The organism is Gelidibacter salicanalis, assembly GCF_007997285.1.
Taxonomy (GTDB): domain Bacteria; phylum Bacteroidota; class Bacteroidia; order Flavobacteriales; family Flavobacteriaceae; genus Gelidibacter; species Gelidibacter salicanalis.
Map to the genome: position 1 here is coordinate 346028 of NZ_VORX01000004.1, position 57671 is coordinate 403698.

At 35.1% G+C, this 57671-nt stretch carries 39 protein-coding genes and 1 riboswitch (1 of these 40 cut by a window edge); of the genes, 25 read left to right on the forward strand and 14 right to left on the reverse strand.

Annotated elements, in window-relative coordinates:
* The 13 genes from ES711_RS10770 to ES711_RS10830 all read left to right on the forward strand — a co-directional run.
* On the forward strand, positions 1–985 hold the 3' portion of the coding sequence (locus tag ES711_RS10770; RefSeq protein ID WP_146893300.1) for a restriction endonuclease subunit S. Its footprint begins 197 nt before the window's first position; only the last 985 of its 1182 coding nucleotides appear in the window; its start codon lies off the left edge, out of view; the stop codon is at positions 983–985.
* Positions 986–1062: 77 nt separating this feature from the next.
* A complete protein-coding gene (locus ES711_RS10775; protein WP_146893301.1) occupies positions 1063–2091 on the forward strand; it encodes a CBASS cGAMP-activated phospholipase in 1029 nt (342 codons plus the stop codon).
* Positions 2084–3094, forward strand: coding sequence for a CBASS cGAMP synthase (locus tag ES711_RS10780; protein ID WP_146893302.1), 1011 nt, complete (start codon positions 2084–2086; stop codon positions 3092–3094). The genes ES711_RS10775 and ES711_RS10780 overlap by 8 nt, the downstream gene beginning before the upstream one ends.
* Positions 3094–4788, forward strand: coding sequence for an E2/UBC family protein (locus ES711_RS10785; RefSeq protein WP_146893303.1), 1695 nt, complete (start codon positions 3094–3096; stop codon positions 4786–4788). The genes ES711_RS10780 and ES711_RS10785 overlap by 1 nt, the downstream gene beginning before the upstream one ends.
* Positions 4789–4793: 5 nt before the next feature.
* Positions 4794–5264: a Mov34/MPN/PAD-1 family protein gene (locus ES711_RS10790; protein ID WP_146893304.1), complete on the forward strand. Its 471-nt coding sequence runs from the start codon at positions 4794–4796 to the stop codon at positions 5262–5264.
* A gap of 509 nt (positions 5265–5773) precedes the next feature.
* Positions 5774–5947 (forward strand): HTH domain-containing protein, encoded by a 174-nt coding sequence (locus tag ES711_RS16615; protein WP_170245264.1) that lies wholly within the window; start codon positions 5774–5776, stop codon positions 5945–5947.
* Positions 5944–9087, forward strand: a complete 3144-nt coding sequence (locus ES711_RS10800; RefSeq protein ID WP_146893306.1) for a type I restriction endonuclease subunit R — start codon at positions 5944–5946, stop codon at positions 9085–9087. The genes ES711_RS16615 and ES711_RS10800 overlap by 4 nt, the downstream gene beginning before the upstream one ends.
* 641 nt (positions 9088–9728) lie before the next feature.
* The gene (locus ES711_RS10805; protein ID WP_146893307.1) at positions 9729–10187 is read left to right on the forward strand and encodes a mobile mystery protein A; all 459 of its coding nucleotides are present in this window, start codon (positions 9729–9731) and stop codon (positions 10185–10187) included.
* Positions 10178–10774, forward strand: coding sequence for a mobile mystery protein B (locus ES711_RS10810; RefSeq protein WP_146893308.1), 597 nt, complete (start codon positions 10178–10180; stop codon positions 10772–10774). The genes ES711_RS10805 and ES711_RS10810 overlap by 10 nt, the downstream gene beginning before the upstream one ends.
* Before the next feature lie 314 nt (positions 10775–11088).
* Positions 11089–12291 (forward strand): hypothetical protein, encoded by a 1203-nt coding sequence (locus ES711_RS10815; protein ID WP_246139178.1) that lies wholly within the window; start codon positions 11089–11091, stop codon positions 12289–12291.
* 6 nt (positions 12292–12297) lie between these two features.
* Entirely contained in the window at positions 12298–12867 is a 570-nt protein-coding gene (locus ES711_RS10820; RefSeq protein ID WP_146893309.1) for a condensin complex protein MksE, read from the forward strand.
* The gene (locus ES711_RS10825; RefSeq protein ID WP_146893310.1) at positions 12854–16555 is read left to right on the forward strand and encodes an ATP-binding protein; all 3702 of its coding nucleotides are present in this window, start codon (positions 12854–12856) and stop codon (positions 16553–16555) included. Before ES711_RS10820 ends, ES711_RS10825 begins: the two co-directional genes overlap by 14 nt.
* On the forward strand, positions 16555–17418 hold the full coding sequence (locus tag ES711_RS10830) for a DUF7281 domain-containing protein (protein WP_146893311.1): 864 nt from the start codon (positions 16555–16557) through the stop codon (positions 17416–17418). The genes ES711_RS10825 and ES711_RS10830 overlap by 1 nt, the downstream gene beginning before the upstream one ends.
* A 332-nt stretch (positions 17419–17750) precedes the next feature.
* On the opposite strand, the gene ES711_RS10835 is transcribed toward ES711_RS10830, so the two are convergent.
* The 4 genes from ES711_RS10835 to ES711_RS16270 form a co-directional block, all read right to left on the reverse strand.
* Positions 17751–18677 carry a HipA domain-containing protein gene (locus ES711_RS10835; protein ID WP_146893364.1) on the reverse strand — a complete coding sequence of 309 codons (927 nt, stop codon included), beginning with the start codon at positions 18675–18677 and terminating at the stop codon, positions 17751–17753.
* The gene (locus ES711_RS10840) at positions 18670–18984 is read right to left on the reverse strand and encodes a HipA N-terminal domain-containing protein (protein ID WP_146893312.1); all 315 of its coding nucleotides are present in this window, start codon (positions 18982–18984) and stop codon (positions 18670–18672) included. The genes ES711_RS10835 and ES711_RS10840 overlap by 8 nt, the downstream gene beginning before the upstream one ends.
* 2 nt (positions 18985–18986) lie before the next feature.
* Entirely contained in the window at positions 18987–19196 is a 210-nt protein-coding gene (locus ES711_RS10845) for a helix-turn-helix transcriptional regulator (protein ID WP_146893313.1), read from the reverse strand.
* A gap of 271 nt (positions 19197–19467) precedes the next feature.
* Entirely contained in the window at positions 19468–19620 is a 153-nt protein-coding gene (locus ES711_RS16270) for a hypothetical protein (protein ID WP_170245265.1), read from the reverse strand.
* A gap of 706 nt (positions 19621–20326) precedes the next feature.
* Between ES711_RS16270 and ES711_RS10850 the strand changes: the two genes are divergently transcribed.
* Positions 20327–21016, forward strand: a complete 690-nt coding sequence (locus tag ES711_RS10850) for an acetyltransferase (protein WP_146893314.1) — start codon at positions 20327–20329, stop codon at positions 21014–21016.
* 659 nt (positions 21017–21675) lie between these two features.
* Here ES711_RS10850 and ES711_RS10855 read toward each other — a convergent pair.
* Entirely contained in the window at positions 21676–24249 is a 2574-nt protein-coding gene (locus tag ES711_RS10855; protein WP_146893315.1) for a carboxylesterase family protein, read from the reverse strand.
* 633 nt (positions 24250–24882) lie between these two features.
* On the opposite strand from ES711_RS10855, the gene ES711_RS10860 reads away from it, so the two are divergent.
* A complete protein-coding gene (locus ES711_RS10860) occupies positions 24883–25122 on the forward strand; it encodes a helix-turn-helix domain-containing protein (RefSeq protein WP_146893316.1) in 240 nt (79 codons plus the stop codon).
* Between the two features lie 61 nt (positions 25123–25183).
* On the opposite strand, the gene ES711_RS10865 is transcribed toward ES711_RS10860, so the two are convergent.
* Both ES711_RS10865 and ES711_RS10870 read right to left on the reverse strand, forming a co-directional pair.
* A complete protein-coding gene (locus tag ES711_RS10865; protein ID WP_146893317.1) occupies positions 25184–29002 on the reverse strand; it encodes a phosphodiester glycosidase family protein in 3819 nt (1272 codons plus the stop codon).
* Between the two features lie 132 nt (positions 29003–29134).
* Positions 29135–29845, reverse strand: a complete 711-nt coding sequence (locus ES711_RS10870; protein ID WP_246139179.1) for an endonuclease/exonuclease/phosphatase family protein — start codon at positions 29843–29845, stop codon at positions 29135–29137.
* A 1262-nt stretch (positions 29846–31107) separates the two neighbouring features.
* On the opposite strand from ES711_RS10870, the gene ES711_RS10875 reads away from it, so the two are divergent.
* Together ES711_RS10875 and ES711_RS10880 are read left to right on the forward strand one after the other, a co-directional pair.
* Positions 31108–33492: a TonB-dependent receptor gene (locus ES711_RS10875; RefSeq protein ID WP_146893319.1), complete on the forward strand. Its 2385-nt coding sequence runs from the start codon at positions 31108–31110 to the stop codon at positions 33490–33492.
* Positions 33493–33560: 68 nt separating this feature from the next.
* Positions 33561–34643, forward strand: a complete 1083-nt coding sequence (locus ES711_RS10880; RefSeq protein ID WP_146893320.1) for a PepSY-associated TM helix domain-containing protein — start codon at positions 33561–33563, stop codon at positions 34641–34643.
* Positions 34644–35118: 475 nt separating this feature from the next.
* Here the strand turns inward: ES711_RS10880 and ES711_RS10885 are convergent, their stop codons facing one another.
* From ES711_RS10885 to ES711_RS10905, 5 genes are all read right to left on the reverse strand, one after another.
* Positions 35119–36030 (reverse strand): glycerophosphodiester phosphodiesterase family protein, encoded by a 912-nt coding sequence (locus ES711_RS10885; RefSeq protein WP_146893321.1) that lies wholly within the window; start codon positions 36028–36030, stop codon positions 35119–35121.
* A 67-nt stretch (positions 36031–36097) separates the two neighbouring features.
* Complete coding sequence (locus ES711_RS10890; protein WP_211363070.1) at positions 36098–37672, reverse strand: calcineurin-like phosphoesterase C-terminal domain-containing protein; 1575 nt, start codon at positions 37670–37672, stop codon at positions 36098–36100.
* A 15-nt stretch (positions 37673–37687) separates the two neighbouring features.
* Complete coding sequence (locus tag ES711_RS10895; RefSeq protein ID WP_246139180.1) at positions 37688–39076, reverse strand: SusD/RagB family nutrient-binding outer membrane lipoprotein; 1389 nt, start codon at positions 39074–39076, stop codon at positions 37688–37690.
* A 56-nt stretch (positions 39077–39132) separates the two neighbouring features.
* On the reverse strand, positions 39133–42405 hold the full coding sequence (locus ES711_RS10900) for a SusC/RagA family TonB-linked outer membrane protein (RefSeq protein WP_146893324.1): 3273 nt from the start codon (positions 42403–42405) through the stop codon (positions 39133–39135).
* 447 nt (positions 42406–42852) lie between these two features.
* Positions 42853–43398: an RNA polymerase sigma factor gene (locus ES711_RS10905; RefSeq protein WP_146893325.1), complete on the reverse strand. Its 546-nt coding sequence runs from the start codon at positions 43396–43398 to the stop codon at positions 42853–42855.
* A 226-nt stretch (positions 43399–43624) separates the two neighbouring features.
* Positions 43625–43721, forward strand: a riboswitch (TPP riboswitch).
* 119 nt (positions 43722–43840) lie between these two features.
* Between ES711_RS10905 and thiS the strand changes: the two genes are divergently transcribed.
* The 8 genes from thiS to ES711_RS10945 all read left to right on the forward strand — a co-directional run bounded on the left by thiS (position 43841) and on the right by ES711_RS10945 (position 51057).
* Positions 43841–44044 (forward strand): sulfur carrier protein ThiS, encoded by a 204-nt coding sequence (gene thiS, locus ES711_RS10910; RefSeq protein WP_246139182.1) that lies wholly within the window; start codon positions 43841–43843, stop codon positions 44042–44044.
* Positions 44045–44088: 44 nt separating this feature from the next.
* Positions 44089–45948, forward strand: a complete 1860-nt coding sequence (thiC, locus tag ES711_RS10915; protein WP_146893326.1) for a phosphomethylpyrimidine synthase ThiC — start codon at positions 44089–44091, stop codon at positions 45946–45948.
* Between the two features lie 154 nt (positions 45949–46102).
* Complete coding sequence (locus ES711_RS10920; protein WP_146893327.1) at positions 46103–46687, forward strand: thiamine phosphate synthase; 585 nt, start codon at positions 46103–46105, stop codon at positions 46685–46687.
* The gene (locus ES711_RS10925) at positions 46684–47448 is read left to right on the forward strand and encodes a hydroxymethylpyrimidine/phosphomethylpyrimidine kinase (protein WP_146893328.1); all 765 of its coding nucleotides are present in this window, start codon (positions 46684–46686) and stop codon (positions 47446–47448) included. Before ES711_RS10920 ends, ES711_RS10925 begins: the two co-directional genes overlap by 4 nt.
* A complete protein-coding gene (gene thiE, locus ES711_RS10930; RefSeq protein ID WP_146893329.1) occupies positions 47445–48098 on the forward strand; it encodes a thiamine phosphate synthase in 654 nt (217 codons plus the stop codon). The genes ES711_RS10925 and thiE overlap by 4 nt, the downstream gene beginning before the upstream one ends.
* The gene (locus tag ES711_RS10935) at positions 48095–48868 is read left to right on the forward strand and encodes a thiazole synthase (RefSeq protein ID WP_146893366.1); all 774 of its coding nucleotides are present in this window, start codon (positions 48095–48097) and stop codon (positions 48866–48868) included. The genes thiE and ES711_RS10935 overlap by 4 nt, the downstream gene beginning before the upstream one ends.
* Complete coding sequence (thiH, locus tag ES711_RS10940) at positions 48861–49982, forward strand: 2-iminoacetate synthase ThiH (RefSeq protein ID WP_146893330.1); 1122 nt, start codon at positions 48861–48863, stop codon at positions 49980–49982. The genes ES711_RS10935 and thiH overlap by 8 nt, the downstream gene beginning before the upstream one ends.
* A 1-nt stretch (position 49983) precedes the next feature.
* A complete protein-coding gene (locus ES711_RS10945; RefSeq protein ID WP_146893331.1) occupies positions 49984–51057 on the forward strand; it encodes a ThiF family adenylyltransferase in 1074 nt (357 codons plus the stop codon).
* A gap of 383 nt (positions 51058–51440) precedes the next feature.
* Here ES711_RS10945 and ES711_RS10950 read toward each other — a convergent pair whose 3' ends face one another.
* Both ES711_RS10950 and ES711_RS10955 read right to left on the reverse strand, forming a co-directional pair.
* Positions 51441–51839 carry a response regulator gene (locus tag ES711_RS10950; RefSeq protein WP_246139183.1) on the reverse strand — a complete coding sequence of 133 codons (399 nt, stop codon included), beginning with the start codon at positions 51837–51839 and terminating at the stop codon, positions 51441–51443.
* A 12-nt stretch (positions 51840–51851) separates the two neighbouring features.
* The gene (locus ES711_RS10955) at positions 51852–56792 is read right to left on the reverse strand and encodes a PAS domain S-box protein (RefSeq protein WP_146893332.1); all 4941 of its coding nucleotides are present in this window, start codon (positions 56790–56792) and stop codon (positions 51852–51854) included.
* Positions 56793–57671 lie beyond the last annotated feature (879 nt).

Below are 57671 nucleotides of genomic sequence, written 5' to 3' on the forward strand. Positions count from 1 at the left end.
AAGAAGGGATAAGAAAATGCCAGTTGCATTATTAAAGGAATTTGATGAGGCAATAATCTCTCAAGCATATCCAGTATTTGAAGTTAAAAATGAAAACGAAGTACTACCAGATTATTTAATGCTTTGGTTTACACGTTCAGAATTTGATCGTGAAGCTTGTTTTAATGCTGTTGGTGGCGTAAGAGGAAGTTTGGAATGGGAAGATTTTTGTAATATGGAACTTCCAATTCCTTCCATAGAAAAGCAACAAGAACTTGTTGTGCAATACCAATCCATTAGCAATAAAATAAAAGTCAATGAGCTAATTTGTGAAAAGCTAGAAGCTACGGCGCAAACTTTGTATAGACAGTGGTTTGTAGATTTTGAGTTTCCTAATGCAGATGGGGAACCGTATAGCTCCTCGGGTGGTGCGATGGTGTTTGATGAGGATTTGGATAAGGAGATTCCTCAAGCATGGGGAATGAAGAGTTTAGGATCGATAACATCGTTAATCACAGATGGGAAGCATGGGAATTCAAAAGATGAATGGAGGTCGGGTTATTATTTTATCAGTGCTAAAGATATTAATAATGAAGTAATAAACTATTCTAATGCAAGAGAAATATCGAGAACTGACTTTACAGAAACCCACAATAGAACTAATTTAAAAGATGGCGATACATTAATAACAAATAGTGGTACAATTGGTAAGCTCGCGTATATATATCCTAATGATATTAATTCTAGAACAACTTTTCAAAAAAGTGTTGCTATTTTAAAACCTATATCAGAGATTAATTCACTTTTCTTTTTTCAGAGCATTAAATTTTCCGTTAAAGATTTAATTAATTTGGCAGGAGGTTCTACTCAATCAAATTTATTATTAGGGGATATCAAAAATTTCAAAATTCTTAAACCAACTCGAGAAATAGAGAACCTCTATATAGAAAAAACCTCTGGTGCTTGTAAATTGTCTTTTAGTTTAAAAACCCAAAATGTTAACTAGGTCAACTTCAATCCTTGCTATTGTCGCGTTTGGCGACTTTAGGGGGTTAACTAGCCTACTAATTAGAAACTTGAAATATGGAAGAAAAGAAAATTTTCAAAATACTTTCGATAGATGGAGGAGGAATTAAAGGGCTTTATTCAGCCAGAATTCTTGATAAATTTGAAAAAAAATTCAATTGTAAAGTTTCGGATCATTTTGATATGATTTGTGGAACTTCGACTGGTGGTTTAATAGCTTTAGCTCTGTCGAGTAAAATTTCAGCCAAAGATATTTGTCAGTTTTATGAAGCGAAGGGGGAGATTATATTTCCGAAACATAAAGAAATTAAAATACCCTTTATCGGAAAAATAAATAAAGGCTTTTGGAAGCAAATCGCATTTGGGGGTAAATATTCTAATGAAGGTTTAAAAAAATCTTTAGAAGAAATTTTTGGAGAAAGAGAAATCGGGGATTCTAATAACTTACTTTGTATACCAAGCTATTCGATTACAGAAGCTAAACCAAAAGTTTTTAAATATGATCATAAGCAAGGAGATTTGTCAAGAGATAATAAAGCCAAAATGTTAGATATAGCATTGGCGACTTCTGCAGCACCAACTTACTTTCCTATGGCAGAAATACCTTTATACAATAATGAGCAATTTGTAGATGGAGGGGTTTGGGCAAATAATCCAACGTTAGTAGGACTATTAGAGGCTCTAAATTGTTTTGTTGGCAAAGGAAAAGCATATGATAAAATAAGTATTCTGTCACTAAGTAGCCTGAGTATTACCGGTGGAAAACCTACTGGTTTAAAAAATGAAAGATCATTTAAGGATTGGGGCGCTGATTTATTTGAAACATCTATGAATGGGCAAGCGTTTTTTTCTGATTTCTTTATGACTAAAGTAAAAGAGATTGCTGATGTTGAAATTGATTATCTGCGAATTCCCTCTGCTAGTGTTTCCAAAGAACAAGAAAGTTTGATACAACTTGATATTGCAAACGAGAAAGCTTTTCAATTAATGAAAATTAAAGCTGATGACCAAGCATTAATATTTGAAAAAACTAAAGAGATAGAATATTATTTTACAACTCCTAAAACTTATATAATAAATGGCTGATTTACATTCAACTTTTACTGAATTTGATGGAACAATTAGATTACCCTCACAGAAAAAGGATACTTTGAGAGGTTCTAGAAATTCAATTAGAAAAGATATCAAAAAATATTTTGACGAAAAAAGAGATAAACACACTGTTAGTTTTAAAGGACAAGGTTCTTATATGATGAACACGACTATAAAACCTATTTCAAGTGAGTACGATCTTGATGATGGTGTATATATTTTTGGTAAAGAAGAAGACAGGCCGAACGTTCAAACTGCTCATAATTGGATATTTAATGCTGTTAAAAACAGAACAAGTTCAGAATCTTTAGATAAAAACACTTGTGTACGCGTAATTTACAAAAGTGATTACCATGTTGACTTGCCTATTTATTATAAGACGGATAATTCCAATGATGAATATGCATTAGATGATGAAATTCCTGAATTAGCTCATTTATCTAAAGGCTGGATACAAAGTGATCCTTACGCATTTAAAAAGTGGTTTGATGAGCAAGCTAAAAGTAGGTCACAATTAAAAAGAATTGTTAGGTATTTAAAGGCTTGGTCAGATAAAAAACAAAATGATAATTTTAGTTTGCGATTTCCTAGTGGAATGGTATTTACTATTCTAGCTTCTAATTATTTAGTTGAAAATGAAAGAGATGATATTTCTTTATTAGAAACCTTAAAAAGTATACAATCAAATATTGATAACACAAGATTTAACTTTGCGTCTTACGAGTGTTTTAGACCGACTGTCGATAAAAATGAAAATCTTTTAGATAGATATTCTGCCGACACCACAAAATCCAACTTTCTAAATGCTTTAGATTCGTTTATAAAATCTGGAGAACAAGCGATAGAGTTACAATCTAAAAAGGATGCATGTGCTAAATGGCAAAAACATTTAGGAAATCGTTTTCCATGTTTGTCAATAAATGAAGATAAATCGAATTCTTCAGCTAGAGTTTTCTCTAGTCCCGACCAACTAAGTTTTGATAATAAATCAGCATAATGTCAGTCGACGAAGTATATAAAATAGTTTCAAAAACCGAAGATGCTAGAATTGTATCGTTTAAAGATATTGAAGCTAATATATCTTTAAAAAAATACGATCAAGTTATTTCAATAGACACTGAATTATCTTTAAAGGAAGGTTTAACAATGATTCAATTATATATTGCTTTTAAGGAACCACTCTCGGTTAATCTTCCAAAGGTGTATATAGATGAAAAATGTTATGATAAACTTAAATATATACCCCATGTAAATCAAGACTTAAGCATTTGTATTATTGATGAAAGTGAAAATTATTCTTTTAAAATAGATGATTTACCTAGAATTACTCTTGATTTAATTATTAGAGCAAAAGCGATACTCAGAGATAAAGATGATGGAGGTTATTGTGTAGATGAATTTGGAAGAGAGTTTTCTGCTTATTGGGATATTAGTTATAATGAAAAAACAGAGGTACAGGAAATTGGGCTTAGCCTTATAGATTTTGATAATTTTAAGAACATAAAAGCTGTAAAGCTCTTAAATAAGTTCGGGCGTTATCAATATGTAGTTTACAATTTAGACAATGAGTTTAGGCTATTTGAAAACTACTTAAAATTAAAAGGTGTGAATTTTGAAGAAATATCGGTTTTCATTTCAGAATACAGTAATGTTATTCCTCCATTTAGAATAAATTACAAAGAATCATTGTCATATTTAAAAGATATAAATGATTTTAAACTCAAAGTAAACAAATTTTCAAGTAAAGAATTTCTAGTTGTTTTTAAAGGAATTTATAAAGAATTATTTGGATGGACTTATTTAAGTATAGGTCAGAAGATCAAAGGATTTAGACAGATGTCTAATTGGCAATATTTGAATTCCAATATTTCTAGTGTAAAAACGGTAAGTAGAATAAGTTTCTCTAATATATCTCCCAATAGATTAGATGAAAGAACGTCAGGAGAAGTGATAAAGCGAGAACTTTCAGTTGCAATTATAGGACTCGGAAGTGTAGGATCAAATCTATTACATTTTTTAATGAGATATCCTTTTTCTAAATATTTTCTAATTGATCCAGATATATTGAAAGTTGAAAATGTCTTTAGGAACAATTTTGGATTTAATTTTATAGCAGGTTTTAAAACTAAAATTTCTGAATATAACATTTTATCAAAAAATCCATTTACCGAAGTGCAAACTAAAGAAAAGGATATTTGTAATATTTTAAAAATAGACCCTGTAATTCTGGAAAATTATGATTTAAGGTTTATTGTATTGGGAATTGCTAGGATAGAGAAGTATATTCTTCAACATCTAATTTCTATAGGATCAACAAAGCCAATAATATTATTATGGGTGGAACCATATTTAGCAAGCGGTCAATTGGTTTATGTAAAACCTGAAGATTTTCAAAAAGGAATTGAATTGGTAGAGGACTACGCTTATCATGTAATAGAAAGAGGACAAAATCTTTTAAAAAAAGAGGGATCTTGCCAGACAGGCTACATGCCATATTCAGATATGAATTTAACTTTGTTTTTAAGTAGTGTAAATCCTTTTTTGCATGAACTATTAGTGCAAAATATAACAATGAGTTCTAAGGTTTTTTCTTGGATTGGAGATATTAATTATATTGATAGTTTGCAAATACAAGTATCAGATAGCTATTCTAAAAGCGATAGTTTTAAATTGATTGAACATGAAATATAATCACGATGGAATTTATTTTACCCAAATATAACTTGCATTTAAATGAGAATGTGTTACAAATATTCTATAATTATATACAGAAAAAACATGATGCTAAAGAGGCTGGAGGAGTTTTGACAGGTAAAATTTATCATGAATTAATTAAAATTCTGAATTGCTCTGAGCCAACTTGTTTGGATTATCGATCAAAATACAATTTTAACAGGTCACATAATTCTGCACAGATTTTTATTAATAAAATGTTTCATGAATCAAATGGAGAAGAAATTTATCTTGGAGAATGGCATACACATCCCGAAGATATTCCAACACCATCACAGCTTGACATTACGAGTTTTATAAAGACAGTTTCTAAGAATAAATTGAATTCTAATGTACATTATATGATTATAATAGGAAGGACTAAAAGCTATTTGGGAGTTTATACTAATGGAGTTAAAACGCATGAAATTAACTTTGATAATATTAAACTATAAATAAAGCCTCAAATAATATTGATTAATTGAATCGTAAGAGACCACAAAATTAATTTCAAAAACGTTTCTAAAAAACATGAAACCATTGAATTAAATATAACATTGATAGTTTACAAGAGTAATTAAATAATCAGTATAGATTCAGAAAGAAATAATATTAATTTATCATGCCTGAAAACAAATATAGAATACAAACAACAAATGACGCCAGAGTTAGAAAAGGAAGTGGTCTTCTTTCTAAACTATAATGAAGGTGGTGTTGTCTATATGCCGAACAAGACATCGAACATGACACCGAACAAGTTATCAAACAAGGTGAGATAAATAACAATATTCAGCAAATTCATAAAAAATTTGGCTCAATAGCTAACCGACTTTATATTTCTTCAATTGAAAATAAAGAATTTATAGAAAGCAACTATCCTTTGTTCACTCGATTTAGAAGCTATGTTCGGAAAAGCTTCGGGAAAGCTTCGGATAGCAAAATTATTAATCAGGAAATGACTTTAATGCTTATCATTTTAGAATCGAAAATAACAGCAAATGAAATTGCACAAATCTTGGACGTATCTTCTCGGACATCTGAAAAACATATTCAAAAATTAAGGGAAGCTCATTTAATTAAAAGAATAGGTTGTAAAGAAGATGTTTGGCAGATTGTAAAACAGCAAAAAACAACATGAAATACACCGAATCTAAACTAGAACAATCGTTCATAGAGCTACTTCAAGCGGAAGGATATACTTATGTTTCTGGACAAGATATAGCCCGTAAAAACAATCAAGAGGTACTAATTAGTGACGACTTGTCTCGTTTCTTATTACAACAACACCCTGATTTAGAACCCATAGAAATTGAAGCCTTGATCAATGAATTGGCATTTCAGTCGCATTCCAACTTATATGACAGCAACAAATACATTTGTAAGTTGGTGGCTGATGGATTGATCTTCAAACGTCATAATCCTTTAAAGAAAGACATTCACGTACGTTATGTTGATGTGAATCCAGAAACTTGTCAGGATAATAATGTGTATAAGGTTGTCAGCCAGTTTGAAATTTATGGCAATCATTTACGCATTCCTGATTTGATTTTATACATCAATGGTATTCCCTTGGTGGTATTTGAGTTAAAGACCGTTATCGAGGAAGAGATTAAAATCAAAGACGCTTATGACCAATTGACCATTCGTTACCGTAGAGATATTCCAGAGTTATTAAAATACAATGCTTTTTTAGTGATCAGTGATGGCGTAAATACAAAGTCCGGAACTTTATTTTCGCCTTATGAATTCTTTTATGCTTGGAATAAAATTACAGGCTATGAAAAAAAAGCCTTGGATGGTATTCCTTCCATGTTTGCATTGATTCAAGGGATGCTCAATCGTAAGCGCTTGGTAAATATCCTACATCATTTTATTTTATTTCCAGACAACAGTAAACGTGAAACTAAAATATTGGCACGCTATCCACAATATTATGCAGGCCTTAAATTGTATGATAATATTGTATTGCATCAAAAGCCAAAAGGCGATGGAAAAGGAGGAACCTACTTTGGTGCCACAGGTTGTGGAAAGAGTTTTACCATGTTGTTTTTGTCGCGCCTTTTAATGCGTTCTACTAAAATGGCGAGTCCAACAATTATCATTATTTCCGACCGAACCGACCTGGACGATCAGTTGTCGAAGGATTTTACGAATGCCAAATCTTTTATTGGCGATGATCAAATTGTCAATATTGAATCGCGCGTGCATCTTCGAAGGTTATTAAAAGATAGAGAAAGTGGTGGTGTGTTTTTAACTACGGTGCAAAAGTTTTCCGAGGATACTGAAGTATTGACCGCGCGAAATAATGTGATTTGTATTTCTGATGAAGCCCACCGTTCGCAAGTTAATTTAGACTTGAATGTCAAAATTGATGAAAGAGGCGTTCGTAAATCTTACGGTTTTGCCAAGTATTTACACGATTCCTTGCCTAATGCCACCTATGTTGGTTTTACAGGAACACCAATCGATAAAACCTTGGATGTGTTTGGAGATATTGTGGATGCCTATACCATGTTAGAGTCGGTCATTGATGAGATTACAGTACGATTGGTTTATGAAGGACGTGCAGCACGTATCAATTTAGATAGCAATAAAGTTCAAGAAATAGAAGATTATTACGAACAATGTGTGGCAGAAGGCGCTTCAGAATATCACATTGAAGCCAGTCAAAAAGCCATTGCTAAAATGGAAGTAGTTTTGGGCGATTCCGACCGTATTAAAGCCATTGCAAAAGATTTTGTGACCCATTATGAAGGACGAATTGACGAAAAAGCGAGTGTAGCCGGTAAAGCCATGTTTGTTTGTGCTTCTAGAGAAATTGCCTATAAGTTATTTCAGGAAGTGGTTTTCCTCAGACCAGAATGGAACACCCCACAGATGGACGAGAGTTTGTCGGACGAAGAAAAGAAAAAGATCAAACCGATTGAGCGGATCAAAATGGTGATGACGCGCAATCAAGATGATGAACTTGAACAATACAATTTATTAGGTACAAAGGAAGATCGTAAGGAGTTAGACCGTCAGTTTAAGGAACGACATTCTAATTTTAAGATTGCCATCGTTGTAGATATGTGGCTCACAGGATTTGATGTGCCATTTTTGGATACGATTTATATTGATAAGCCTTTACAGACACATAATTTAATTCAAACCATATCACGTGTGAACCGTAAGTATGAAGGAAAGAACAAAGGTTTGGTGGTCGATTATATCGGCATTAAAAAGAATATGAAGCAAGCCTTGGGAATGTATAACCAGTATGCAGAGGATGACTTTGAAGATGTTGACAAAGCCATTATTTTGGTAAAAGATCAAGTGGATTTATTAAGTCGTTTCTTTCATAAATTTGATTCTACAGATTATTTTAATGGCTCAGCTTTAGAACAGCTCCATTGCTTAAACCGAGCCGCCGAGTTGGTGCTGATGAATGAAAAGTCAGAACAATTTTTTGTTGAAGTCACTAAGAAACTAAAATCGGCTTATAATTTATGTTGTAGTGCCAACGCATTCACAACCGATGAAGTTGATGAGATTCACTTCTATTTTGCCATTAAGTCTATAGTTATAAAGTTGACCAAAGGCGAAGCTCCCGATACCGAACAAATGAATTTGAAAGTGGCTAAAATGGTAGAAGAAGCGATTCTGTCGGAAGGCGTGGAGGAAATCTTTAAGTTGGATGATGAAAAGGCAAATGCCATTGATTTGTTTAGTGATCAATTTATTAATCGAATCAATGCATTGGAATTCCCGAATACGAAGATTAAAATTTTGGAACGCTTATTAAAACAAACCATTGAAGATTTCAAGAAAGTCAATAAAATCAAAGCGATAGCGTTTGGTGAACGCTTACAAAGCATCGTTCAACAATACAACGAACGGAGCGAAGTGGACTTATTAGACTATCAGAAAATCACAGAGCAGACTTCGGAGCAAATGTTAGATTTAATTTTTGCTCTGCGTCAAGAAATGGAATCTTTTGAAGGTTTGGGAATCGATTATGAAGAAAAGGCTTTTTATGATATTTTAATTGCGGTAAGAGAGCAATTTCAATTTGAATATACTGATGATAAAACATTAGAATTGGCAAAAGAAATTAAGGCCATTGTAGACGATAAGACGAAGTACACGGATTGGAGTGAACGTGAAGATATCAAAGCTGAATTAAAGATGGATATCATCGTTAAATTGGCTGAGTGTGGATATCCGCCAGTAACTATGGAAGCTGTTTATAAAAATGTGTTGGAACAGGCTGAGAATTTTAAGAGGAATAGGAGGTAGGGAGTAATTAAAACTAAGGTGAAATTCCATTTATCTAGATCTCTTAAAATCAGTTTTTGATTGACCAATTCGTCAAATAATTCACGACTTGAAATATTTAAAATTTTTCAAAGTTTTGTTGTGCTTATTTTATTCATTTTTATTAAATTTTGTAAAAATACATTGTGGAAATAACTCTATTTTACTACAAATCTAATAGTGTTTTAACAAAAGTCAAATTATTTTAGCATTTGATATCTGATAAAACGCATTACATCGATTATTTGATTTGTAATTCTCATATTATGAGCTAACGATGAGTACTAATATTTATTTTTTTTACGGAAAAATTTGATATAAAATCTCTGAAATAATATAATATTAGGATTACATTAAGGTATTAAAAGAGGTCGAAGATCATACCATAGCAATGGCTGAAATGGTACAGGATTTTAAGTTAAATACTTCTAAGAATCTAAAGGTTTAAATATTACTTCTATACAAAACATTTCTCGTCAAATCGTATGATATCATAATTCATTATCAGGGTATAACCTGACGATTTATTCAGATTAGTCAGCCTATAACCTGACAAAACACTTGGCTATGTCAGGTAATAACCTTACTTTTGATGTACGCCTGTCAGGTTAAAACTTTATGTTATGAACAAGAAAAGATTGCAAATAGAACAATTAGACCGAAAACTAAAAGGATTTAGAGAAGCAGTTCAAGTCACACAACCGACTATTGGCTGGCTCAAAACGGTAAGGGTCTCCATAGGAATGTCGCTGCAGCAAGTCGCAGATAAATTAGCAATTACCAAACAAAGTGTTCAGGAAATCGAAATAAGGGAAAAGGAAGGTAGTATTACACTAAACAGTCTAAAAGAAACAGCAAATGCACTGGATATGCAACTCGTATATGGATTGGTGCCCAAGGATGGTACTGTAGACGATTTAATAGAACGAAAAGCGAAAGAACTGGCACTGCGTATTGTTTCTCGAACCTCCAACACCATGAAGTTGGAAGATCAAGAAAACTCTAAAGAACGTATTCAAAAAGCCATCGAAGAACGCAAGGCCATCATTAAAAACGAAATGCCTAAATCTTTATGGGATTAGACTTAGAATATATCGATGGGCAAACCCCAATTGATGAAGAGGAAAAAGAGGGCTTATTAATCGAGACCATTGGTACAAAGGCTGAACTGGATGAATTTGAGCAACTCAACATAGAAGAGGCTTTACAATGGGTGTTCGGAAAAAAATTTAAACCCGAACAAGTGTTTACTGAGAAGTTTATTCGTAACCTACATAAACGTATGTATGGCAATATATGGGCTTGGGCAGGAACTTTTAGAAAATCTGATAAAAATATTGGCGTAGATAAACACCAAATTCCTATGCAACTTAAAGTGCTTTGCGATGATGCTTTGTATTGGATAGAAAACCACACATTTTCTCCTGAAGAAATAGCTATTCGTTTCAAACACCGTTTAGTAAGCATCCATTGTTTTCCTAATGGAAATGGTCGGCATAGCAGGCTAATGGCCGACATAATTATTGAAAAACTGTTTAATAAAGAACTCTTCTCTTGGGGCGCAAGCAATTTTTCTAAAGCTACCGAAACTAGAACAGCATATCTGCAAGCGGTTAAACAGGCCGACCAGAATAAGTATCAACCCCTGCTGGATTTTGCATCTTCCTAATTGTTCGTTTCAGCTATTTAAGTTATTGACAAGATGAGAGTTATAGGTGACATAGGAGAGGAGGAAAGTTAGGTTTTATTTTTTATCGAACGACTAAGACTCCAATCGTCTAAATTCATAAAGGCATATATGGACAAACTTGGCTGACATTAAAGGTAAGGATGGTTTAAGTTGCAGTAAGTCTTCCAATTTTTTAAAGCGTTTTAAGGAGAATTGTCCTTTCCTTCAGAGATTAATTTTTGTTCTGAAAAGAGCTAGTAAATCTGCTCAAATTCATAATTTGATTCTTCCTAAATATTCTTAAATTTAGCGCCATGGACATTCAATCTTTCAATGATATCAAGGAATTGCTCACTGCTCTAAAAAGGGAAGACAGACTTTTTTATGAAATGTTTGGAAAGCGAAAGTCGTTGGAGTTTAAACTTTCTTATGCTCTGGAACTGGTAGATTATGATGAAGCGCGCATAGATTATCTAGTCAAAAAGTCGGTGTTGCGGGAAAACGGAGGGCTGTTGGAGATCGATGGTCTATTTTTGGAGTTTTTTGAGCAAGTCCTTGAAGTGAATGAGGAAATTAATTTGGCCTCCATTGATGAAAATATCAAATCCATTCAGGAAAATATTGTTTACTTTTTAAATGAAAATAGCGAGCATAGAAGGCATGCCTATCTACGAGAGATAAAAAGAACTTTTCGTAAAATAGGCGTTGTAACCATCCGTAGCGTTATTGACCTGAGACGTAAAGTTGACAATACCTTTAAAAATGAGCCGAATTTTAAAAACAAGCAACTCAAATTAAAACATCTTGATGAGAAAAGAGTGATGGTAAAAAAGCTGAGTGGCCAAGCTCTTGATCTTATCAATGAAAACCAGCCCGTCTTTTTTAAAACCTCCCAAGATGAGGAATTGAAACGGATCATTACAGAGTTGAAGCTTCAGCTGAATGAATGTTCCCATAACTTGATCGAAATTGAAAAACAGATTATTGATTATCTGAATCAGATTAAGCACCAAGGCTTGTTTTTGGAGAAGCTTCGTAAATTAAAATATCTAAAGGATCATTTTACCATTGAAGCAGAAACGGATATCAAACAGCACTTAGCAAAAAGCAATTCCTTAATTTTTGAACGAAGATTGGGCGAACCTCTTAATCTTTCATTGGATTTTATTCTCAATGAAGAAAGGGCTTTTGCATCCATTAAGAAAGTTGCTAAAAATTATAAATCCAGAACACACATCGTTCCCGAGCTTGCAGAAACTATTGCAACCGATTTTCTTGAAAATAATGTGGAGCAAGAAATCATGATCAATCTGGAGGAGGTACGAAATCATTTTTTGGCCACAGGCGATAATCTGTTCAACTTTATCGTAAACTACAACTTTAACAAGGAGGTCGGTTTTGAGGAACGGGTTACAGTATATTGTCAACTTGTGTCCATTTATGATCAGGAATTCATGATTACCAATGAATTTGAAAATTTTAATGGTGTGGAATACGCTATGGTTTATCCTAAATAAATAAAGATGAAAACAAAATACACCTCCGAAATTTTTGAAGTGCTTCGCCGTGGTCGGTTTATATGCTCCAATAGTCCCGACGATCGTATAAAAATGCTCTACAACATTCTTGAGGAGGAGGAGACATTTTACGAGTTGCAAAATTATTTCGCCCACATCAATTACAATTTAGAACACGGAAACGAATATTTCTATTTTAGTCGCTTGGAAAGCAATACGGATCTGGATAGGAAACTTAATAAGGCCTTTGGCTGGATTGATTTGCTGGACTTTTTAAAAACATTTGACACTTCTTTTGACGTGGGTTTTAGGTTTTCGCCGGCAGAAATTGTCAATCAACTAAAGAACAATGCCGATTTAAAAAATAAATTGGACAATCTAAAAAGGCTAGGCGCCGATAAAAAGAATTATTCCGAAAGAGTTAAAAAAATAATCGAGCAATTGGTTAAGGACGATTTTGTGGCCTTAGAAAATGAAATGTCCGAAACCTATAAAGTGCTTACCTCATTCAATTATTTAAAAGACTTGGTTACCGCTATTAATATTCCTGAAGAAATAGAGCATGAGATACCTTAATAAAATTATTTTTATAAACAGCGCATCGGTGGCCTATGCTGAGATTGAGCTTGACGGTAACGTGCATTTGATTGGCACCCAGGGTGTCGGAAAAAGCACACTTTTACGTGCCATTTTGTTTTTTTACAATGCCAACAAGGTCAAACTTGGAATTCCACGTGAGAAAAAAAACTACGACGATTATTATTTTCCTTATCAAAACTCCTATGTCATTTATGAAGTGATGAAAGATGGCGTTCCATTTTGTGTGCTTAGTTACAAAGTGAACGGCAAAGTAGCGTTTCGGTTTTTTGACTCTGGGTATGAGCAACAGCTTTTTATTGACCATCAGAATCGGGCATTTGAGAACTGGGAGCAGATTCGTCAGGCTTTTGGCAAATCAATTTATTATACGTCTATCATTTCAAGTTATGATGAATTCCGAAGGATTATTTATGGCGATAATAAATCCCTGAAACCTGAATACAGAAAATATGCGATTATAGAAAGTAGGCAGTATGAAAATATTCCACGTACTATTCAAAATGTGTTTTTAAACTCCAATCTGGAAGCTAAATTCATCAAGGACACCATCATTAATTCCCTTAATGAGGAAGAGTTTACCATCGATCTGGAGAATTATTCCAAAAACCATCTCCGTGAATTTGAGAGTCAAATTAATGATATCACTATTTGGTCCAAAGCAAATAGGAAAGGAGAAGTGCCTATCAGAAAACAGGCGGATAGCATCATTGACCATTACCGTATTCATAATTATTTGAATCGGGAGAAATTGGAATTATTTCGGAATTTGTTGTCGCGAATGGATTATGTAGAAAAACAAAAGCCACTACTTCAGGTCGAGATTTCGGAAGAAAGACAAACAAAGGATCGGTTTTATAAAGAATTTGAAAATCTAATAGATTTACATCAAAAACGGGAACAAAAAATAATTTCTGAAATAGATTATTTCAAGAAACAGATTGCGGAAGCACAGAGGAAACAACAGGAATATCAAAGAATCGAAATTGATATATTAATTTCCAAGGTCGAGGAGAAAGAATCCTTGCAACAGGAAAGTGGCGCATTGGCTGAAGAAAAAAACCTGCTCACTTCAAGATTTGCAGATATCAGGACGAAATATGAAAACTTGATCCGGCAAATCGAAAATGAAAAGCAAGCTTACTTAAACACCAAAACTTCAGAAATCAATCAACTGGAGCAGCAGTTTGGAAATACCAAAATGGAACTTTTTACCAGCTATCAAAAAATAGTTAATGACATTAAAATCAATTCCGAAGTAGAAAAAACAAATGCGGTAGATGAGATCGAAAGACTTAAGAATGAGAAACACAGTCTCGATAATCAAAAATCAGAATTAAAATATCAAATCTTTTTTGAAAGTGAAATAGGAGCGGGCAAACAAAATCAGGAGCAGTTGATTGCCAAGATTTCTGCTGGTAACTCCACGATTACGGATTCAAAGCACCAAATCAAAAATGCTAGAAAAGAATGGGAACTTGAAACTGAAAAAATAGACGCTCGATTTGAAGTTGAAACGGCAAAGGCGAAAGATCAAAGCGCTGAAGCTGAAAACGTGATAAAGGAAATTGAGTCTAAACTATTCCAGAGTGAAGATTCCTTTTATAGCTGGTTAAATAGAAATGTTTCGAACTGGGAAAATACTATTGGGAAAGTCATTGATGAAAATGTTCTTTTTTACTCGGATCTTGAACCAGAACAGTTTGAAAAGGAAACGGAATCCTTATTCGGTGTCCGCGTTAATTTGGAAGTTCTCGAGAATAAAATCAAAAGTGTTCAAGAATATCGGAAGGACATAGAAAGATTGAAAAAACAGCTGGAGCAAATCCAAAAAAATAGTCTTCTGATAGAGGCTGAAAAAGAAACGGAACAAATTAAATTGAAGAGCGGTTTCACCAAAAAAATCAAAAGTTTAAATGATTTAATTGCAAAAGAAGACTATCAGTTAAATCAGAATGAGGAAAAACAGAAGATCAATAGTGTCCAATTGAAAGAATGGGTTGAAAAATCAGAAACTGAAAAGAAAATCAGAGCCACCGAAATTGAAAAGAAGTTAGAAAATAGTTCTTATGAACTTTCAAAAGCAACAAATCAGTTAGTGGCGGTTAAGAAAAATATTTCTAGAAGGATTTCATTAAAGGAAACGGAACGGGATAAAAAGACTGCTGATTTAGAAGCAAGTAAAAACGAAAAAGTGTCAACCTTCCAGTCTTATATTAACAATCACAAGGAGCAATCCGACCTTCGCATTGAAGTACTCCGCAAAAATCAGATGGATGAATTGGAGGATAAAGGTGCAGACAGAAAACGATTGGAAGAAATAGATGGGAAATTGTCTACTATAATAAGTTCCTTGGGATTTATAGCGCAAAATGAAAAAACTGTCATCGAATACCAAAAAGATAAACGAGAGTTATTTGACCTTCTTCCGCAATGGAAAACAGATAAAATTACGCTAGAAAAACAACAACTTCATAGTGCTGACACCCACAAGATTGAACTTTCAAAGTCCCATCAAAAGCTAAGCCATCAAACAGAAAAGATGAAATCGCTTGAGCATAAGTTTTCTATTTTCGAAATTGATATTTCAGAATTTGAAAAATTTAAAAAATCCGTAGCTTTTGCTGGTATGGAAGCCGTTTTGGAGGATTCTTCTGATAAAGAAGAACAGGATAGTTCAAAAAAGGCGTCGCTTCTTATTTCTGAAATCAATGACAAATACTATAAAGGAATTGGTAAGTTTCAAGAACTTCAGCGTTCCATTAATGGCTTTGTTAGCAACTTTAATGAAGCGAATGTGTTTCAATTTAAATTACAATTTGGTACTGATGAAGATCATCTCAATTTCGCCCTAAATCTCAAAGAATTTATCGAGGAAGATAAAATCCAAGAGTATCAGAAACGCGTTAACGAACGCTTTGGAACTATTATTAATCAAATAGGACGGGAGACCACGGAACTGACGTCTAAGGAAGCTGAAATTGAGAAAACAATCAAAAAAATCAATGATGATTTTCTACATAAAAACTTTGTGGAAGCCATAAAGGAAATGGAAATGCGTACGCAGAAAAGTTCCAATCCTATTGTATCCCTTCTTTTGGACATAAAGGATTTTAATGAGGAGCACAGTCTACAATTGGGACAGATAAACCTTTTCAGCACTTCAGAATCGTCCTCAAAAAACCACCGTGCCGTGGAATTGGTCAAACAGTTAATAAAAGAACTGGAACGGGCCAAGACATCCACTTTAACCTTATCTGAATCCTTTGATCTGCAATTCCGTATCGTTGAAAATGACAACGATTCCGGCTGGGTGGAGAAGCTTTCAAACGTGGGTAGTGAAGGAACGGACGTTTTGGTAAAAGCGATGATAAATATTCTACTTCTTAACGTATTTAAGGATAGTGCCTCAAGAAAAATAAAAGACTTTAAATTGCATTGTATGATGGATGAGATCGGGAGATTGCACCCCAATAATGTGAGGGGAATTTTAAAATTCGCCAACGAGCGAAATATCCTGCTCATCAATGGTTCTCCAACAAGTCAAAACGCGACGGATTATAAATACACCTATAAATTGGCTAAGGAACAATCGAAAAGCAATCCAAAAAGATATTTGACCAAGATAAATCGATTGATAAAAGTGACTACAAAAATTTCGAATTAATGAAGTTGACTCCCAAAATAGCACGGATCCTTTTAAGGCTTACTAAAGGTGAAACGATACCTGCCAGTGCTGCCAAAAGCCCGGTGGTTAGCGAATTGATTGCTGAAAACATTCTCCTTCAAAAAGGGAAACACCGAAAAACCCTAACGCTCAGCAATCAAAAAGCGCTTTTCGTATTTCTTTCTAACCAATTGCAAATCCATAATTTGGAGGATTATATTACTGCACTTGACAATGAGGAGTCCAGCCGTGCTGACTTTGTTAAGGTGGCAACCGACTCAAAAACGTCGAAGGAAAGAGCCTTTAAGGGTTTTTTGATCAATGCCTACGACCACATTAATGCCACTTTAAACGCCAAGGAATATCCTATTTCTCCCCATAATGGCAGTTTTGCATTTATCTATGATTATGAAAACTTCCGCATTCCGGAGGATATCACGATTGTAGGTGTGGAAAATGCGCGAAATTTTCGTCACATTCAAGAACAGCGTTATCTCTTTAAAGATATCAACCCGTTATTTATTTCGCGCTATCCACAAAGCCAACACAAGGATGTGATTTCCTGGTTAAAAATAATTCCCAATCGGTATCTGCATTTTGGAGATTTTGATCTGGCGGGAATTGGAATTTATCTCAATGAATATAAGGTTCATCTTCAGGACCGATCCCAGTTTTTTATACCTTCCAATATTCAGGAATTGATACACCAATTCGGCAATCGTCAACGGTATAACAACCAAATCCGAAATTTTGATGTTGAAATTGCAACTGAACCGCTTCTTGACCATTTGCTAAAGATCATTGAAACGGAAAAGAAGGGTTTGGATCAGGAATATTTCATTCAAACATTGAAGAAGTTATGATTTAAAAATATTTGCTCTCTAAGATATCATTGCAAGGGACCCAAAAGACCGTGATTGCGCTGAGCGAAGCCAAAGTGCGAATATTTTAACGACATTACAGTGCGACGAAGTAAACACGGAGTATTCACGATTATAAAAATCGAAATAATAAGGAATGAGGAATCCCATAATCTTTAGAACAAATACTTATAAAAACTTTTAGATAACAAATTGACGGCTCTAGAGGGTGGTTTATGGGCTATATAAACACTTGTTTCAACCGGACTCGTCAATGATGTACAAAACTCTGGAATATTCTGATGGGGAGGGAAAACTGCAGCGAGTAGAATAACTTATTCGAACATCTCTATTCTAGTTCTCAATAGGTTCAAATACTTTTCTTTCATCTCATCTGAAAGGAAAGAAATTTCAAGCAGTTCTTTCCATTTTGGGGTTGCCTTTTTTAGTTGTTGCAGTGTAGTAGCTATCGTTTTTTCGTTGAGCAGGAGTCTTTCTTTGGCATAATAGTCTATAAAGTCAGATGCTTTTAAATTACTTTTTTTCCCTTTCAATGTCAGTGCAATTTCTTCTTCTGGATTTTTAATTGCTATCGTGGTATTTAAGTAATCATATATAGGAGTAAGCGTTACTTTATCATTTTTGGTAATTAGGGAAAAGTTTTTCAAATGCATATCTTCATTTCCAGTAATATAACAAAAAAGAACTCTTTTGAAAAAATCGGCTTTTTCAATAGCGGGAAATGAACAGTATTCGTCAAGTACGGGAATGAGTTTCTCCATTGTAAAACGGTATTTTGTGTCTCTTGAATTTCCTGTTAATTGAGCAAAATCTTCGGTTGCCAATTTCTTTCCTTTTCCGTAGCGATCAAAACGCTTAATGAAATAGGATAAACTTCCGTCTTTCCCATAAAGCATCCCGTGAAATGGCACGTTTAAACCAAATACTTTAGCCATTCGCATCGTGACATCTTCATTTTCTGGTAATTCTGGAAACAAATCATTTTGTGGCTTTATAATGTAGGTGCCAAATTGATCCACAATTTTAAATTCTTGATCAACTATTGAAATAGCCGCGCTAAGCTTTGGTTGTACTCCTTGAATGGAAAGCTTTTTAGCTCTGTTGGCGGCTTCCTGTCGAAGTTCGGCAGCCGTGTATGGTAAATCATTTAAATGAGTAAGCTTAGGAGCTATCACTCGGAGTCCTTTTGCACTATATCTATCGGTACCACATAATTCATAAGTAATAGGACATCTATTCATAGTCAACCAATTTAACCGTTACTGAGCCTACTAAATCATTTCCAGTAGCAATCAGTTGAGAGAAATAATCTTTTTTATCAATTTTCCCTATACGTAATAACCCTTCTAACATTACACCTTCAGGTAATAGACCTTCAAAAAATGGAGGAAAGGATGTATAACTATATTTTTTGTGATTTGTTGGCATGGTCAATGAAACCGCAGCATCTTGATAATTTTCATCATAATCAAAATTATAGTTATTAGCAGATACTTCTGTTAAAATTCCAGCTCTTTTCCCGTGGACATATACGATTGCTTTTCTCATAATTATTTAGTTAAAGGGCTTTTGAATTCTATCTTGATATTTAAAACTTGAAGTACTGCCAATAGATTATTGAAACGAACTGTTTCTTTGTTTTTTTCAATATCAAAAACAGTTGTCTTTCCTATACCCGCTAAGTCGGCTAACTGAAGCTGTGTGAGTCCTGCTTTTTTTCGGTGGTCTTTAATAAAGACGCCTAAATCAAGATCATTCATTATATACTGTTTTAACGGTAAAAATACACAATTTAGTTGTATATGTATGTTGAAATAGTGAAAACATTTAAATGTTACTGTTAAGGCAGTAATTCGATGGGTTTAGTCATCAAAAGTTTACTGTTTTGAGAGTTAAACGCGTAATTACTGTGATGACGGTAAATGTTATACATGTATAAAAGATTTATACTAGTTTTGGATTTGGCATTTAAGAAGGCCATTTCAAAACATACAATAAATATCTAAGTCCAGCTTATAGTTCGCTATCAAATCAATTTACAAAAATCAATTTATAATTTTCTTCTATATCAGCTATTTCAGGAGGTGATAGTTGTTTGAATTCTTTTTCTTTGGCTGGATTTGAGAATACGCCATTATTTTTTTCCAAGAATCTAACCAATAAAGCAACCATATCATCTGGCATTTCGAATACATTATCCAAATACGACTTAAATTCTTCATGTTGAGTTTAATAAAAACAAATTGTACGTGGTTTTCATAATTGCTAATTAGAACGTTGTTGTGGAGTAACAGGTGTTTTTTAGTAAAAACAGGTAAAAAGATGGCATATTCTGTGAAAATAGGTATGAGGTTGGAATAATAGGTATAAAATCATGAAATATCGGAATAATAGGTAGAAATGAATATTGACAATATAAACCACTTGGGAAAAAGTTGACATTTGAAATTTATCATCTTCACAATAAATTCCATATCATGTTATTTTATTATGAATTTATTTTTTTTTATTACCCCTTAGTTTCTCTTTAAAATCCTGTTTTGTGCTACATATGTACTACATAACCTCTGTAAACCCCTATAAACGCTAGGTTCTAAAATACTGCATCGGCAAATAGAATGTGTTTCCCTTAGCAGTATATGTTGTCTTTTTTCTACTTGAATCTCAGTTTATTAGATTTATTTTTTGTTTTTCACTATTGCCTTTTTTGTATATTTGTTTGGAAGAGGATATCAATAAACACTTCAAAATTAAGGAAAATTCAATATAAAGAACATCTTAGAGATCTATTATCTTTGCAATAATACCTCCATATACTCTGAACTAGGGTGATTTATTATCATTTTGTTTAAAAATTTTATTTTATATACTAGAATTTTTCCTTCATATTATGAGAAAACAAGAAATTATTATGAAAAAGGAGGAAATTGTTATTTTCGGTGCTTCCGAACATGCTAAATATACCATTGATATCCTAGAGAAGCAGAACCTTTATAAAATCCTTGGTATCATTGATATTAAACTTCAAAAAGGCACAACATATGCTGGTTATAAAGTTTTATGTAATTTTGACGATTTCCCTCAATTTGTTGAGGAATTCAACGTTAAAAAGGGTATTATTGCTATAGGGGACAATTTTACACGATATAAAAAAGCTGAAAGTATTAAAACGTTAGTTCCAGATTTTTCCTTTGCTACAGCAATTCATCCAAATGCTGTTATCGGCAAAAATGTAGTAATTGGTCAAGGAGTGCTCATAATGGCCGGTGTTATTATTTCTAATGATAGTACCGTAGGAGACCATTGCTTTATAGCATCTAGATCGCTTTTGTCACACGACTCCATAATGAGTGATTGTTCTAGTCTTAGTCCGGGAGTTACAATGGGCGGAAATAATAGTTTAGGCACATGCTCTATAATTGGTATGGGTGCTATCATATTACAAAGAATTCGCATCGGTAATCATTCTGTAATTGGTTCAGGAGCCTTAGTTTTAAAAGATATTCCAGATAATACTGTGGCCTATGGAGCACCTGCTAAAGTGATTAAGACTCGAGAAAACACTGACAAATATTTATAGGTATTACGCTTTACACTACTTTTTATTGACTTATTAAAATAGATTCTGGTTACTCCATAATGTGTTTTTATGAGAATATATAAACTATTTTTAGCACACCGGGTTACAATTTTCTATTACACAACAAAAGAGATCTCCACTCTTTTATTTCTATATCAAAATTCAAGATGACTTCATTTTTATCATCATGAATGCAGTTAAAAATCATAAGTAAAATTACTTAGTTTTGAAACGTACTTAAATGTGTGGCTGTAATTTGAATAAAGTGATATCGAAGCGATGGAACTATTAATTTGGTCGCCGTGCAGTGATTTTTTTCGTTATATTTTTCTGCTATTGGATAACGAAGGGATGCAACCTAGTATAAAAATCATTGTTGTCCGATAAAGAATCAAGACCGCTGCGCTGTTAGAATAAAGAATAAAGACTTGTTTGCAACTAGCTGACAAACAACGATCATTTAAATTAAAATCGCACATTCCCTCTCGGTAGAAACAGTTTCTAAAATGCAAGGTCTCATTTCGGAAATATTCTAATGTCCCTTGCTTTAAATGAGTTTGTTAATTTATTATTTATTTTTATCGGACATTAATGTATAAAAATATATGCTAGGGTTGGACTCCTTAACTGATTATCTAAAACTTATCTGTAACTCTTTTTTATTTCCATTCAAAATCTCCATTTTCTATCGTCCAATCATTCCCAAAAAAGCCCGCATATTTCACTGCATTTGTACCTTGATTTAACAAATTGTTGTCAAACATAATCACATCGGGAAAAGTCGTGCCATTTACCAGATAATGATTGGCATAGGCTGCTTTCATGCCCAGTTCTCCTGTTGCGGTAATGACGCCTATGGTCGCCACATCACTATCGGTTCTAGGTATGGTGTAATATAGTCCCCATTGATTTCCTGATAGTGTTTTATCGCCAATACGCACTTCATTGTTAGTAACCTGAATTGGACTGTCTTTCAACAGAACCTTCCAGGCAGTATTATTGTCTTTATTCCCATAAACGATAACATTTCTATCAGCGTATTTTTCCAGTGAAAAGTCTGTGTCTTTAATCATATCAACATTGCCATTGGCACGATAATAAAAGGTTTCAGCATCAAAAAGTGCTTTATGATAATACCAATCGTTCTCTATGGTAGAACCATTAGTGGCATAAACGAAAACTACATTATTTCTAAAGGCATCTTTGAACCCACCATTTCTATGGGGCCCTTTTTCCTTTAAGGACGGTTTAGAGGTCTTGGCCCAGTTATTTTTATCCTTTTTAAAGAAATTTTTAAGGTTTGAAGACACTTTTAACGTATCGCCGTCAATAGTAATCTCATTTATACTTTCATTTAATTTCGATAAATCAACTTCCAATAAAACCACGTTATTTGTGTTGATATCGAAACCTTTCTCTTTAGAGAAATCAAAAGAACTGACCTCGAAAGGCTTTTCTTGTTGATATATGGTCATAAAATGAGATGTTGCAGAAACTCCTGGTGATCCCGTAAAAAACTCTAATTTTTTGACTGTTGAATCCTTAGGAATAGTTCGCTGTTTAAAAAAGTCGAAAATTGGTTGCCAATCTACACTGTGGTTGCCGTACCAATGTGTACCATCAGGATACTCGTAATACGTGAAGTCATTGTGGAATTTACCAAGACGTTCTCTCATTTCCCTTGCAATAGCAGTCGGAACCACATTATCTTTTTCACCATGCAAAACATAAACTCCACTTTGTAAATAATTGCGTTCCAGTTTTAAGGTTCTACTTGGTGTACCTGCTCGTTCAATAATGTTATGTAGAGGCGTATTAACGGGTTCCCACTTCATACGTTCCACAGTTTTTATTGAAATGCCTCTTTCTTCTAATTGTTCTGATGTCATTTCTAACACTGTTCTAGAAAATCCATCGCGATACGCCAATAAATCAGGGTAACCTGCACAAGGCGCTATTGCAGCAAATCGGTCAGGATACGTGGCTCCCAAGTACCAAGTACCGTGACCTCCCATGGAGTGTCCAGTAAGGTAAATTTTGCTTTCATCAGGTTGATAAATAGTTTTTGCATCTGCCAAAACTTCCAAAGCATCCAATCTACCCCAATCTTCCCAAGCAAATCCGAACGGACGGCGATTGGTGGGTGCAACCAAAGTGCCCCAATCTTTTTGAGCATATGCATTGGCTTGGTTTACCGCCTCAACTGAAGCTCCGTGAACAGATAAAAATAAAGCTTGAGACGCTTCTTTTGTTGTTGACGGCGCCACACTATAATATTGTACACTTCCATCTATAGCACTGACAAACGTCTTTTTATGATGCTTGTATTTTGATTTTACCTCTAAGGGTACTGTTTGATTGTTTATATGCGTTCCTTTGTTGTCTTTTAAGTTTAATTGTAAGTCAACACCTTCTTTTGAGGTATCCACAGCGTTTATATTAAAGGAAAATGGAACTTTTTGGACGGATAACGGTGGAATATTGGCAATTACCGTAGTTGTAATATTATCAGCTATTTTGGCTTCAATTATAGCATCCTTAATCCAATACTCCGTTGCATTTACCACTCTAATTGCACCTTGGTATGGTTTGCTTTCTTCCTGCAGAATATTGGGCATGGTCATATCTCTTGTTGTAAATTGGACACCAGTAGAGGGCGTAATCAATCTTGCTCTAATTCGGGGGAAACGCCCCACTTTTAGTACAAAAATATTCTCTCCCTTTTTTAGTTTTATAGGAATAAGACTGTAACCAAAATCGTAGTGGTCGCCTTCGTGAGGGAATCCATTGACTAAAGCAACAGAATGCCCGGACGCTTCAAAAAGCACAGTCTGCTCTGAATTGGAGGTATAGGTTAGCTGAACATAAGCCGATCTTAAGTAGCGGCCAGAAAAACTGCTCGTACTATCAATTTTTATGGATTGCCACTGTGATGAATTTCCTAAAAAATCAATATCAAAAGTTGATTCTTTGGTGGCTCTGTATTTAGTGTCGTTTAAAAACCGATTAAAAACGGGGTCGTTAGGAAAGGAGGAGGATTCGAAGCTAAGATTCTGCATTTGTAATGCCAAACCAGTTTTAAAAACATGTAACACATTACCTTCACTTACCTCGTTGATTTTTTCCTTACCGAAGTATTCAACGATATTACCAGTTTTCTGAGCATTAATAGTATGCGTAGAAACACCTACGAGGAATAGAATTACACAGAATAATTTTAAATTGTTACACATCGTATCTGAATTTTGAAAGTCATTTATCTCCAATAATAAGCATTACAGTCTGATTTTATTATATTATTAGACCAAGGACAATTCTACGTCGGCTAAGGAAGGAAATTCATTCATACTTGTTAGGTTTAACTGTAAGCATAAAAAAGCTACATTAAACAATGCCCAGATTTCATGAAATCACTTTTTGTTATACTACATTTTCTATCTGTAAGGATTTTGAGTTTCAATTATATTTTCAATGTTTTAAAATTACTAATAATCAGAATATCTGCTTTTGAAACCTCAATAAAGCTAAGTGCAATTAAATTTCATTGTTGATAACCCAAAATAACATCCCAACAGGCTGTTTTCCCATTGTTTTAAAATGTATGATTTAGTGCCATATGATGGCATTGGGAATTAAATAAAATCCCCGTCAAATTATTTATCTTCATTTAGTTTAAATTGTTGGTTAATAGGTTGTTGTGTATAAATTTGATCGATTATTTTTCCTATCAACAGCTTCTTTTTATATTTTTATTTCCATCATTCCATAAGGGAAAACAAAAGCGCTTTTGTTCACATTAATCATTAAAAATTTTAAAGAAGAACACTGTATTATTAATTGAACGATTGGATGGTTTAGAAAAATTGATGGTCGGACAAAAAGAAGTTTTGACCTTTAACGAAGCCTGTGATTATACAGGTATATCCCGAAGCTATCTCTACAAACTGACCTCTTCAGGGAAAATATCACACTCCAAACCCAACTGCAAAATGCTCTTCTTTGAGAGGCGCAAGCTTGTAGAATGGTTACTTCAAAACAAGCGACAATCGCAACACGACATAGAGAGTGAGGCATTAGCCTATTCTTTGAGGAATAAGCGAATATGATCAGAAACTAGTGCTGATTCGCAAGAGTCAACTTATTTTGAATCAAATAAATAGCTAGTTTTTATTCTTGCAACTGAAATAAATAATAACCACCTCCTTTATCATAACTACAGAAAATCAGAAACTTTTCATCTGGAGAAACACCTATTCCTCGTGGTTCAGCTCCTTGGACTTCTGGTAAGTCCAAGGTCCACATTTCCTTATTTTTTTGGTTACGGTAATGAAAGGACGAAGGTGTAATCCCGCTCGATCGCACTGCAGCATAAACGGCTTTATCTAGAACTTGTATCGCACTGGAGCCTCCGTTTAAACTTTTTATATCAACTCCTTTTTTATAAGTTTTGCCATCTTTGCTGTGATACATTTGGATTATCCCACTACCGGGATCTGGAAAGTAGAACGTCCGTCCGTCACCACTCATATCAAAGGTTCGAGATAGGATGCGACCTTCCAATGCTACCGTATTAATAAGGTCAAAACTAGAGCCATTTTGTCTTAATATATAATTAGGATCATCTCCAAATAATGACATTGCAAAAACAGACCCATCGTCAGCGGCTCTTGGGCTTGTAATGGCTCTTTTTCCTTTGGGTACTTCCCATACCGCAATGCCCTGACCAGTATCTGCGTCAATTTTAATGAGGTGCCTGTTGATGCTTACCAATATATTGCCGTCCAGATCCTTTCCAATACCATTTACAGGGTGCAGTGCATAATGCCTTCCTTCAATATCCACAGTGGTAAGCGGTGAGAACTGTGCCGAATCTCCATTGGAATTTTTAATGTGCAACCCAGTAGTATAGTCCGCCAGCCAAATTTTGTGATCATTATCCCATAGCGCGCCATAACCGGCACCGGTGCTGAGTATTTTTTCCTTGAATTTATAATTTGGAGGTGCCACTTCTGCGAAGTCAGTTAATTTTTCGTCAGACTTGAGTAATGTTAATTGTAAACTATCTGAACTTATAATATGACTGCCATCAGTGGCCAACACCCGATGATAAAATGTTTTTGTTTGGCCGATTTTCAAATCTTGAAGCAACTGAAACCATTTCTTTTCTTCAATTTTTAATTTTGAATTACGACCTGTTTTTTCTTGATATACCACTTTTGAAAATGCGTTATCTAGCGCTATTTGATATATGAAGGTTACAAAATCACCGTCTGGATCTGTGGCATTACTCCATTTTACGGAACTTAGTACATTTATGTCCCGGACCCCATAAGTATTCTGCGGTAGGTGAGAGGTAATGAAAGGCTTTTCAGGAGGTTTATTATGTGACGGATAAAGTTGTCCGCGCAAACTATCAATCGTCGTCGTAATGTTAATATGGACAGCTCCAACCGCAAGTAAATCTTCCAGTGTTTCGGTAAGTGGTGTTGTTCCCGAGAAATATGTTTTTCCTTTTTTCATCTTCCCTTTTTTCAACTTTTGTATCAGGGTTCCAGATTCGTGATGTCTTCCTGAAAAAATTCCAATCTCTATAGTTTGATATTTCCGGGATTTCGGAAGCTTAAAATTTCCAGATATTTGTAATTCTTTCTTTTCAATTGTTGCCGTAAATTCGCCGTAATTTGCAAGGTTATCCTCTTCATTGATCGAATGTAGCTTACCTTTTCCTTCTTTAAATTTTTTAAGATCACTACGCAAAATATATCCATTCACTCCAAAAATAATTGAGGGTAATTTTCGAATATCAAGAACCTCCATGTCAGAAGCTTTTTCTTTTTTGATATCATAGGTGGTATAGATGATTTCATTGTTTTCATAAAAAACATCCATGATCGTAATTGTGTTGATGGGTGGCATCTCCTGTGTAAGCCATGAACGTGCCCCAGACCCTGCAGCTCCCGAGTTAAGCAGTTGAAGTTTTCCGCGTTTTCCCGGGTAAAAAGCATGCTGATGCCCACTTAGGTAAGTGTGCACTTTATAGCGTTCCAGAAGTGCTCGTAATTTTTCAGGATGTTCTAGTACATCACCTTTTGAGTCCCGTTCTTGTGCAATGCTATACAAAGGCATATGTCCCACTACAAAACGAAATTTAGCATTCTTTGCTTCAGGATTTTGGAATTGTTGTTCCATCCACTCCAAATTTTCCTCAGTTATAATAGAAGAGGAGGCTTCCCACGAAACAAAAAACAAACCGTCTTTTTTGAACGAATAATAATTAGGAAAATGACTGTCATCTACAAAATCTAGTTTGGGTTTATTGGAATTTTCTTTCCAATAAGCCTTCGTAAAATCATGTTCTACTTTATAATTACGTGGTCCATCATGGTTGCCTAATGTGAAAGCGAATGGAATGCCTAATTTGTGTAGTGGTGTTACAATATGCTTTGAAAATCCATCCCACATCTTTTGCAAATGATCAGTTTCTGAAATTCCCATGCCTGCGACCAAATCACCACCAGATATTACTAAATCTGGATCCCAAATATTAGGAATCCTCTGAATTATACTATCAACCTGCCATTCGTAATTAATAGCACCAAGTCCGGAGTTAAGATCAGAAATCACGGCAATTCGGAAATCTCCTCGTTTAGGAACTTCTGGAATATCCTTGATGGGAACCAATCGAATGGCATCGCTAATAAACTGCTGGCTATTAGTGCTGCGAATCTCTAACGAATCTCCTGATTTCAATTGAAAGTGGCCTAAAACAGTCCATTTACCTAAATTATCGAGACTTGACTGATCAACTCTTATGGTATCAATTATTGCTGAACGGTGCAGAATGTACTTCGTTTCATCGGAATTGTCTGAAGTATTTATACTAAACCAAGCGCCTAATTGATATTCTTGAGGACTAATGTTGTTGAATTTGTGAACGGCACTGTTCATTGAGTTCGATACGGCAACTCGCGAAACCGAATTTCCATAATAATTTGATAACTTGCTGTCTTTCCAAATACCAATTTCATAATACGTTGCCGCTTCCGTATCAAAATGAATCGGTTTTTCTAATCTTGATGGAACATTTTCTGAAATAATGAGAGCCCCGGCATTTCTGCGTAGATTATTGCGATCACCACCCGAAATGTTTACAGGCACATTGACGACTTCATTGGAAGCTATGAGGGTCGATGAACCGCCTCCATCTAAGTTAACCGCTGATGTCGTTCCTAAGTTTTTCATTATTCTGGCTAGTTCTTGAATGGTTACTCCAGAACTAGCTTCCTGTCTGCCATCAACCACCAAAATTATGATTGTATATTCGTTTTTATATCCAATGGCCGACCGTGGGTGACGAATGGTATGGCTATTTGCAAAACCTTCTTCACTGGCGGTCATTTGTAATTGACCATTTAGGAGCAATACAGGACCACCGCCGACGGCTTGCGTAGCTGACCATTTTTCACTAGGATTTTCTTCATCGATAGTATTTAATTTGTATACGAAATTTCCATTTGATGCTGGTTTAGTCCAAGTCACTTCTGGCTTGCCGTTTCTGATTCCAAATGCACCTCGAGGTTTGGTGTGCAAACCTTTTGAAATTACCTCTCCATCTTCAATAATGAGACTTACCGAAGAATTACTGGTAAAATAGCCTCCGTTTATCGCTAAAATTGCGTTGCCTTTTTGATAGGTTTCTGCAGTGTTTTCTCTATAGCTATTACTCCCTATAGATCTGAACTTTAAATTGTTGTCATTGAGATCTATTTCTGCATACATTGCTCTAAGGGGTTCACCATCGGGTAATCTACCATAAGTTTCATAAACTTTGATGGAAGAGGGTAAACCGGAATTGATATCTTTTCGAGGTTTCCATTGAAGATCGATTTCTTGACTTTGCGCTAAACCACCCCAGCAAATAAAAAGTATAAAGACCAAAGGTTTGGAATAATATGAGAAATGTAGAGATGGTTTTATAATACGCATTTTAGAGATTATGTATAATATATTAATAACCAGAACAGTTTAAGGATTTTCAATTATAATTTTCTATAATAAAAAGGACATACTGAACAAACAAAATTGTTCCATTCGACTTATTGCTCAACTGGCTAAATGCTAATCCTGTCCTATCATTTTATTATTAGAAATTTCTTGTGCTCCTCCCGTGGCCTCTGGTAGATTGGATATGATTACCAATTCCACATAAATTGGAAAATGGTCTGATCCAATTTTTGGTAGGCGTTCCAATTTCTTCAAACGAAATTCTTCAGTTACTAAAATGTGATCTAATGGCCATCTCATAAGAAAATTCTCTGCGTTAAAACTGTTGAAGAAGCCTCTACCAACTCTAACATCATAAAGGACGTTTTTTGTTCCAGTTAATTCATCTATATATGACCATACTGCGTCATTTAAATCTCCAGCCACAATGGTCGGGAATTTTCTTCCTTCAATTACCTTTCCTAATTTTTTTAGCGCATTTTCTTGTTGACCTGCATTGTCAGGTAAATTCTTAAAGTGTGTTGGTGGAACTGGATGGACAGTATGGAAACCTATAGTCTTACCTTCGCCAAGGTTAATAGTACTTTCAAAAGAGGGCACGTTCTGATTCGTTAAATAATTGACTTCTACCTTTTCTAAGGGGAACTTACTGTATAAAACCATGCCGTACGTAACGTCATTGATGGTATGTTGAGAATATGGATAGTCATTTTCCAAGACTTTTAGTTCTGTGTCCCACCATGTATCTACTTCCATAGCCAAAATAAAATCTGGGTTTTTAAGTTCTATTAATTTAATTAATGGCGTTACTTTTCTATTTGTCATTTTAACATTTGACAATAATATACTGAATGCTTGGTCAGAAGTTTTCACATCTTTTGCCGTTGATACTTCTACAGCAACAAGACTTGTGTAATTAATTAGAAATGTGCTGTTTATAAATAACCCACTTAAAAGACCTATAATGAGTATATAATTATATAATTTCCATTTCTTTATAAATATAAAAAGACCTATGATGCAGATAATTGATATGATAAAAAATTGGATGCGTGGGAAATCAAGCATTTTCATATATCGAATTTCCGAATTTCTGAATATGGAAAGTATAGAAAAAAGTGCCACACATACTGAAATCACGTAAAAAACGATAGTTAGAACCTTTTTCAAATATTCTTAAATTTTTAAGTGTTTATATTTTATATCATTAGTGTCCGATAAAAATAAATAATAAATTAACAAACTCATTTAAAGCAAGGGACATTATAAGATTTCCGAAATGAGACCTTGCATTTTAGAAACTGTTTCTACCCAGAGGGAATGTGCGATTTTAATTTAAATAATCGTTGTTTGTCAGTTAGTTGCAAACAATTCTTTATTCTAACAGCGCAGCGGTCTTGATTCTTTATCGGACAACAATGATTTTATATAATAAGAACTATCAATTATTTTATGGTGTTCTTCTTGCTTCTGAAAGCCATTTGTCATCAAATCTTTCAATCAGATCGAATTTGCTATACATCCAGGGCATATTCCTTATTAAACATTGTTTTTTTTAACTGCATCAATATTGTGCATAAAGGGAGGGGGAATCACTTGTTTGAGCAGCACTAATAGATGTATAAATGTTTTATTAAATGTACTGAAAATTAAAGGGTGGTCAAAATTCGTAATATATTTTGTTATCATCGGGCAAATCTGATTATTACTATAAGAATGATATAGTCAAAAATTAGTGGGTTCTTACTTCGTTCATATCTTAGTCCTACTTATGTTTATAATACAGTAATATTCTCTTAGAATTTTGCATTAGTAAACTTCTTTCATTACGGAGATTCAATCTTCTTATTTCAATATTATTCTATTAACCCCTTTTCCAATTAAAAAAACACCGCTTATTTACTTAAAAAAGATAGTATTATTGTCGCTCGTTTAAAATAGAAGAGTTGTATTTTTTTTCTTTTCTATACATATAGAGATTTCCATTAGCTGAAACTTGAGTAATTAAAAAAGTTAATTTTTTCTTGTCGTGGTAATTTGCAGTATTTATATTTGCTCACTATTTTTAACTAATCTAAATAAGAATAATGAAATACTGTTTATTGACTGCACTTCTATTAATGTCTTTAAAAACATTTTGCCAGTCTACCCTTAATGGACAAATTACAAGTGAAGCAATGGAACCAATCCCTGGTGCAACTATATATGTCGAAGAATTAAAAAAATGGACTACATCCGATCTTGATGGATTCTACACCTTATCAGACATTCCAGAAGGAACCTGGACAGTAACAATAAGGATGATGGGATACAATACGAAAAAGGAAAAACTAAATTTCTCTGCCGATGGGTTGATAACCTTCAATTCTATTTTAAAGGAGAATTTCGGTAGTTTGGACGAAGTAATCATTTCTGCCAGTAGGCAAACAGAATATCTGTCCGAAATTCCAGCATCTGTAACCGTCGTAAATTCGGTAAAACTTGAAGAATTTGCACAGCTTACATCCAATATTAATGATATCCTCGCATTTACCGTTCCTGGATTGGGCGTGAGCACAGGGACTTTTTCCAATTGGGGACAAACCTTAAGAGGTCGATCTTTATTGGTAATGGTAGACGGAATTCCTCAATCAACTCCCCTGCGAAATGGACAATTGGGAATTAAGAGTATTAACCCGAATGATATAAGTCGGGTTGAAGTAATAAAAGGAGCAACTTCAATATTTGGTAACGGAGGAAATGGTGGCTTTATCAACTATATTACTAAAAACCCGAATACTGCTGAAAAAATAAGCGGAACTACCAATATTTGGGGCACCTCTCAACTCTCTAAAACAGATGAAGCACTGGGTTATGGAGTATATCAATCCCTTACGGGTCAAATAGATAAATTTAATTACTACGTTAGTGGAAGTGTAGAACAAACCGGAAACAAATATGATGCAAAAGGGGTTCCACTTCTTCCAACTTACGGTTTTGATAATACAGATATTTATAGTACTTATGGTAAACTAGAATATGCACTTGCTGAAAATCAAAAATTAACCCTCAATGGCAATTTTTACAAATCACTTCAAGATTCTCCTTTTATCCCTGTATTTGCAGAAGTTTCGGTATTAAATAAAGAAGGAGACTTCCAATTAACTCCCGGATATGGTGTGGCAGGATCCATTCCTGGAGAAGAACCTACAGGTTCCCAATTGATAAACGGAAGGTTAAAATATAATTTAAATTCAATATTTTCTGGAACTACAGATTTTGAGACCGATCTCTATTATTCAAAAGCCAAAAGTATTTTCTTTTATTCTGATAAATTTGAAAATGGAGGTCAATCTGTAATCAATTCAGAAAAATATGGCCTGAGACCAAATTTTAATACCAGATTCAATTTTAACAATGTTATGAATCTTTCATTTATCTACGGTCTTGATTTATTAAAGGACAAAACTAATCAAGGATTATTAGATGGCAGGCTGTGGGTGCCAAACATAGAACTTATGGGCGTGGCTCCTTATTTACAGACGACCTTGAAGGTGCATCAAAAATGGGTTTTTAAAGTAGGAGTACGGTATGACGATTTAAAAATGGATATTGTAGATTACAGCACGTTACCATATTCTCCTAAAGGCGACGGTAAATTTAATCCTTCCATAGCCGTTCAAGGTGGGGCGCTGGCGTTTAATAATATAGCTTTTAATTTAGGGGTCAGGTATATAGAACACCAGGGGTTTATTCCGTACATCAGTTATTCCCAAGGCTTCTCCATTGCCGATTTGGGTTCTATCCTAAGATCTGCGGTAGCTGAAAACATTAACAATATTCAATTGGAACCGGCTGTTACCAATAATTATGAATTTGGGTTTATTTCTAAATTCAATAATCTCCGCCTAGAAGCGGTGGGGTACTATAGCACTTCAAATCTAGGTACCGGTGTTTCATTTAGTGATGAGTTAAATTCCTTTGTACCGTCTGAGCAGCCTCAAAAAATATTTGGTGGGGAATTGTCAATAGAATATAAGTTTCTAAATAATAAATTGATAATAGGGACATCATATTCCTATGTAGAAGGACTAAAGAATTCTAAAGGAGATGAAAATAACTTGAGCTATGTTGGTGGAGATGTTATTTCTGCTCCTAAGTTAACCGCCTATGTTACATGGAAGCCAGCCAGCAAGTTAAGTGCTACTTTGAATGTGATCAACTTAAGTGATCGAAAAAGATTTGATCCATTTCAGGATGCAGCTGGGAATTATGCTTTTAGACATACTGAATTTCCTGTAAATGGCTACACCTTGGTCAATCTCTCGGCGCGCTATGAAATAATGGATAATTTAGATATTTCTTTAGGTGTAAACAATCTGTTTAATGAGTATTATTTGCCAGCGAGATCGCAGTGGGCTGCACCATTAAGATCTTTTACCGCAGTAGGGGAAGGCGCGAATGCCAGAATTGGGATCACATATAATTTTTAAAAAAGATAGGCAGTTTCCTATACCTCATTGTATAAGCAACAACTCCCTAATACAACTAAACTTAACACGTGAAGCTTTTCTCAAAAATAGCCAAGAAAATACATCTTTATTTAGGGTTGTCATGTGGTCTTATAGCATCTATATCAGGACTCACCGGTGCTTTGTACGTATGGCAGCCTGAGATAACGGCCACTTTAAATCCAAAATTACTCCAGGTAGATGCTATCAATACTATTTCGGAAGCATCAATTATAAAAACTTCACTGACACTTTATGAAAACCAAAAGGATTCCGTAGCTAAAATTTTTCTCCCTTATCGGGAACAGCAAACAATTTCCATTGTCTATAATGATGGTAAAACCTTTTATTATCATCCAGAAAATGGAACAGTTTTAGGTCAAAAGTCTGTTTCAATATCCTTTTTCGAAGATTTGTTAAATATCCATCGAACACTAGGCATTCCTGAAGTAGGTAAATATATTGTGGGTGGAAGTGCTCTTTTATTTTTCATTTTCCTTCTCACGTCTGGAATGTTTATGTGGTGGAAAAAATATAAAAAAAATATAAAAAAAGGGATAAAAATTAAATGGAAACGAAATAAGAAACGGTTTAACTATGATCTACATAAGACCTTCGGATTTTTCTTTTTTATGCCTTTGCTCCTCATGGCTTTTTCTGGTGGGTATTTTACTTATAACACTTATTATAAAGAGGGTTTCAAGTTGATGGATGGCTTAGCGGAAAACACTAAATCTGAAAAAAAAATGAAGACTGGCAATATTTTGGATCTGCAATACTTATTGGAGAATCCGGACAAAAACTATGCACTCCGTGCCATCTACGTTCCACAAGATGCAAATGGAACATATCAATTTAGGTATATCAAGGATCGGTTTATTGTTCCCGGATTTAGAAGAACTAAGGAATTAAAAGTAGATCATAATGGTAAAGTCATTAACGCTACCTCTTTTGACAGCGACCCACATAGCGAACAAATTGCAGCACAAATGTATCCTGTCCATACTGGAGAAGTGGCCGGATTGCTGGGGAGAATATTGGTTTTTATTTCAGGATTTGTTCCAGTAATTTTATTTGTAACGGGTTTAAGATTTTACTACTTCAGAACGTGTAAAAAAAATAAAGACCATTGATCATAGTACAATGGTTATAATTATTCATGCTTAGCATTACTTTGACATCTTAATCTAGATGATTTTTTTAATCTGTGAATAGTTCAATTTTCTTAAATCACTCAGCCAATTCCTTCTGAATTCTTAATCTCTAATTATAAAGGAAGTCCGTATGTTTTCCTCCTTCGAGATAATAATCCATTTTCATATTACATGCAGCACATTGCCTCTTCATTTCCCAAAAGCTCCATTTCGGGCATGGCGCTTCCTGAAGGTCTTGGACACATTCCCCAATTTTGGCTGTCCATTTCGTTAACCCTTCTCGCTACTCTGGGTCCGCGCACTTCATTACCGAGCCAAAATCGTGAATAGCGTCCGCTTGATAAGAATTCCATTTTATCATTTGGTACCGCTTCCAATGTTTTTATACTTCAGAAAACCCCTTATTATCAGGCCTGATGATAACGGTGTGACTTTGGAAGCAATTATTATATAATTATTGTAATGCTTTCAAAACGCGTTCCGGATAATCAGTTATAATTCCATCGACATTTAAGAGGATCATCTGGTCTATATCTTTTTCGTTATTGACTGTCCACGGGATAACTTTCATTTGTAGAGATTTAATGGAGTCTATTATTTTTTGAGTTTTGAGCAGTTTGAAGTTTGGACTGTAAATTTGAGGTTTAAAATTTAATAGACCCATATTTTTCTGAATTCCTGCATTTGAAACGAGATATGCAATTTCAATTCGAGGATGCTTTTGATGAACTATATTCAGTAGGAAAGGATCAAACGACTGAATGGTTATCTGATCTTCCAAATGGTGGTCATAGACAATCTGCATAACTAGTGAAACAAAATCTTCAGGTAAGGGTTGATATATGCCATAAACTTTTTTATTTGATTTAAGCTCAATGTTATATTTTACTAGCGGTAACCTCTTTTCCTTAATTTCATTTTCTATGGTATTTAAGACATCACTTAATAACGGCTTAAAGGTTTTTAGATTTTTTTGGTCTGGAAAGTTAATATTTCCTCTACTGCCACTATCAAAAGATTTGATGCTGTCATAGGTCATCTGAAAAAGGTTATAGCTGAGCTCTTCAGTCTTTAAAACAGGATCGCCAGATGGTTTGGACATGTATAAAGAAGACATGTAGGGCTCATGGGATACAACTACTTTGCCATCTTTACTGATAACTACATCAAGTTCGATGACATCTACCCCTTTATGAAGTGCGCTTAAAAATCCTTCGAGAGTATTTTCAGGCACATTTCCGCGATCTCCACGATGGCCTTGGACTTCCGTTTTCTGTGTTTCTAATGGTAATTCTTTATCACTATTTGATTTACAGCCTATGGTGAATATTATGAGTAAGACAATTAGTTTATGAAGTGTTTGCATCTGATAAAATTATTAAGGTGTACTCAACCCGGTTAGAATGAGCACCCCTTGGTTTTTTAATTATGTATTATTGTTTAGGATTTTCCAATCTATAAGAACTGCTGGCTCTATGTTCTTTGCCAAACATGTCCGTGGCTTTAATGTCAATACGGTGTACGCCTACTTCAAGTTTTGTAGGTATAGAACCTCGCCATAAATGCGTGCTGATAATGGGGTTTGAGGAGCGTCTACCAGCCATTAGATTAGGATTGGTATCCCATTCCTTAACTAATGCTGCGTATGAAGGATCATAGTCAAGAACGTAGGTCATAGGTTTCCATTCGCCATTATCAATTCTATACTCTACAACATCTCCTTCTTTACCCATAAAAAAATTGGCATATATGCCTGCTTTTGTGTTTCTGCCTTTAGCTACGACTTGGGGAGCAAAAACCTCTATTTGATATGCTTTAGGTTTTCCAGCAACTTTATATTCAACAGTGTAATTGCTATTCTCAAAATGGATAAATGCATATCCCTTTGGCGTACCATCTCTCATCGTTGAAATAGGAACTCCAAATTCATCTAGTTTTCCAGAATACCAATCACCAGACGTAGTACCTACATTGTATTCATGATGTGGTTTTTCTCTTAACCAACCATCCGATTTGGTAAAAAAGTTCTGCTTTTGAATGTGTGTGTGTGCAGAAAGTGACAAGGTGTTAGGATAGTCTTTTAATAAACGAAAAAGTTGGGCTCTATCTTCATCCCTAAAGGAATCGCCATCTGGTTCACTTAGTGGGATATGAAAGGCCAAAACAATTAAATGATCTTTAGGGACATATTTTAAATCGTTAGCTATAAAATTTAATTGATCTGCGCGAAATCCTCCCCAATAGCCTTTAGAATCTCTAGGGTCAGGGTACAAAACATTGTCGAGAACAATAAAGTGCACCTTACCATAATTGAAAGCATAGTTGGCAGGTCCAAAATGGGCTTCATAGGTTTCATCACTCATTTTGTCTGTTGTAGCATCAAAGTTAAGATCATGGTTTCCTAACACGTTGTACCACGGTATACCAATTCTTTTTACGGCGGTGAGATAGGGCTCAAACAGACTCAGATCATCACCAACCAAATCACCTAAACTAATGCCGAAACGAATATCTTTGATCCCTTCAAGCCCTGAAATAATGCCTTTTTTGAAATACTCTATTTCTTCAAGGGTATAAGCTTGTGGGTCACCAAACACCAGTGCGCTGAAATTAGTAGGTTCTTCAGTTTCGATCAATCCAAAATCTAATGATTTAGGTGGTCTTCCGGTAGGTGAAACCCCTTCAAATTTTGATTTTGGAGAACCATTCGGTTTGTAATTATAGAAAAACTGCGGAAGATTATTTTCATCGGTTGCAAAAGTATATCCTGCCGGTTTTATAACTGAGATGATATTATCGGTACCTAATGGCAATTCATACATTCCATTTTCATTGGTCAATACTACCTGCTCGCCATTGGTAACGGCAACATTTTCAATCCCTTTTTCCCGTCGTTCCTTTTTGCTGTTTTGGTTAAGGTCATGATACACATAACCAGAGATCCTGTTTTGTGCAGAGACAGCTAAGGTTAATAGGGTTGTACTTAGAATTATAAAATATGTTTTCATCATTTTTTTACTTATTTAGTTATCCCACCAAACGGTAGTATTAATATCATCAGGGCCACCTAACATTTCAATAGCTTTTCCATAATTAGAAGCATTGTTGATTTGAACATTGGTAGGGTAGTAGAAACGCGCGGGCATCACTTTGTCGTTTAACATCGCATCTGTAGTAGGTAATTTGGGCAAACCTGTACGTCTATATTCAAACCATTGTTGGTAGTCAACAAAGTAAAGCGCATAATATTTTTGAAGCATGATCTGTGCTAAAGTACCATCATATTTAACTGCTGCGTTATCGAAGTATGTTGACGACACTTCAGTATCATATTGATTTATAGCCGCAGTAATGCCTTTCTTATAGTGTGTTTCTGCTCCCGTTAGATAACCTCGTTGTGCCAATTCTGCTTTTATAAATTCTACTTCGGCATACGTTAAAATGAAAATTTGCATTGGGTTTTCTACTTGATCAATATTTAATGTGGACGCATTAAATTCAAATTGCGATTCTGGGCCATTATAACCGCTTGGGATGCCTTTGTAGCCTATATCAACATTGTCATTATCTTGAGCTTTTGTCGCTATAAAAGGGAGTCTTGGATCTTCAAGTGTTTTTAGGTTCTCGATAAAAAACTCTCCTATTTTTACGCTCAAGCGAAAATCTTGAGGTCTGCCCCATGGCGATACGTTAGGTGTCACTCCTGTAACTTGTAGCATCGCTGATTCTTCATTATTTTCGAAAACAGGATAGACATCAGGGTTGTTAATCATGTTCGTCATTTGCTGAAAAGCGTTGGTTTCTGATCTATTAGATACACGAAGTAATAGTCTCAAATGCAATGAATTTGTGAATTTCTGCCACTTTTTTACGTCATTTTGAAACAGAATATCATCGGCGTAGGACAGATTTTTTGTAGTGTCATATAATGTATTGGCTTTTTCAAGATCGGCCAAGATGGTTTTGTAGATAAATTCTTGTGTATCAAAGGCTGGATAAAAATTACCTTCATCACCCTTGACAGCTTCAGTCATTGGAACGGGCCCAAACATATCCGTTAAATTAGCATATACCATGGCGTTAAGTGTCAAAGCGATGGCTTCGTAATTCTTGTCTTCCGCATTAATGGCTGCTAAGTGCATTTGTTTAATGTTATTAAGCCATTTATAGTAATTGTACCATGATGAATTTCCTATGTTTTGACTAACATCATAGCGATGTAACCCCCCTGATACACTAGGAAACGGTACAGAAACTTGCATTAAATCGAAGGTAATGCTGGCACTTCTGTTGACGTTGTGTGTGGCCAAGCCATAAATGATTGGATTAATCAATGTTCCAGGACTGATTTCGTTAATACGATTGGGGTCTTCATTGGTTTCAGCAAAATTGTTTGTACATGATGTTAGCATGTTAAAACAATATATGGTACAAATTATATATTTTAATGTTGTCATTTTATCTGAATTTATAAGTTTACTTTTAAGTTGATCCCGTACGATGCCGGGGAAGGTAATTGTCCCATTTCGATTCCTGGTAAAATAGTATCACCGTTTAAGGCCGCAGTTTCAGGATCATAAATTGGGAAATCTGAAACAGTCGCCAAGTTCCTTCCGAATAAAGAAATATTTAAACCTGAAATACCAGTGTTCTTTAATGTCCTTGTGGAAAAATTGTATTGAATACTCAATTCTCTCAGTTTTAAGAACGACGCATCAAAAGAATTCGACTCCACGTTAGCACGACGGTAATAGCGGTTATACCAATCTGGAGTGATTACTTCTTTAGTGTTCATGGTGTAGGTGCCATCAGTATTTAAGACGACCCCGTCACCAATTATAACACCCTCTTCTCGGCCCAGATAGGTTGATGTTAGTTTTCCTTGCTGCACACTTTTATGGTGCGTTTGCGAATAAATAATACCACCATATTGCCCATCCAAAAGCACATTAAATGTGACATTCCCGAAACTAAAACTGTTGTTTAATCCAGCTTTCCAATCTGCACTGGCATCACCAATATATTGTATTTCATCAGGGTAGGCAGGAAGTCCAGCAGTGTCATAAACTATTTTACCCTCAGGAGAGCGTTCAAATCCATAACCGTAGATAGCAGTCGTTGTGCCTCCAACTTTGGCTAATAAGGTTGCATTTCCTCCTGATCCGATTTCTTGTTGACCGTCTATACCGTCTGCAAGTTTCATGACCCTATTCCAATTTCGGGCCCAGGTTAGGGTGCTTTTCCATTTGAACGTCTCACCATCGATAATTTTTGCGCCAATTGAGAATTCTACCCCACGATTACGCACTTCCCCAGAATTCAATACACCAGAACTATACCCTGTAGTAATATCTAACGGCACGGAGATAATTTGGTTCTTGGTATTGGTTTCATATACGGTGGCGTCCAAATTGATTTTATTGTCAAATAGGCGCGCTTCTATGCCGGTCTCATAACTGGTTGTGATTTCTGGTTTAAAGTTGGCATTGTATAAATTGGTGGAAACTGAGGCCGAGCTAGGAAATGCATTTTGACTGTAATAATTGCTTGTTTTGTAGGGATCTGTGTCGTTACCCACTTGTGCATATGAAAAACGGTATTTTAAATAGTCCATAGCTTTGGGTAGACTGAAAATTTCAGTCATGATAAAACTCACATTTGCTGACGGATAGAAGAAGGCGTTATTCTGTGCTGGCAACGTGCTCGACCAATCGTTTCTACCAGTAACATCTAAGAAGATTTTATTATCAAAGCCTAACGAAAAGAGGCCGTATAAACTGTTAACCTTTTTGTTTTTATCATAAGTCTGAACTAAAGGATTATTGACGCCATTAGCTAATTTATAAACGTTAGGAACAACCAAACCATCAACAAAAGCATCAGTTCTCCTGTATTTATAATCCATGGAATTACCCCCAACAGATGCCGATAGTGATACTAGAGCACTAAGGTCTGTTTCATAACTTAATAAGAAATCAGTATTGACTTCTTGTTTCCAAATATCTTGAGTTTCATAATAGCCTTGTTTATAACGGTTAATGCTATAAGGTCTTTTCTGCTCCCGTTCTTGATAATACGTGTTTAATGAAGTTCTTAACATTAATTCCAACTGAGATGCCAATTGAATTTTCCCAAAAACATTTCCTGTAATTTGATTACTCGCTAAACTATTGGTGGCTTCATAGGCAATTAAATAAGGGTTGTCAATGTAGGAACTAAAGGGTTGAATTTGTTGAATTTGATGTTGTCCCTGCTGCCAAATATTTCGGTACCAGTCCAAATCAACATTCGGGTTCTGAAAAATCATAAAGTATGAAATAGAACCATTGTTGTATCCTGTACTTGGTAAATTATCACTGCTTCTGTTATTGTAATTGACTACCGAGCCAATTTTTACATGGTCTGAAATTTGATAGTTGGAATTTATGGAAGCTGTTACCCTTTCAAAACCTGTATTTGGCATAATCCATTCGTTTTTTGAATGTCCGACGGAAAGTCGCATAGAACCTTTTTCATTACCACCCTGAATGGATATATTATTTGTGGTTGTAATCCCGGTACGCCAGAAGTCTTTGCGGTTGTCTTTAAAGGGTTGCCATAATTGAGGCTCTAAAGATTGTCCTTCTAAATTCGGGTCGTATTGGTAATAATACTGGTCATTAAATTCTGGGCCCCATGCACTACTGGTTCCACCCGTGCTACTGCCATCTTCTGATGCACCATAAGAATAATAGGGATTCCCTGCTTTATCAAAACTTTTACCCGTTCCTTGACCGTATTTATATTGCCAATCTGGCCATCGTTGAATGATGTCTAGGTTGATACTTGAATTGAAGGTAATTCCCAATCCTTTAGACTTTTTGCCAGATTTTGTGGTAATAATTAAGGCACCATTGGCAGCTCGACTTCCGTAAAGCGCAGTTGCCCCAGGTCCTTTTAAAACGGTTACGTTTTCAATATCATCCAAATTAATATCTGAAATTCCATTTCCGTAATCGATTGGAGAATCTTCACCAATATAGGCGTTGGATGATCCTGATGTCGTCATTTCACTATTTATAGGAACACCGTCTACAACAATGAGAGCATTATTTCCATTGGCATTTAGCGAGTTATTACCTCTAAGGGTTATTTGTTGCGAGTTCATTGGCCCAGAACCAGACGATAGTATGTTTAGACCAGCCACTTTTCCTATTAATCCAGAGGACCAATTGTTAGGACTAGTTTGGGCCAAACTTTCACCATCAACGGTAGATTGGGAGAACCCTAATCTTTTTTCTTCCCGTTTAATCCCCAATGCGGTAACAACTACTTCATTTAAACCATTGATGTCCTCTTGTAGCATAATTTCCAGTACAGTATCGGTATTCGCTAATACCGTCTTAGTTGTGAATCCCATATAAGAAACAGCTATACTGGTGTTTTCTGCTGTCAAGGTTAATTGAAAATTACCGTCGATATCTGTTATAGTGCCATTGATTGTACCTTGTTCAATGACAGTTGCTCCGGCCAAAGGGAAACCAGACGAATCCATTACTTTACCCCTTATAACTATTTTTTGTTTTGATGAAAAACTGTGGAATGGTGGCGCAATCTCCGCGGCTAGTGTTTTGTGTTTAAATTCAGAGCTTTTATTAGAGATAATAGTTGAAGCTGTGGTACTTAGTGTAGATGATAAGCATAATATATAAATTGACTTTTGTAATAATTGACTTTTAAGAAAGAGAATTTTGTTGTTCATTTCAATCGGTTAACATTAGTTGATAGTTTAATACTACTTTTAAATAGTGGTACCATTTTCTTTAGCAGTGAATGGGTTGTTGATAAGTGTTGGTTTTGATTTTTTCTTATAGTGTTATGTTTTTTAGTTGTCATTCTTCAATTGGCGCAAATCAGTTTCTGGCTTAAGTGTCACTCACTTCTCAAGTTGTAGATGAGGTTTCTGAAAATTTTTCTTCATAGGGATATGCTATGTTGAAGGATTCAATAGGTCTTTATGATGTGACAGAAATATTTGTGCATTTGTTAGATAAGTGGATAAAGTGTTCTTCTTATAAAATGATGTCGTTTTATAGCAAGTCGCATTTCTCGAGGTTATCACGTAGTGAAGAAAGTGAGGTTAATGATTTCTTAAAATTGCAACTCTCTACTTTGCATAAAAGAAACATAGTCTTAACCTAGGAAGTTTTTAATTGAGATGTAAAGAGGATTTTAGTTGTTTGATGGCGTCACTGATATGTTTTTCTACAGTACGGATAGAGATATTAAGTTTTATTGCAATTTCATTGTTTGATAAATACTCAAATCTACTCAGTAAAAAAACGTTTTTACATTTTGGGGTGAGTTTGTCAATTTCTGAAAGTAAGTTAGTTTCCAACTCTAAATACTCTATATTTCTTTCAGACGATTCTAATTGAGGTGTTTTTTGATCAGTAATTAATTGGTTGGATATATATTTTAGTCCTCTAATATGTGAAGATATTTTATATTTTATCGCCCTAAAGAGGTAGGCTTCAATGTTTGTTAATTCTACAGTCTCGTATTTTTCCCAGAGACTCATAAATACTTCTTGGACGATATCTTCACAGATTTTTTCCTCATTATACAAACTGTTAGCATAACCATAAAGAGATTTCCAAAAACGTTTATAGATTTCATTAAAAACGTCTTTATCACCTTCGTTTAGCAGTTTTTGAAGGGTTTCGTTTGATAAGTTTATATAGTTGATTTTCATATACAGCTGTTTTCAACAAATGTATATTTTATTGACAGTGGGAAGCGGATAGGGAGATTATGATAAGGTTAAAGTTGATCAGGATTTAGGTTTATTAATCAAATTGATGAGGCCTATAAAGAAATGATAACAGATAGGCCAAGGTCAATATTTCGGTCTTATTTCATTTCAAGATAAAGAAAAGTACAATAATTTGGTAGAAGTAAATATTTCATTAAGTTTGTCCTGTAAACTTTAGGGGTGTTCTAAATATGTAGAACTGAGAAAAACCCTTTGAACCTGATCCGGTTAGTACCAGCGAAGGGAAAAGTAACAAAATCCACAACTTAATGTGTGGACCTACTTTTTATAATTGTACGCCATCTAAGGCTGTACTTTCATTTCAAATTGATCCTTTCTCGAACCTTTAAATTTTACAGCATATTTAAAAATATACTGTACTATGATTAAATTACTGGTTAATGAGAAATCTATAGAAGTCAGCAACGATTTCAACATCCTTCAATTACTTCATCAGATAAAATCTCCACAAGATGGTATAGCTGTCGCAGTTAATAATACCATTATTTCAAAAAATTCTTGGGCGACTAAAATGTTTCATGAAAATGACACTGTTTTGATTATTCAGGCCACTCAAGGAGGGTAATTACTTCATTCAACACTAACATATTTACTTAAAAGCATTGCATTATGAAACCTAAGGACACCGCACCAAAACAAGAGTCAATTACAAGACAGCCTTTTCCAAATTCTAAAAAAATCTACGTATCAGGTAAAATCCACCCGCACATCAATGTTGGGATGCGCGAAATATATTTAAGCGATACAAAAGATTCTTTCACGGGAAAAATGACTACCAACGAGCCGGTAACTGTATATGATACTTCTGGTCCCTATACAGATCCAAACAAAGCTATTGATATTCATAAGGGTATTGAAAGAATTCGCGAGCAATGGATTTTGGACAGAAATAATGTGGAACAATTAGAGGCGTTTTCATCTAGCTATTCCAAGCGGCGCTTGAATGACACCAGCTTAGATCATATGCGTTTCTCACTATTGAGAAAACCTTTGCGCGCAAAAGAGGGAGAAAATGTAACCCAATTACATTATGCAAAAAAGGGAATTATAACGCCAGAAATGGAATACATCGCTATTCGTGAAAATCAACGAATAGATGAAATGACCGAAATTAGAAAGCAGCACAAAGGAGAACACTTTGGTGCCTCTATTCCAGCTAAAATCACTGCGGAATTTGTGCGAGATGAAGTTTCCAGAGGTCGTGCTGTCATTCCATCCAATATCAATCATCCAGAGGCTGAACCCATGATCTTGGGACGAAATTTTTTGGTGAAAATTAACGCTAATATCGGAAATTCTGCTACAACATCCTCCATTGAAGAAGAAGTCGAAAAAGCAGTTTGGGCCTGTCGGTGGGGCGCAGACAATATTATGGACTTGTCCACCGGTCAGAACATCCATGAAACCCGAGAGTGGATTATCCGTAATTCTCCCGTACCAGTAGGAACGGTGCCAATTTACCAGGCCTTGGAAAAAGTAAATGGGGTTGCCGAGGATTTAACCTGGGAAATATTTCGCGATACATTGATTGAGCAAGCAGAACAAGGCGTTGATTATTTTACAATCCATGCCGGCGTACTGTTGCGTTATGTGCCCATGACCGCCAATCGCGTTACAGGAATCGTTTCTAGAGGAGGTTCTATTATGGCAAAATGGTGTTTGGCGCACCATAAGGAAAGTTTTTTATATACTCATTTCGAAGATATTTGTGAAATATTAAAAAAGTACGATGTTGCATTCTCATTAGGTGATGGTTTACGCCCTGGTTCTATTGCTGATGCCAATGATGAAGCCCAGTTTGCCGAATTGGAAACTTTAGGAGAATTAACAAAAATAGCCCGAAAACACGAGGTACAGTGTTTTATTGAAGGACCCGGGCACGTGCCTATGCATATGATCAAGGAAAATATGGAGAAGCAAATTGAAGTTTGTGATGAAGCACCTTTCTATACTTTAGGACCATTGACCACTGATATTGCTCCAGGTTACGACCACATAACTTCCGGTATTGGTGCTGCAATGATTGGTTGGTTTGGCTGTGCCATGTTATGTTACGTTACTCCAAAGGAACATTTAGGATTGCCCAATAAAGAAGATGTACGTGTAGGCGTGATAACCTATAAAATAGCCGCGCACGCTGCTGACTTGGCAAAAGGTCATCCAGGGGCGCAGCATAGGGACAATGCGTTGAGTATGGCACGTTTTGAATTTCGATGGGAAGACCAATTTAATTTAGGTCTCGACCCTGAGCGCGCGCTGGAGTATCACGATGAAACCTTACCTGCAGATGGCGCAAAATTAGCCCACTTTTGTTCTATGTGTGGCCCTAAATTCTGTTCCATGAAAATATCACATGAAGTACGAAATTTTGCCATTAATAATAACATTGTGGACAATGAGGTCATCCAAAAAGGAATGGATGAAAAATCGCAAGAATTTAAAGATAAAGGTTCAGAGGTATATTTGTAATAATTTGGAAGTTCCAACGCTTTAAAAAAAGCGTGGTCGGGCTTTCCGTTTTATCTTTTGCAGAAAATGCAATAGGATGTCACTGCAATCCCTAACTCAGAAACATTATTTCACACAAGTTTTAGCAACTTATTATAAAAAACAATAATCTATTATGATAATTCTAATAGCTCCAGAGAAAGATACCGTTAACGAAATAGAAATTCTACATCAATTATTTGAAGAGGGATTAGAGTGGTACCATCTTAGAAAACCGTTTAAAAATTACGATGAGCATGTGACGTATTTAAATGAAATAGATAAGAAATACCATAACCGAATTGTTGTGCACAATTTTCATGAATTAATAAATACCTTCAATTTAAAGGGCATTCATTTTCAAGAACAAATGAGAAAAGATACTATCGACAATCCCGGACGGTATTTTAAAAACTTGGAAATGTATGGTAAAACTATTAGCTCCTCCTTTCATGAACCGGAAGCTATAGAAGAGTGCTATTTCGAGTTTGATTATCATCTTTTAAGTCCCGTGTTTACATCCCTATCCAAACAAGGTTATAAAGGTCGTGGCTTTGATGTGAATCATATTGATAAAACCATTATCGGAATGGGCGGTGTAAGTTCAGGAAACATCGAATCTTTTAAAACTTTAGGTTATAAAGGTGTGGGTGTTTTAGGAGGGGTCTGGAACAGCGCTCATCCTGTGGAGGCTTTTAAAGACATAAAAAAACTATTTTGAGCAAACACAAATTCATACTAACCATTGCCGGGCATGATCCTAGCGGCGGTGCAGGGATTACTTCAGATATCAAAGCCTTTGAAGCTCATGGGGTTTATGCTTTGTCAGTTTGTACGGCAGTCACCGTTCAAAACGATATTAAATTTAAATCTTGTAGCTGGGTGACTACTGATATTGTTATGGCTCAAATTGACATCCTCTTTGAGCAATTTGAAATCCTAGTAGTCAAAATCGGAATTATCGAATCGTGGCAGTCTTTACTACTTGTTTTAGAAAAACTACATGCCCATAACCCTGAAATAAAAGTCGTTTTAGATCCCATTCTTACAGCAAGTGCGGGATTCGATTTTCATTCCAATGAAGAACAGAGTGTGCTGGATAATATTTGGCAACTTTGCTATATCATAACGCCTAATTATGATGAAATTCAGAATTTATATCCTGAAATGACCATTGAAGAAACACTTAACCACATCAGTAATTTGACAAATGTCTATCTGAAAGGTGGGCACAGGGCGTATAAAAAAGGATGGGATGAACTGTATCACAGTAGTATTGTGGTTGTCAATATACCGCCTAATACAGCTGAGGTTTTTGAAAAACATGGAAGCGGTTGCGTCTTTTCCTCCGCTTTGGCCAGCAATATTGCTTTAGAAATTGAATTGGAGGATGCTTGTAGAAATGCTAAACTTTATACAGAACAATTTTTGAATTCTCACACTTCGCTACTAGGAATACACCATAAAACAGTATTAACATGATATCAAAATTACAGTATATATCACAGGGCGATAGTTTAAAAGAGCATTTGGATAATATTACAAATGCATGTAGATCAGGTGCCGACTGGGTGCAGTTGCGTCTAAAAAATTTGGAGTATGAAACGCTTCTAAAAACAGCAGAAAAAGCTAGGGAAATCACCAATCAGTATCAAGCCCGATTCATCCTTAATGACCATTATAAAATAGCCAAAACGGTAAAAGCGGACGGGGTGCATTTAGGAAAGACAGATGCTTGTCCTATGGTGGTCAGGGAGCATTTATACAGTTGGCAATTCGTTGGGGGCACAGCAAATACCAGTCAAGATTGTAAGGAAATTATAGATAAAAAAGTAGATTATATAGGATTGGGACCTTTCAGATTTACAAAAACGAAAACTAATTTAAGTCCTGTTTTAGGCTTGGATGGCTATATAAACGTACTACAATCTCTTAGAATCGAAATTCCCATGATTGCAATTGGAGGAATAACCCTAAATGATGTTCCTGAAATTATAAAAACCGGTGTTTATGGTATTGCGGTATCTCAAGAAATCACCCAAGATTTCAACCAAATTAAATCATTTCAGAAGCTTCTAGGAATTTCAAAATTTCAAGAAGACCTATGGAATACAAATCAAAATTCAATATGATAGATGTGCTAAAAATAGCCGATAAAACCTTCAATTCCAGATTATTTACTGGGACGGGTAAATTCAGTAGTTCGCAAGTAATGCAAGAGGCTATTGTTGCTTCTGAAAGCGAATTAGTTACGGTGGCCTTAAAAAGAGTAGAATTAGAAAATGAGTCTGATGATATTATGATGCATCTCAAAGCAAAACACCTGAATGTGTTGCCAAATACCTCCGGAGTAAGAACCGCTAAAGAAGCTGTTTTTGCTGCGCAATTGGCCAGGGAAGCTTTAGGAACACATTGGATAAAATTAGAGATTCATCCAGATCCAAAATATTTACTACCAGATCCCATTGAAACTTTAAAAGCCGCTGAAGCGTTAGTAAAATTAGGTTTTGTTGTCATGCCTTATATCCATGCCGATCCGGTTTTATGCAAACGTTTAGAAGATGTAGGAGCACAATGTGTGATGCCATTAGGGGCTCCAATAGGCAGCAACAAAGGAATTATGACTCGAGATTTTTTAGAAATTATTATAGAGCAAAGCAATGTTCCCGTAATCGTGGATGCTGGAATTGGAGCACCCTCGCACGCAGCGTACGCCATGGAATTGGGTGCTGATGCGGTTTTGGTCAATACCGCTATTGCTGTCAGTCAAAACCCCATTCAAATGGCGAAAGCCTTTAAATTAGCTGTACAAGCAGGTAGAATGGCTTACAAAGCAAAACTGGCCTCTAAAAAACAATATGCAGAAGCAAGCAGTCCTTTAACATCCTTTTTGAATGCGTAATTTTAAAAATACTTTCGATTTATACGATTGGGATACCCTAGAACAAGACATTTATAATATTTCTTCAAATGATGTTCAGCGCGTATTAGGAAAAGAGAAGATCACATTGAAAGATTTTAAAGTGTTGATTTCTCCGGCCGCTAAACCCTTTATTGAACAAATGGCACAGCGTAGTCAAGCGCTCACAAAAAAGCGTTTTGGCAATACCATCCAGATGTATCTTCCTATGTATCTTTCTAACGAATGTCAAAATATTTGTACCTACTGTGGATTTAGTATGACAAATAAAATAAGAAGGAAAACTCTTTCTGATAAAGAAATTCTCGAAGAAGTAGCCCACATTAAACGCTTGGGTTATGATCATATTCTTTTAGTTACTGGCGAAGCCAATAGTACGGTTGGTGTTTCCTATTTAAAAAATGCCATCGGTTTAATTAGAGAACATTTCTCAAATATTAGTATTGAAGTGCAACCTTTAGATCAAGAAGACTATGAAACTCTTATTGAAGAAGGTCTGTATGCGGTTTTGGTATATCAAGAAACCTATCATAAAGCAACCTACAAAATACATCACCCAAAAGGTAAGAAATCAAATTTTGATTATAGGATGGACACTCCAGATCGTTTAGGAAAAGCGGGGGTTCATAAAATTGGAATCGGCGCTTTGTTTGGTCTGGAAGACTGGAGAGTCGATAGTTTTTATACCGCATTACATTTAAAATATTTACAGAAGACCTATTGGAAGACAAAATATTCCATCTCATTTCCAAGACTGCGTCCGCACGAAGGCAATGTGCAACCAAAAGTTGAAATGACAGATGCTGATTTGGTGCAATTAATTTGCGCTTACCGCATGTTGGATGAAGATGTAGAATTGTCCATGTCTACACGTGAAAGCGCAAAATTCAGAAATAATATAATCAAGCTCGGAATAACCTCTATAAGTGCCGAGTCTAAAACTAACCCAGGCGGTTATGCCGTTGCTCCAGAATCATTGGAACAGTTTGAGATTTCAGATGAAAGAAGTACCGAAGAAATTAAACAAATGATACAATCTCAAGGGTATGAAGTTGTATGGAAAGATTGGGATGAAACATTTTCAAAATCAGTTTAAAATGAATTTATCCAAAGGGGAACAAGAACAATATAGCAGACATTTACGACTTGATGAGGTCGGAAAAGCTGGCCAATTAAAATTAAAACACGCAAAGGTGTTGGTCATTGGTGCCGGCGGACTGAGTTGTCCTATTTTGCAATATTTGTCAGCAGCAGGGGTGGGGACGATTGGTATTGTAGACGATGACATTGTTGAACAATCAAATCTTCAGCGTCAAATACTTTACACCCATAAAGATCTTGGCAAATGTAAAGCAGTCACTGCTGTTGAACGATTGAAAGGGTTAAATCCATATATTCAATTTAAGACCTATCCAACTAGACTAAAAAAGGACAATGCTCTTGAAATATTAGAGCCCTGGGATATTATAGTTGATGGAACAGATAATTTTCCTACGCGATACTTAATTAATGATGCTGCTGTATTGCTAAATAAACCCATAGTATTTGGATCCATTCATAAATTTGAGGGGCAGGTGTCCGTATTTAATTTTAATAATGGGCCAACCTATAGGTGTTTATATCCAACACCACCAAAACTAAACGAAATTCCAAATTGCTCAGAAATCGGCGTTTTAGGTGTCTTGCCTGGTATTATTGGAAGTTTACAAGCCAATGAAGTTTTAAAAATAATCTTAGGTCTGGGAAATATAATGTCAGGGCAACTTTTAACTTTTGATGCACTGTCCTTAAAGCAAACATTGTTATTTGTTGAAAAGAATATATCGAGTAACATCACAACTTTGGAAGATGATTACCAAGCATTTTGTGGCATTCCAAAAGATATCGAAGAAATTAGTTACCAGGTTTATGAAGAACACCCGACAAGTTTTAATTTACTTGATGTGAGAACCCAAACGGAAAGAGATGCATACTACATTAAGAGCATTCATATTCCTTTGGATGAATTGTCCAAACGGTTCCATGAAATTCCTGATAATAAGAAGTTGTTGGTATGCTGTCAATCTGGAATCCGCAGTAAATTGGCGATTAAAATATTGCAACAAAATAAATTTAGAAGAGAGCTGGTGAATCTAAAGGGCGGTTTAAAGAGTATAATATCAAAAGCTTAGGATGTGTTTTAAACTTTATGTCGGTCATAAACGGTTTTAACTTTAGATTGGGTGTTCAGATTGTTGATATAAAAAACGTTAATTCCGCACTCAATGTGATTACTAATCGAGTTCCAAGAGCTAAAACCTCCATTGACCGTGAAAATTTCTGCAAGCATTATTTAATCTCCTTTATAGTAGGACTTGATGATACACAAATTGGATACGCTCTTCACCTCCTATGTAGAGAAACGTTTTATTAGCGCAGATATTTACTCTCAATGATTTATATGATAGAAACATGCCACAGGCCATGCTTTTTTATAAAATATATTCTTATTCCTGAAAATACCTAATTGTAAAAAGTATATTGATGGACAGGGTGAGCGTAAATTATTTTCCCATCACCCAAGTATATTAATAAGTTTGGCTTTATTAAGTGGTTTTTCTATAAACCCTGAAACTAAATGATTTGCTTTCGCGAAGTTTATGTCACTAAGATTAATGGACGACGAGAGGATATAAATAGTGTATTGCTCCTTTACTGAGGCGTCCAAAAGCTCAAACGCTTCAAGAAATTCCCACCCCGAAAGAGTGGGCATATTGATGTCCAAAAAGAGTATTGTTTTTGTTTTGGTATCGTTTTTTGCTCCTTCAAATTTTAGAAATTCCAATCCGTCTTCTGGTACAATAAAGTCATGAACGCGTATTTCTCCAAATGTTTTTTTCAGGATCATCTTTGTCAGGAAGTTGTTTAGAGGATCATCATCAACTAAGATGAACCTCCTTATTGTTTGTGTCATTTCAATGTAAATCTAAATTTCTAATTCTACCGTAAATTCTGTTCCTTTATTGGGTTCACTTGTGAAAGTTATTTTCCCACCTAGCGCTTCTACCTGTGATTTCACCATGAATAATCCCATGCCTTTTCCTTCAACATGCGAATGGAAGCGATTGTAAAGTCCGAAAATTTTATTGCCTTTTTTGTCCATGTCAATACCCAATCCGTTGTCTTTAAAAGTCAGGAATAGTATTCCATTTTCTTTTTTACTTTTTATTTCGATACGTGGTGGTTCTTCTGGCCTGCCATATTTTATGCTATTGCTAATGAGGTTATGGAAGATACTATAAATGTAAACCTTGAGCGAATAAATTTCGTCTACATCTGAAAAATCGGTTATGATGCGTACACGATGTTTTGCCAAAAGATTGCCTATACTTAACATAATATCATTTACAAGTTTTGAAAAGATAATGATTTCCTTTTTCTCATGATCATCACGTTTACTTTGTAAAATAGTATTGATATCTTTGATGACTGTGTCTAGTCCTACTACAGATGCTGAGAGCCCTTGCAAAAGTTCTTTTTGTTCCTTCGGGTTGATGGTTTCTTCTTGCAAAATTTCTGCAAAACCTATGATGTTTGCTATAGGTGCTCGGAGATTGTGCGAAACGATATATGAAAATTGTTCGAGATCGCCATTACGTTGAACAATATCAGAAATCATTTTAAGACGTTCGCTCTCTGCTTGCTTTTCTTTTGTGAGGTCTCTTAAAATTCCGTGAATGTAAATAGGGTTTTGATGGGAGTCAAACTCAACTTTCCATTCCGATAATGCGTATCCTGTTTCACCATTTGATTTTATGAAACGGAACTGAAATGATGAATTTGTATATAGAGATAGCGCTTCCTTTATCGTATTTACGGCCATAGCCCTGTCATCTGGGTGAATATAAGAAACGAAGACCTCACTAGAGGGTTTTACAGTTTCATTAATTCCTAAAATGCTATAAAATTCATCAGACCAACTGTGCTCCTTGGTCACCATATCAATCTCATAACTACCCACACGAGCTATGTGTTGCGCTACTTTTAGCTTTGCTTCGTTTCTGATGACTTTATCTGCTGCTATTTTACTTTCCGTAATATCTTGGCAAGTACCAGCTGCAATTATAGGAGTGCCCTTTTCATCATTGGTTACCGACCAATTTTCTTCAACCCATTTCTCTATACCTTGTGTGGTAACGATTCTGTGTTCCAGTGTATTTGAACCCCTTTTATTGAGTGAAGACTTAAAGGCCGCATCTACTTTCTCTCTGTCTTCAGGGTGAATAAAATTCATGAATGCTGTATGGGATGCTTCAAAGTTTTCAGGAGTGGATCCGAAAATACGATATGTTTCGGCAGACCATTTTACTTGAAAAGTTTTCAAATCTGTTTCCCAACTGCCAACTTTGGCCACAGTTTGCGCTTTGACGAGACGAGTTCTTTCAATATCTAATTCTGAAGCAATTTTTCGATATTTTTGTTCACTTTCCATTAGTAATTTATCAGCCATCAGCCTCTCTGTAATATCGGAGACCATTAATAATGAACCTCCATAAGCTCCTGTATCATCAAAAATCGGGTTGGAAGATATTTGTGTCCATATCTGTCTTCCATTTTTTGTCATGAAAGAAGCTTTATAAGTTTCGCTTATGCCTTGTTTTCTTCTCTCCAGATTATTAATGGCAATCCGCAAATCAGTTTCATCTTTAAAGAAGAAATATGTTTTACCAATCATTTCTTTAAAGGAATAGCCAATAATCTCGCACATTTTCTGATTGACAAAAGTTGTTTCATTGTTTTCGTCTAACATCCATATACCTTCCTGTGCAGTTTCTACTATTTGTCGGTATTGAAACTCACTTTCCTTTATTTTTATCTCAGCGTTTTTAAGTTTGTCAATATCTTGGAAGCTCCCATGAATCTTTATACAGATACCATTTAAGAATTCTCCTTCTCCTTTTGTACGCACCCATTTATCATTTCCTTTAAAAGTGATGATCTTTAATTCTTCATCCCAAGGCGTACCATTTTCAATACATTCCCTAATCTTTTGGCTGATTATATCTTTATGACCATCCTCAAAATAACTTATTCCAACATCCAAGGTTGGAACAAAATCTTTGTCCACCTCACGTATCTCCTTTGTGATATCTGACCAATAGACTGTTCCTTTAACGACATCAATTTCCCAGCTGCCAACTGCTGCAAGCCTGTTGGATTTTTCTAAAAGTTTTACTAAATGTTTTTTTTCTGTAATATCTGAAACCATTCCCAATGATCCTTTAAAACACCCAAGATCATCAAGAATAGGAGTGGCTGAAACCTTAGTAAGGATATGTTTTCCATGTTTTGATATAAAACCGATTTCCATATTTTCGGCTATTCCTCTTTTTCTTCTCTCTAATGCAGCCGGAGCTTTTTCCTTGCTATCGGCATTCATAAAGAAAGAGTTCTTTTTACCTATTAATTCATCTTCATGGTATTCAAGAAGCTCACATATTTTTTTATTTACAAAGGTTGTCCTGCTGTTCTCATCAATAAGCCAAATACCTTCTTGGGCAGTCTCTACTATCTGACGGTATTGTTTCTCGCTTTTTTCTATATTTTTTCTAGATTGTATGTGTTCTGTGATATCATTCATAAAAAAGAAAACGCCCTCAATCTTTCCTTCACCGTTTCTGTAAGCCTGATAAACGAAGTTTATATAAATATTGGTCATTTCTCCGTTTTCATATTTATCTATTTTAACTAGTTTTTCAGTGCCGGAATAGGTGGTGCCAGTTTGGTAAACATGATCCAAAATACCAATGAATCCTTGAACAATAACTTCTGGAAGCACTTCAGCTACTGTTTTACCTATAATATCAACTTTGCCAATCATTTGTAAATAATTAGGATTGACCATTTCAAATACATGATTATCACCTTTCAACATTCCAATGGCTGAGGGAGCTTTTGAAAACATATCGTAAAACTGATCTCTTTCATTTTTCATGGCTTTTTCCAAACCTTTTTTCTCGGTGACATCTTTCGCAATGCAAAACATCAATTGTAGATTTTCATCCCAGTTAATGGACCAAAGTAGTGGAACTATTTTACCATTTTTGTGCACATAGCTATTTTCAAAGAGTGGAATCTGTTTGCTTATATGAATTTTTTTAGCGGCAATAGAGGTCTTGGCCACATCTTTATCATTCACAAGTTTGATATATTTGGTACCAATTAGTTCTTCCGGTGTGTAGCCCCAAACCTGTTCTGAGGCAGCGCTGACATTTACGAATTCCCCGTCAGCATTGATTGTACAAATAACATCTAATGAGAAATCAAGTATCTTATGATGTTCAGAAAGTGTTTTTTGAAGCGCCTCTTTAGTTTCCTCAAGCCTAATTTCAGCGATCTTTCTTTTGGTAATATTATGATGTGAGATTACAATTTTTGAATCGTCTTCACTAAATTTAGTAACAGACAAATTGAACCATCTTTGCTCAACTAAAGAATGGCATGGATATTCAAGTTCAAAAATTTCTGCTTCCTGATTGAATACTGATTGAATACCCTGTAATACTTGACCCGCTAAAAGATCTCCCGCGGCCATTGATTTTTTGCAAACTTCAAAATAGTTGCAACCAATAGAAACTTCTTTGACTGTGTCAGCACCGTTGGAATTTGCAAAATCATCCCATGCCTTGTTGGTAGTAATTATATTACCTGTTTGATCTATAACGACAATATGCGATGGAAGTGATGCCAATATTTCCCTAGTAAACTGTTCGCGGTTTTTTAGGAGTTGTTCTGCATGTTGTTTTTCACTGATATCCCTGACAATCATTGAGGTCCTCTGTTCGCCATTAGCATCTTTATAAATAACAGAGTTAAGCTCCCCAGGAAATCGCTCTCCATTTCCACGAATTAAGGTCAGTTCTGCTGTCGCTTTACCAGTACGTTGTCTTTCTTCAACAGCTGCAGCTACCCTAGGATCTGTGTTATCCACTAATCCAAATCTGCCTGCATTACAAATTTCTTCCTCACTCATTTTAAACATGGTACATGCTGCAGGATTTGCCGCAAGTATTTTGCCATCAGTTTCTGTAAGCAGGATACCGTCCATACTATTTTTAAAAAGTGAATGGTATTTCTCTTTGCTCTCAATTATTATCTTTTCCGCATTTTTTCTGTCGGTAATGTTATAGGCTATCTTTATCGCTCCAATAATTTTACCATCGCTGTCTTTAAGTGGAGCGATTGTAAGGGAGACATTCACTAGGGTTTTACTTTTGGTAAATCTTTCAGTTTGAAAATGCTTTACAGATTCGCCTCTTTTAATAATAGCCATAAATTCTGACTCTTCTGTGAGCAAATCAGACGGGATAATGGATGAAATGTTTTTGCCAAGGATTTCTTCTTCTGTATAACCAAACAGGTTTGTAGCGCCTAAGTTCCAACTGGTTATTATGCCATCCATTCTATGTCCAATGATGCTATCATTGGAAGCGTTAAGAATTGTAGTTAGATTTGCAGGATCATAAATTAATTGCATTTCTTCTTTTTCAATTCTAGATTTTTCAATTGCGTTTAGTACGACCTGTGGCAAATGGTGCAAGCTATTTTTGAGAATATAATCATCTGCTCCAGCCTTTAGGAATTCAACGGCATATTCTTCAGTATTAGTGGATGCCACAAATATAAAAGGGATTTTTAGTGCTTTTTGTTTAATGATTTCTATGGCTTCCGTTGAATCAAAGGAATCAAGTTTGTCTCCGGAGATGATGATATCTGGTGTGAATTCTTTGAGCGCATTCTCAAAAGCATCTTTATTGTCAACAACCATTTTATCAATTTGAATATTTCCTTTTCTTAATTCTTTCTCCACTAAATTGATATTAGAAAGGGTGTCTTCAAGATGAAGTATTTTAAATTTAGTTTTCAATATAGAATTATTTAAGCTTATTTAGATTTGGGATGGTTTAATCGCAGCTACTATAAATGAAAGGATGAAATTGTCACTCTGCATGGTTATTTTTAATTATAACTATGGGCTGGTTTTTTAACAAATTATCTGTTAACATTTTTAAAATGCCTCTTTTCACCTTTTCAACGCTTCTTCAGCTCCGTTAAAATACAGGAATTTTACAATACATTTTTTATTTTGTCCATTTAGATGAGCAAAGTCATTCGAAGAATTGTAGGTTTTATTAGTTTGATGTATCATTGAATAATAATTCTCTTAATACAACTCCAATTTTTTATGAAGGAAGTCTTAAATTAAATTTATATATGATATGAGGGTGCGCAAAGATATTTATTATAAATTATTTTATTGATATAATAACCATAAATATTCCCCTTTAAAGATAAGTTTGTCTGTTGGAAATCAATGGGGAGGAAGAAAAGTCAATATGACATGAGATCGGTAATAGTTCCAATAATTTCGGAGTGTTTAATTTGCTTTGGTGGAATTGATACCAATGTTTTTAAGTCGGTCTAGTGGTCATTTATCCCTTCTAAAATATGCATGGGTAGCGAATTAAAACTATCGTCTATGTAAGCAGTCCTCGCTGAATATTCCTGAAAACAACAATATTTTGCTGAAATCGCATGATATAAATGGTCTTGGACCCCGAATTCAAAGCTTCATTTTCCGCATCATCTGACTGCTTTTTTGCTGTAAAAGAGTAGGAAATCGATCAAACTTAATCCTATATTTCTAGCTTGAACGTTAAGGCCGCTGAAATTCTACTTCGATAAAATCATCCATTTTCAAAATATCTATAGTAGTACATTGCCATTTAATTCTGCTCAATGCCTT

Coding starts and splice junctions, on each gene's coding strand:
- ES711_RS10920 (WP_146893327.1), top strand. CDS start 46,103: ATGATAATTCTAATAGCTCCAGAGAAAGATACCGTTAACGAAATAGAA.
- ES711_RS10845 (WP_146893313.1), bottom strand. CDS start 19,196: ATGAATGATCTTGATTTAGGCGTCTTTATTAAAGACCACCGAAAAAAA.
- ES711_RS10900 (WP_146893324.1), bottom strand. CDS start 42,405: ATGAACAACAAAATTCTCTTTCTTAAAAGTCAATTATTACAAAAGTCA.
- ES711_RS10950 (WP_246139183.1), bottom strand. CDS start 51,839: ATGACACAAACAATAAGGAGGTTCATCTTAGTTGATGATGATCCTCTA.
- ES711_RS16270 (WP_170245265.1), bottom strand. CDS start 19,620: ATGCCAGATGATATGGTTGCTTTATTGGTTAGATTCTTGGAAAAAAAT.
- ES711_RS10885 (WP_146893321.1), bottom strand. CDS start 36,030: ATGCAAACACTTCATAAACTAATTGTCTTACTCATAATATTCACCATA.
- ES711_RS10815 (WP_246139178.1), top strand. CDS start 11,089: ATGGACATTCAATCTTTCAATGATATCAAGGAATTGCTCACTGCTCTA.
- ES711_RS10810 (WP_146893308.1), top strand. CDS start 10,178: ATGGGATTAGACTTAGAATATATCGATGGGCAAACCCCAATTGATGAA.
- ES711_RS10865 (WP_146893317.1), bottom strand. CDS start 29,002: ATGCGTATTATAAAACCATCTCTACATTTCTCATATTATTCCAAACCT.
- thiH (WP_146893330.1), top strand. CDS start 48,861: ATGCGTAATTTTAAAAATACTTTCGATTTATACGATTGGGATACCCTA.
- ES711_RS10800 (WP_146893306.1), top strand. CDS start 5,944: ATGAAATACACCGAATCTAAACTAGAACAATCGTTCATAGAGCTACTT.
- ES711_RS10805 (WP_146893307.1), top strand. CDS start 9,729: ATGAACAAGAAAAGATTGCAAATAGAACAATTAGACCGAAAACTAAAA.
- ES711_RS10890 (WP_211363070.1), bottom strand. CDS start 37,672: ATGAAAACATATTTTATAATTCTAAGTACAACCCTATTAACCTTAGCT.
- ES711_RS10855 (WP_146893315.1), bottom strand. CDS start 24,249: ATGTGTAACAATTTAAAATTATTCTGTGTAATTCTATTCCTCGTAGGT.
- ES711_RS10875 (WP_146893319.1), top strand. CDS start 31,108: ATGAAATACTGTTTATTGACTGCACTTCTATTAATGTCTTTAAAAACA.
- thiC (WP_146893326.1), top strand. CDS start 44,089: ATGAAACCTAAGGACACCGCACCAAAACAAGAGTCAATTACAAGACAG.
- ES711_RS10840 (WP_146893312.1), bottom strand. CDS start 18,984: ATGAGAAAAGCAATCGTATATGTCCACGGGAAAAGAGCTGGAATTTTA.
- ES711_RS10830 (WP_146893311.1), top strand. CDS start 16,555: ATGAAGTTGACTCCCAAAATAGCACGGATCCTTTTAAGGCTTACTAAA.
- ES711_RS10820 (WP_146893309.1), top strand. CDS start 12,298: ATGAAAACAAAATACACCTCCGAAATTTTTGAAGTGCTTCGCCGTGGT.
- ES711_RS10905 (WP_146893325.1), bottom strand. CDS start 43,398: ATGAAAATCAACTATATAAACTTATCAAACGAAACCCTTCAAAAACTG.
- ES711_RS10775 (WP_146893301.1), top strand. CDS start 1,063: ATGGAAGAAAAGAAAATTTTCAAAATACTTTCGATAGATGGAGGAGGA.
- ES711_RS10835 (WP_146893364.1), bottom strand. CDS start 18,677: ATGAATAGATGTCCTATTACTTATGAATTATGTGGTACCGATAGATAT.
- ES711_RS10780 (WP_146893302.1), top strand. CDS start 2,084: ATGGCTGATTTACATTCAACTTTTACTGAATTTGATGGAACAATTAGA.
- ES711_RS10870 (WP_246139179.1), bottom strand. CDS start 29,845: ATGACAAATAGAAAAGTAACGCCATTAATTAAATTAATAGAACTTAAA.
- ES711_RS10860 (WP_146893316.1), top strand. CDS start 24,883: ATGGTCGGACAAAAAGAAGTTTTGACCTTTAACGAAGCCTGTGATTAT.
- ES711_RS16615 (WP_170245264.1), top strand. CDS start 5,774: ATGCTTATCATTTTAGAATCGAAAATAACAGCAAATGAAATTGCACAA.
- thiS (WP_246139182.1), top strand. CDS start 43,841: ATGATTAAATTACTGGTTAATGAGAAATCTATAGAAGTCAGCAACGAT.
- ES711_RS10945 (WP_146893331.1), top strand. CDS start 49,984: ATGAATTTATCCAAAGGGGAACAAGAACAATATAGCAGACATTTACGA.
- ES711_RS10785 (WP_146893303.1), top strand. CDS start 3,094: ATGTCAGTCGACGAAGTATATAAAATAGTTTCAAAAACCGAAGATGCT.
- ES711_RS10790 (WP_146893304.1), top strand. CDS start 4,794: ATGGAATTTATTTTACCCAAATATAACTTGCATTTAAATGAGAATGTG.
- ES711_RS10825 (WP_146893310.1), top strand. CDS start 12,854: ATGAGATACCTTAATAAAATTATTTTTATAAACAGCGCATCGGTGGCC.
- ES711_RS10895 (WP_246139180.1), bottom strand. CDS start 39,076: ATGCTAACATCATGTACAAACAATTTTGCTGAAACCAATGAAGACCCC.
- thiE (WP_146893329.1), top strand. CDS start 47,445: ATGATATCAAAATTACAGTATATATCACAGGGCGATAGTTTAAAAGAG.
- ES711_RS10850 (WP_146893314.1), top strand. CDS start 20,327: ATGAGAAAACAAGAAATTATTATGAAAAAGGAGGAAATTGTTATTTTC.
- ES711_RS10935 (WP_146893366.1), top strand. CDS start 48,095: ATGATAGATGTGCTAAAAATAGCCGATAAAACCTTCAATTCCAGATTA.